45 protein-coding genes (2 of these 45 only partly in view) are annotated in these 57,671 nt (G+C 71.3%); 23 read left to right on the top strand and 22 right to left on the bottom strand.

Annotated features, from left to right (window positions below):
• The 3 genes from WMF20_RS49935 to WMF20_RS49925 form a co-directional block, all read left to right on the top strand.
• On the top strand, positions 1-353 hold the final stretch of the coding sequence (locus WMF20_RS49935) for an HTTM domain-containing protein (protein WP_437609210.1). Its footprint begins 1,090 nt before the window's first position; 353 of the gene's 1,443 nt are visible here — the last part of the coding sequence; the start codon falls outside the window, past its left edge; it ends in the stop codon at positions 351-353.
• A 194-nt stretch (positions 354-547) separates the two neighbouring features.
• Complete coding sequence (locus tag WMF20_RS49930; RefSeq protein ID WP_437609208.1) at positions 548-1,063, top strand: hypothetical protein; 516 nt, start codon at positions 548-550, stop codon at positions 1,061-1,063.
• A gap of 13 nt (positions 1,064-1,076) precedes the next feature.
• Entirely contained in the window at positions 1,077-2,378 is a 1,302-nt protein-coding gene (locus WMF20_RS49925) for an STAS domain-containing protein (protein ID WP_437609205.1), read from the top strand.
• 63 nt (positions 2,379-2,441) lie between these two features.
• On the opposite strand, the gene WMF20_RS49920 is transcribed toward WMF20_RS49925, so the two are convergent.
• A complete protein-coding gene (locus WMF20_RS49920; RefSeq protein WP_437609203.1) occupies positions 2,442-3,431 on the bottom strand; it encodes a LysR substrate-binding domain-containing protein in 990 nt (329 codons plus the stop codon).
• Positions 3,432-3,516: 85 nt separating this feature from the next.
• Between WMF20_RS49920 and WMF20_RS49915 the strand changes: the two genes are divergently transcribed.
• The 3 genes from WMF20_RS49915 (at position 3,517) to WMF20_RS49905 (ending at position 10,149) form a co-directional block, all read left to right on the top strand.
• Positions 3,517-4,542, top strand: a complete 1,026-nt coding sequence (locus WMF20_RS49915; RefSeq protein ID WP_437609201.1) for an arylamine N-acetyltransferase family protein — start codon at positions 3,517-3,519, stop codon at positions 4,540-4,542.
• 158 nt (positions 4,543-4,700) lie between these two features.
• Positions 4,701-4,892, top strand: a complete 192-nt coding sequence (locus WMF20_RS49910) for a hypothetical protein (RefSeq protein ID WP_437609199.1) — start codon at positions 4,701-4,703, stop codon at positions 4,890-4,892.
• Positions 4,893-5,031: 139 nt separating this feature from the next.
• Positions 5,032-10,149: an AAA family ATPase gene (locus tag WMF20_RS49905; protein WP_437609197.1), complete on the top strand. Its 5,118-nt coding sequence runs from the start codon at positions 5,032-5,034 to the stop codon at positions 10,147-10,149.
• Between the two features lie 71 nt (positions 10,150-10,220).
• Here WMF20_RS49905 and WMF20_RS49900 read toward each other — a convergent pair whose 3' ends face one another.
• The 3 genes from WMF20_RS49900 to fumC form a co-directional block, all read right to left on the bottom strand.
• On the bottom strand, positions 10,221-13,778 hold the full coding sequence (locus tag WMF20_RS49900; protein ID WP_437609195.1) for a PHP domain-containing protein: 3,558 nt from the start codon (positions 13,776-13,778) through the stop codon (positions 10,221-10,223).
• A gap of 9 nt (positions 13,779-13,787) precedes the next feature.
• Positions 13,788-15,329, bottom strand: a complete 1,542-nt coding sequence (locus WMF20_RS49895) for a porin (protein ID WP_437609192.1) — start codon at positions 15,327-15,329, stop codon at positions 13,788-13,790.
• Positions 15,330-15,512: 183 nt separating this feature from the next.
• Complete coding sequence (fumC, locus tag WMF20_RS49890; protein WP_437609190.1) at positions 15,513-16,913, bottom strand: class II fumarate hydratase; 1,401 nt, start codon at positions 16,911-16,913, stop codon at positions 15,513-15,515.
• A 193-nt stretch (positions 16,914-17,106) separates the two neighbouring features.
• Here fumC and WMF20_RS49885 point away from each other — a divergent pair, with 193 nt between their 5' ends.
• Positions 17,107-18,099, top strand: a complete 993-nt coding sequence (locus WMF20_RS49885; protein WP_237244848.1) for a fatty acid desaturase family protein — start codon at positions 17,107-17,109, stop codon at positions 18,097-18,099.
• 25 nt (positions 18,100-18,124) lie between these two features.
• Here WMF20_RS49885 and WMF20_RS49880 read toward each other — a convergent pair whose 3' ends face one another.
• Complete coding sequence (locus WMF20_RS49880) at positions 18,125-18,700, bottom strand: TetR family transcriptional regulator (RefSeq protein WP_437609188.1); 576 nt, start codon at positions 18,698-18,700, stop codon at positions 18,125-18,127.
• Between the two features lie 459 nt (positions 18,701-19,159).
• On the opposite strand from WMF20_RS49880, the gene WMF20_RS49875 reads away from it, so the two are divergent.
• The gene (locus WMF20_RS49875; RefSeq protein ID WP_437609185.1) at positions 19,160-20,254 is read left to right on the top strand and encodes an NADH:flavin oxidoreductase; all 1,095 of its coding nucleotides are present in this window, start codon (positions 19,160-19,162) and stop codon (positions 20,252-20,254) included.
• Positions 20,255-20,262: 8 nt separating this feature from the next.
• On the top strand, positions 20,263-21,114 hold the full coding sequence (locus tag WMF20_RS49870; protein ID WP_437609183.1) for a ketopantoate reductase family protein: 852 nt from the start codon (positions 20,263-20,265) through the stop codon (positions 21,112-21,114).
• A gap of 116 nt (positions 21,115-21,230) precedes the next feature.
• Here the strand turns inward: WMF20_RS49870 and WMF20_RS49865 are convergent, their stop codons facing one another.
• The 5 genes from WMF20_RS49865 to WMF20_RS49845 all read right to left on the bottom strand — a co-directional run bounded on the left by WMF20_RS49865 (position 21,231) and on the right by WMF20_RS49845 (position 28,788).
• Positions 21,231-21,632 (bottom strand): hypothetical protein, encoded by a 402-nt coding sequence (locus WMF20_RS49865; protein ID WP_437609181.1) that lies wholly within the window; start codon positions 21,630-21,632, stop codon positions 21,231-21,233.
• A gap of 40 nt (positions 21,633-21,672) precedes the next feature.
• On the bottom strand, positions 21,673-22,074 hold the full coding sequence (locus WMF20_RS49860) for a hypothetical protein (RefSeq protein WP_437609179.1): 402 nt from the start codon (positions 22,072-22,074) through the stop codon (positions 21,673-21,675).
• 174 nt (positions 22,075-22,248) lie between these two features.
• Positions 22,249-23,541, bottom strand: coding sequence for an RHS repeat-associated core domain-containing protein (locus WMF20_RS49855; protein ID WP_437609177.1), 1,293 nt, complete (start codon positions 23,539-23,541; stop codon positions 22,249-22,251).
• A 155-nt stretch (positions 23,542-23,696) separates the two neighbouring features.
• Complete coding sequence (locus WMF20_RS49850) at positions 23,697-24,338, bottom strand: hypothetical protein (RefSeq protein WP_437609175.1); 642 nt, start codon at positions 24,336-24,338, stop codon at positions 23,697-23,699.
• 16 nt (positions 24,339-24,354) lie between these two features.
• Complete coding sequence (locus WMF20_RS49845) at positions 24,355-28,788, bottom strand: RHS repeat domain-containing protein (protein WP_437609173.1); 4,434 nt, start codon at positions 28,786-28,788, stop codon at positions 24,355-24,357.
• Positions 28,789-29,604: 816 nt separating this feature from the next.
• Between WMF20_RS49845 and WMF20_RS49840 the strand changes: the two genes are divergently transcribed.
• Positions 29,605-30,147 carry a hypothetical protein gene (locus WMF20_RS49840; protein ID WP_437609170.1) on the top strand — a complete coding sequence of 181 codons (543 nt, stop codon included), beginning with the start codon at positions 29,605-29,607 and terminating at the stop codon, positions 30,145-30,147.
• Positions 30,148-30,282: 135 nt separating this feature from the next.
• Positions 30,283-30,489 (top strand): hypothetical protein, encoded by a 207-nt coding sequence (locus WMF20_RS49835; protein ID WP_437609168.1) that lies wholly within the window; start codon positions 30,283-30,285, stop codon positions 30,487-30,489.
• An 894-nt stretch (positions 30,490-31,383) separates the two neighbouring features.
• On the opposite strand, the gene WMF20_RS49830 is transcribed toward WMF20_RS49835, so the two are convergent.
• The 5 genes from WMF20_RS49830 to WMF20_RS49810 form a co-directional block, all read right to left on the bottom strand.
• Positions 31,384-31,848 (bottom strand): hypothetical protein, encoded by a 465-nt coding sequence (locus tag WMF20_RS49830; RefSeq protein ID WP_437609166.1) that lies wholly within the window; start codon positions 31,846-31,848, stop codon positions 31,384-31,386.
• Between the two features lie 211 nt (positions 31,849-32,059).
• On the bottom strand, positions 32,060-33,232 hold the full coding sequence (locus tag WMF20_RS49825) for a formylglycine-generating enzyme family protein (RefSeq protein WP_437609163.1): 1,173 nt from the start codon (positions 33,230-33,232) through the stop codon (positions 32,060-32,062).
• Positions 33,229-35,379 (bottom strand): M20/M25/M40 family metallo-hydrolase, encoded by a 2,151-nt coding sequence (locus tag WMF20_RS49820; protein ID WP_437609161.1) that lies wholly within the window; start codon positions 35,377-35,379, stop codon positions 33,229-33,231. Before WMF20_RS49820 ends, WMF20_RS49825 begins: the two co-directional genes overlap by 4 nt.
• Positions 35,373-35,786, bottom strand: coding sequence for a hypothetical protein (locus WMF20_RS49815; RefSeq protein ID WP_165374597.1), 414 nt, complete (start codon positions 35,784-35,786; stop codon positions 35,373-35,375). Before WMF20_RS49815 ends, WMF20_RS49820 begins: the two co-directional genes overlap by 7 nt.
• 207 nt (positions 35,787-35,993) lie before the next feature.
• A complete protein-coding gene (locus tag WMF20_RS49810) occupies positions 35,994-38,684 on the bottom strand; it encodes a HEAT repeat domain-containing protein (RefSeq protein WP_437609159.1) in 2,691 nt (896 codons plus the stop codon).
• Positions 38,685-38,915: 231 nt separating this feature from the next.
• Between WMF20_RS49810 and WMF20_RS49805 the strand changes: the two genes are divergently transcribed.
• The 3 genes from WMF20_RS49805 (at position 38,916) to WMF20_RS49795 (ending at position 41,747) form a co-directional block, all read left to right on the top strand.
• Positions 38,916-39,461, top strand: a complete 546-nt coding sequence (locus WMF20_RS49805) for a TlpA family protein disulfide reductase (protein WP_061621161.1) — start codon at positions 38,916-38,918, stop codon at positions 39,459-39,461.
• A gap of 11 nt (positions 39,462-39,472) precedes the next feature.
• Entirely contained in the window at positions 39,473-40,666 is a 1,194-nt protein-coding gene (locus WMF20_RS49800; protein ID WP_437609156.1) for an SUMF1/EgtB/PvdO family nonheme iron enzyme, read from the top strand.
• A gap of 277 nt (positions 40,667-40,943) precedes the next feature.
• Entirely contained in the window at positions 40,944-41,747 is an 804-nt protein-coding gene (locus tag WMF20_RS49795; protein WP_437609154.1) for a helix-turn-helix domain-containing protein, read from the top strand.
• 585 nt (positions 41,748-42,332) lie between these two features.
• Here the strand turns inward: WMF20_RS49795 and WMF20_RS49790 are convergent.
• Positions 42,333-42,473, bottom strand: a complete 141-nt coding sequence (locus WMF20_RS49790; protein WP_437609152.1) for a hypothetical protein — start codon at positions 42,471-42,473, stop codon at positions 42,333-42,335.
• 31 nt (positions 42,474-42,504) lie between these two features.
• On the opposite strand from WMF20_RS49790, the gene WMF20_RS49785 reads away from it, so the two are divergent.
• The 4 genes from WMF20_RS49785 (at position 42,505) to WMF20_RS49770 (ending at position 46,472) form a co-directional block, all read left to right on the top strand.
• Complete coding sequence (locus tag WMF20_RS49785; RefSeq protein ID WP_437609150.1) at positions 42,505-43,941, top strand: glucuronyl esterase domain-containing protein; 1,437 nt, start codon at positions 42,505-42,507, stop codon at positions 43,939-43,941.
• A gap of 169 nt (positions 43,942-44,110) precedes the next feature.
• Complete coding sequence (locus WMF20_RS49780; RefSeq protein WP_129580827.1) at positions 44,111-45,160, top strand: methyltransferase; 1,050 nt, start codon at positions 44,111-44,113, stop codon at positions 45,158-45,160.
• Between the two features lie 46 nt (positions 45,161-45,206).
• Complete coding sequence (locus WMF20_RS49775; RefSeq protein ID WP_437609148.1) at positions 45,207-45,608, top strand: MmcQ/YjbR family DNA-binding protein; 402 nt, start codon at positions 45,207-45,209, stop codon at positions 45,606-45,608.
• 258 nt (positions 45,609-45,866) lie between these two features.
• Positions 45,867-46,472 (top strand): hypothetical protein, encoded by a 606-nt coding sequence (locus tag WMF20_RS49770; protein ID WP_437609145.1) that lies wholly within the window; start codon positions 45,867-45,869, stop codon positions 46,470-46,472.
• 17 nt (positions 46,473-46,489) lie between these two features.
• On the opposite strand, the gene WMF20_RS49765 is transcribed toward WMF20_RS49770, so the two are convergent.
• From WMF20_RS49765 to WMF20_RS49750, 4 genes are read right to left on the bottom strand one after another with little or no spacing between them, the layout of a single operon-like run.
• On the bottom strand, positions 46,490-47,656 hold the full coding sequence (locus tag WMF20_RS49765; RefSeq protein ID WP_437609143.1) for an NADH-quinone oxidoreductase subunit D: 1,167 nt from the start codon (positions 47,654-47,656) through the stop codon (positions 46,490-46,492).
• Positions 47,653-48,201, bottom strand: coding sequence for an NADH-quinone oxidoreductase subunit C (locus WMF20_RS49760; RefSeq protein WP_437609141.1), 549 nt, complete (start codon positions 48,199-48,201; stop codon positions 47,653-47,655). Before WMF20_RS49760 ends, WMF20_RS49765 begins: the two co-directional genes overlap by 4 nt.
• Positions 48,202-48,248: 47 nt before the next feature.
• Entirely contained in the window at positions 48,249-48,797 is a 549-nt protein-coding gene (gene nuoB / locus WMF20_RS49755) for an NADH-quinone oxidoreductase subunit NuoB (RefSeq protein WP_129580821.1), read from the bottom strand.
• Positions 48,794-49,321, bottom strand: a complete 528-nt coding sequence (locus tag WMF20_RS49750; RefSeq protein ID WP_437609139.1) for an NADH-quinone oxidoreductase subunit A — start codon at positions 49,319-49,321, stop codon at positions 48,794-48,796. The genes nuoB and WMF20_RS49750 overlap by 4 nt, the downstream gene beginning before the upstream one ends.
• Before the next feature lie 262 nt (positions 49,322-49,583).
• Between WMF20_RS49750 and WMF20_RS49745 the strand changes: the two genes are divergently transcribed.
• Positions 49,584-50,408: an undecaprenyl-diphosphate phosphatase gene (locus WMF20_RS49745; protein WP_437609136.1), complete on the top strand. Its 825-nt coding sequence runs from the start codon at positions 49,584-49,586 to the stop codon at positions 50,406-50,408.
• A gap of 66 nt (positions 50,409-50,474) precedes the next feature.
• On the top strand, positions 50,475-51,623 hold the full coding sequence (locus tag WMF20_RS49740) for a mannose-1-phosphate guanylyltransferase (protein WP_437609134.1): 1,149 nt from the start codon (positions 50,475-50,477) through the stop codon (positions 51,621-51,623).
• Between the two features lie 16 nt (positions 51,624-51,639).
• Here the strand turns inward: WMF20_RS49740 and rsmI are convergent, their stop codons facing one another.
• Both rsmI and WMF20_RS49730 read right to left on the bottom strand, forming a co-directional pair.
• A complete protein-coding gene (gene rsmI, locus WMF20_RS49735; protein WP_437609133.1) occupies positions 51,640-52,491 on the bottom strand; it encodes a 16S rRNA (cytidine(1402)-2'-O)-methyltransferase in 852 nt (283 codons plus the stop codon).
• A 30-nt stretch (positions 52,492-52,521) separates the two neighbouring features.
• Complete coding sequence (locus WMF20_RS49730) at positions 52,522-53,817, bottom strand: RNA polymerase factor sigma-32 (RefSeq protein WP_437609131.1); 1,296 nt, start codon at positions 53,815-53,817, stop codon at positions 52,522-52,524.
• Between the two features lie 136 nt (positions 53,818-53,953).
• Between WMF20_RS49730 and WMF20_RS49725 the strand changes: the two genes are divergently transcribed.
• The 3 genes in view from WMF20_RS49725 to miaA are tightly spaced (each overlapping or abutting the next) and all read left to right on the top strand, a layout consistent with a single transcriptional unit that may run on beyond the window.
• Positions 53,954-54,625 carry a hypothetical protein gene (locus tag WMF20_RS49725; protein WP_437609130.1) on the top strand — a complete coding sequence of 224 codons (672 nt, stop codon included), beginning with the start codon at positions 53,954-53,956 and terminating at the stop codon, positions 54,623-54,625.
• Positions 54,622-56,763 carry a DNA mismatch repair endonuclease MutL gene (mutL, locus tag WMF20_RS49720; protein ID WP_437609128.1) on the top strand — a complete coding sequence of 714 codons (2,142 nt, stop codon included), beginning with the start codon at positions 54,622-54,624 and terminating at the stop codon, positions 56,761-56,763. Before WMF20_RS49725 ends, mutL begins: the two co-directional genes overlap by 4 nt.
• On the top strand, positions 56,760-57,671 hold the 5' portion of the coding sequence (gene miaA / locus WMF20_RS49715; RefSeq protein WP_437609126.1) for a tRNA (adenosine(37)-N6)-dimethylallyltransferase MiaA. The gene runs 87 nt beyond the window's last position; 912 of the gene's 999 nt are visible here — the first part of the coding sequence; the start codon lies at positions 56,760-56,762; its stop codon lies off the right edge, out of view. Before mutL ends, miaA begins: the two co-directional genes overlap by 4 nt.

The following is a 57,671-nucleotide window of genomic DNA, read 5'->3' as shown; positions in this document are numbered from 1 at the left end:
CCTGGAACGAGGCCGGACACCGCTTCTCGTGGCGGATGAAGCTGCGCGACAAGGACGTGAGCGAGCTCGACGTCCGCGTGCTGGATCCGCGGACCGGCGTGCGCGAGTCGCTCGACCTCGAGGCGTGGCTCACCGATCGCCAGCTCGGGGAGATGAGCGCGCGGCCCGACATGATCGTCGACTTCGCGCACCACGTGGCCGATCGCTGGCGGGAGGACTTCGGCGTGCGGCCGATCGTCACGGCCAAGGTCGTCGCGTCGCTGAACGGAGGGCCGTACCGCGATCTCGTCGACCCGACGCTGGATCTGGCGTCGCAACCGAGAGGGCTGCTCGCGGTCGTGCAGCCCCCCTAACCCCGCGTCGCCCAAGTAACCCCAACGACAATCTTGCGCGTCGAAGAGGTTGTCTTCGCTCTACAGCCTCTGGACTGCAGGCGTGCCTCGGCGCCTCGTGTGCTCCCCGACCGATTGGGCGCGAGGGCGCTCTCGAATCAGCTTGTCATCGTTGCAGGATTGCAGCACCATTCACGCGTCTTGGGAGGTGATCCGTGTCGAAGCTCGATGGGCAATACTCCGGTGCTGCACTGCACTCCTTCATCCGCGGCCTCGAGCGATCACAAACGCTCATCGACCGGATCCTCGAGGCTCATGACCTGGATGGAATCGACGAGGACGCGTGGTACCCGCTGGAGACGGCTCGATCCATCTTCATGGCCGTCGGCGCACAGGTCGGCGACGTGGTCCTCCACGCGGTCGGGATGAAGATCATGGAATCGGCGATGCTTCCTCCGGAGATCAAGGACCCGAAGGGCGCTTTGGCCGGCCTGAACACGGCATACCGCATGAACGTCCGAGGATCCGAGATAGGCTACATCGCCACCACCTTCGAGGACGAGCGCAGCGCGGTCATCCGCTACGCAACCCCGTTGTTTCCATGTGCGCTGTGCCGCGGCGTCGTCCAGGGGTGCTTCAAGAAATTCGGAGAGAGAGCTCTGCTCGAGCACGGCACCGATGGCTGCATGGACAAAGGCGCGCCATTGTGCACGTTTCACATCACATGGTGACATGGCCAACCTGATGACGACATCGGTAAGCGAGCACATCGAGCAGGCGTCCGACGAGCTCTCCGCGGAGCTCTGTGAGCAGCTCGTGAAGCGGCGCGGGGGGGCGTTCGCCAGCATGGGTGCCCCGGCCGCACGGCGGCTCGTCGCCAAGCTCTTGGCCGCCCTCGCGGCCGACGTCGAGCACGGCGCGAACGAGCAGACCCGGAGGGCCGTGGCGGAGCTCCTCGATGTCCCTCAGTCCGTACAGATCGGCTGGCACGATCTGCGCCTGTTGCTCACGTCGCTGCGCAAGGCGCTCTTCGCGAGGTTGGATCACGAACGCGACGTCCCGCCGTCCGCGACGCGCGCGTTGGAGGACCTGCTGTCCCATGCCACGTTTCAAATCGGGCTAGGGTTCGTCACGCAGCGCGAAGAGATCATCGAGAAGCAGGCGGGCCAGCTGGAGGTCCGGCTCGCCGAGCTCGCGGCGCTGGACGCCGAGAAGACCCGCGTCCTCGAGCAGGCGCAAGAGCTGAGCCAGAGGCTCGACAGCATCCTGGCGAACGTGCCGGCGCTCGTGTGGGAGACGCGGTTCGGCGACGGCTCCGCGACGCCGAGCGCTCAATTCGTCAGCGAGTATGTCAAGGTGCTCACCGGATACGACGTGGCCGAGTGGTATTCGACGAGCGAGTTCTGGCTGACCATCACCCACCCCGACGACAAGCGGCGGGCGCTGGCCGAGACCGGCGCGATGCTGGCTGCCGACGGGGGCGTCTGCTCCGTTCGATGGATCACCAAGGACGGGCGCACAATCCACGTGGAGATCAGCCTGGTCCCCATCAAGGACGAGGCTGGCGCGCTCGTGGGCGTGCGCGGCGTGACCGTGGACGTCACCTCGCGCAGGCAAGCAGCGGAGGCTGAAGGGGCGGCGCGGCTCAGGGAAGAGATCATCCGCATGCAGGCGGCGCGGCTGGACGAGCTGTCCGCGCCGTTCATTCCGATCACGGAGAAGGTCATGGTCATGCCGCTCATCGGCGGCATCGATCATGAGCGCGCGCAGCGGGTGATCGATGCGCTGCTTCAAGGGGTCGAGAGGACCGGCGCGAGCGTGGCCATCATCGACATCACGGGCGTCCGCGAGGTCGATAGCCACACGGCGGACGTCGTCCTCCGGGCGGCAAAGTCGGTTCGGCTCCTCGGGGCGCAGGTGGTGCTCACCGGGATTCGCCCCGAGGTGGCCCAGACGCTCGTTCACCTGGGCATCGATCTGAGCGGCCTCGTGACGAAGGGCACCTTGCAAAGCGGCATCGCTCACGCGGTGAGCAGCGCCTGGTAGGCAGCTCCGGGCGCGGCAGCGGCGCCGCCGCGGCGCTCGGGGCGAACCCAGGGAACTGCAGCGTCAGCCGCCCTCTCCTCTCGCGTCAGGGCGAGCTCGGGCCCGGGCTCGCCGACGGGAGGGCTCGACGCTCGCGCCGGCGCGAGGCGTCCCGCGCCCCACGATCCGCGGGACCTCGATCGCGAGGAAGTCCGCGAGCGCGCGCACCGCCGGGAGCTGCCCACGGCGCGAGGGCACCAGCAGCGTCACGCGGTGATCGCCGACTTGCCACTCGGGCAGCACGCGCCGCAGCTCCCCGCGCGCGCGCTCGTCACGGCACGAGTACTCGGGCAGCGCGACGATGCCGAGGCCCGCCACGACCGCGCCCAGGAGCGTCACGGAATCGTCGGTGCGCAGGCGCGGCACGAACGGGATCTCCTCGGTCGCCTCGCGGGAATGCAACCTCCAGACCGCGCGTGAGCTCGGCCCTCCGAGCAACAGCCCGCTATGCGCGCGGAGCTCGTCGGGCGTCGCGGGCGCGCCGCGCGCGTCGAGGTAGCGCGGCGCGGCCACGAGCACCCAGGGCGTCGGCGAGAGCAGCCGCTGCACGAGCCCGGTGTCGGGCAGCGGGCCGCCATAGCCGCGGAGCGCGAGGTCGAAGCGCTCCTCGACCAGATCCACGAGGCGATTTGTCGCGTGGAGGAACACGTCGACCTTGGGATGACGCACCATGAAGCGCGGCAAGAGCGGCGCGACGAGGTGCTTGCTCATGCCGATCGAGCAGGTCATGCGGATCATCCCGCTGGGCTCCGCGACGCGATGGCGCGCCACGGTCTCGACGGCGTCCGCCTGGACGCGCATCGCGCGCGCGTGCTCGAGCACCGCTTCACCCACGTCGGTGATGATGAACTTGCGCGAGGTGCGCTGGACGAGCCGCACCCCCAGCCGCTCCTCGAGGAGCTGGAGACGCCGGCTCAGGCTGGACTTGGGCACGCCGAGCGCGCGCCCCGCCGCCGACAGCCCGCCGTGCTCCGCGATCCGCACGAACAGCGCGAGGTCGTTCCACTCGTCCATCGGCCCGCTGATCGTACCATCTGGTGGACGATACGTCCAAATGGAGCCTCTACCGGCTCGATCGTCCACGTAGCAGGATGGTCGCATGAACGATCCGTCCCTGCTCCGAGCGATCGGTATGTCCGGCAGCCTCCGGGCGCGCTCGCTCGACACCGCCTTGCCGCACACTGCCGTCGAGCTCGCGCCGCGCGACGTGGAGGTCGTCCGCGCCCCGGGGCTCGGCGAGACGCCGCGCTTCGGCACGAATGCCGCGCTTCACCGAGGAGGCGGCATGATCGCGCTCGACGCCTACCTCGCGCGCATCGGCTATGACGGCCCACGTGCGCCGACGCTCGATACGCTGCGCGCCATCCACGCCCTGCATCCGCGCGCGATCGCCTTCGAGAACCTCGACTCGTGGTCGGGGCGGCGCGTCGACCTCTCCCCGGCGGCGATCGAACGCAAGCTCGTGCGCAGCCGCCGCGGCGGGTACTGCTACGAGCAGAACGGGCTGCTCGCGCACGCGCTGCGCGCGCTCGGGTTCGAGGTGCGCGGGCTCGCGGCGCGCGTGCGGTGGGGCGCGCCCGAGGGCGAGACCAGGCCGCGCAGCCACATGCTGCTCCGCGTCGAGCTTGCGGAGGGGACTTACCTCGCCGACGTCGGGTTCGGGGCGCTCGCGCCGGTCGCGCCGCTCAGGCTGGTGCACGACGTCGAGCAGGAGACGCCGCTCGAGACCTTCCGGTTGCGCGGAGAGGACGGCGGTCAGGTGCTCGAGGTGAAGTCGGGTGAGGCCTGGCGCGCGCTGTACTGGTTCGATCTGACCGAGCAGCTCCCCGCCGACTACGACCTGTTCAACTGGTGGGTCTCGACGAACCCCAGGTCGCTCTTCGTGCGGAGCCTTGTCGTGGCGCGACCGACCCCGCACGGGCGCGTCACGCTGTTCGATCGCGAGCTCACGTACCGGCGCCGCGACGGCGGCGTCGAGCAGCGCACGCTCGCGAGCGCGGACGCGCTGCGCGACGCGCTCGAGGGGGAGTTCGGGCTCGACCTTTCAGGCCTGGACGGGATCCACGAGGCCTTGCGCCGTCTCGCGTCGGCCGGCGGAGCGAGCGAAAGAGAGGAGAGATTCTAACGCAAAGGCGCAAAGGCGCAAAGGCGCAAAGGCGCAAGAAGAGGCAGAGAGAAAGTGAGTGGCACTCAATCCTCTCCTCTCTTTTTTACGCCTTAGCGCCTTGGCGCCCCCGATCCGCGCCCCCCTCCTCGTGGCGGAGGAAGCTGCGCGACAAGAACGTGAGCGAGCCCGACGTCCGTGTGCTGGATCCGACGACCGGCGTGCGCGAGTCGCTCGACCTCGAGGCGTGGCTCCCCGACCGCCAGCTCGGGGAGATGAGCACGCGGCCCGACATGGTCGTCGCCCAGGTGAGCCGAGCGCCGGAGCGCGACCTGCCCGGCGCGCAAGATGTGCGGGACGCGAGAGCGTGACCCGGCGCACATCGAGCCTTCATCACGTGCGTTCTTTGCGCGTTCCAGAAAAAGATTGTTCTATACTCATGCTCTCGGCCCGTCGTCGACCCGACGAGACAGAATGTCAGGGCCATCACGAGCTCGAGCGCAAGCACGTATGGGCACCACAGCGTCGATCGATTTGCCAGGATATGTTGTCGAGCAGCTGCTCCACGAAGGCAGCAAGACCCACGTGTACCGTGGCCGCCGCGCCGCGGATCAGCGGCCGGTCGTCATCAAGACGCTGAAGGGCGAGCACCCGAGCGTCCGCGATCTCGCCCTGTTGCGGCACGAGTTCGCTCTGCTCCGCGATCTGGACCTCGACGCCGTGGTGCGGGCGTGCTCGCTCGAGAGGACCCGCGGCGGCCTCGCGCTCGTCACGGAGGCGGTCGAGGGCACGACCCTGAGGGCGATCCTCCACGATCGCCGGCTGGACCTGCGCACGGCGCTGGCGCTCTCGGTCGCCATCGCCGACGCCATCGGCGCGGTGCACCGCTGTCACATCACGCACAAGGACATCAACCCCAGGAATATCATCATCAGCTCGGATCTCCGCCGAGCCACGCTCATCGATTTCGGCGCCGCGTCGCGGCTCCAGCAGGAATTCCAGCAGCCGACCTCGGTCTCCACCCTGCAAGGGACGCTCGCGTACATATCGCCCGAGCAGACCGGTCGCATGAACAGGGGCATCGACTACCGCACGGATCTCTACTCGTTCGGCGTCACCCTGTACGAGATGCTCACCGGCGCGCTGCCGTTCTCGGACGCCGATCCGATGGACCTCCTCTACAGCCACATCGCGCGGCCGCCCATGCCGCCGCACGAGCGCCGCGGGGACGTGCCGCAGCCGGTGTCCGAGATCGTCATGAAGCTCCTCGCCAAGGCCCCCGAGGATCGGTACCAGAGCGCGTACGGCATCAAGGCCGACCTCGCGGAGTGCCTGCGCTCCCTCGAGCGGACGGGCCGAGTCGACCCCTTCCCCATCGGGCGGAGCGATCGCAGCTACGAGCTGCGCGTCCCGCAGAAGCTCTATGGCCGGGACGCGGAGCGGGACCGGCTCCTCGCCGCCTTCGAGCGGGTCCGAGCCGGCGCGGCGGAGCTCGCGCTCGTCTCCGGCTACTCCGGCGTCGGCAAGAGCGCGCTGGTCCACGAGACCTACAAGGCGATCGCCAGGGTCGGGGGGCACTTCGCGCACGGGAAATTCGATCAGCTGAATCGCGGCGTGCCCTGCGCCTCGGTCGTCCAGGCGTTCAGGGGTCTCGTGCAGCAGATCCTCTCCGAGCGGACGGAGGCGCTGTCCCGCTGGAGAGCAGAGCTCGGCGCGGCGCTCGGCGCGAACGCCGGGATCCTGGTCGAGCTCATCCCCGAGCTCGCGCTCATCCTCGGCGAGGCGCCCCCGGTCGCGGCGCTCGGCCCCTCCGAGTCGCAGAACCGCTTCGACATGGTCTTCCGGAGCTTCCTCGGCGTGTTCGCCGCCCCGTCACACCCGCTGGTCCTGTTCCTCGACGACCTGCAATGGGCGGATCCGGCGTCGCTCCGGCTGCTGCGGCTCCTGCTCACCGACCCCGACACGGGCCACCTCCTGGTCGTCGGAGCGTACCGCGACAACGAGGTGAGCCCGGCGCACCCGCTCATCATCACCCTCGACGCCGTCCGCGCCGCGGACGCGGCGGTGACGGACATCCCCCTCGCGCCGCTCTCGCCGGAGGACGTGACGGCGCTCGTCTCGGACGCCCTGGGCCGCGCGGCGCAGGACGTCGCGCAGCTCGCCGAGCTCATCCACGGCAAGACGCAGGGCAACCCGTTCTTCATCGGGCAGTTCCTGCGGATGTTGAGCGACGATGGGCTCCTCCGCTGCGAGCCGGAGACCGGCAGATGGACATGGAGCCTCGACGTCATCGCGTCGCAGGACGTGACGGACAACGTCGTCGATTTCATGATCGCCAAGCTGCAGAGGCTCTCGCCGCCCACCCAGCGCGCCCTGAAGCTCGCGGCGTGCATCGGGCACAGGTTCGACCTGCGCACGCTCGCGACGATCTCCGAGCAGCCCGCCGCGCAGGCGGCACAGGACCTGTGGGAGGCCATGCAGGAAGGGGTCCTGCTCCCCATCGACACAGACTACCGGCTCGTCCAGCCGGGAGAGCCATCCCAGGGCGACCCCCCGAGCGAGGCGTCGCTCGCCGTCTCCTACCAGTTCTTGCACGATCGCGTCCAGCAGGCGGCGTACGCCTTCATCGCGGACGAGCACAAGCGCGCTGCCCACCTGCGCGTCGGCCGCCTGATGCTGGCCAGTCAGCACGGAGAGCCGCCCGAGGAGCAGCTCTTCGATGTCGTGAACCACCTGAACTACGGGGCCCCCCTCGTCTCCGATCCCGGCGAGCGCGAGCTGCTCGGGCGCCTGAACCTGCGCGCCGGGAGGAAGGCCAAGAGCGCGACCGCCTATGGGGCCGCGGCCGAGTACTTCAGCGCCGGACGGAGCGCGCTCGGAGACGATGGGGCCTCCGGAGACCGCGCGCTGCGCTGGGCGCTCACGCTGGAGGCGGCCGAGTGCGAGTACCTGTGCGGCCGCTTCGCCGAGGCAGAGGCGCTGTTCCAGCGCCTGCTCGACACGGCGCCGGCCAACCTCGATCGGGCGCGGGTCCAGAGCCTGCGGATGAAGCTCTATCAGGTCGCCGGCCGCTACGACGAGGGCGTCACGGTGGGACAGGACGCGCTGCGCCTGTTCGGCGTCGAGATCCCCGGGGCGAGCGAGGAGATCGGCGCCGCCATCTCGGCCGAGATCGCGCAGATCCCCGAGAGCATGGCGGGCAGGACCATCGAGGACATCCTGCACGCGCCGCTGCTCGCCGATGAGCACATCCGCGCGATCATCAACCTGCTCGCCGACTGCGCCCCCTGCGCGTACATCGGGCGGCCGGGCGTGTTCCCGCTCATCGCGCTGAAGATGCTCAACCTGTCGCTGCGGCACGGCAACACCGAGGCGTCGTGCTTCGCGTACAGCGTGTACGGGCTGATGCTGGTCTCGGCGTTCGGCGATATCCCCTCGGGGTTCCGCTTCTCGGAGATGTCGATCCGGCTGAACGAGAAGCTCGGGGACGTCTCGCTGCGCGGTACGCTGCTGCACCTCCACGGCGACCACATCAACTTCTGGGTCCAGCCCATCCGGAACGACCTGCCCATCCTGGAGAGGGCGTTCCTCGCCTGCCTCGAGGCCGGCGACCTGGTGTACGCCAGCTACCTGGCCTTCGAGACCGTCTGGCAGGTCTACGAGAAGGGCGACCCGCTGGAGGAGGTCCACCGCGTCGCCGAGCGCTTCGCGTCGTTCGCGCGAAAGACAGGCAACCACGCCGTCCTAGAGACCATTCGGCTTGAGCAGCAATTCCTGCGCAATCTGAAGGGGCTCACCGCGGACGACGTCTCGCTGAGCGAGGAGGGCTTCCCCGAGGAGGAGTGCCTGGCCGCCCTCACCCGGGCGAGCTTCGGGTGCGGTATCGCCTTTTATCACATCATCCGCCTCATCCTGCTCTACTCCCACGGCCGGCCCGATGCGGCGCTCGCCGCCGCGGAGGCGGCGCGCCCGGTCCTCGGGGCCGTCATGGCGATGCCGATCGAGGCGACATACCATTTCTATCTCGCGCTCACGCTCGTCGCGCTCGGCGAGCGCGACGAGCGCGAGCGGCAACGGCACGCCGAGGCGCTCTCCGCGTCGCTCGAGAAGCTCGAGCGCTGGGCGACCCAGTGCCCTGACAACTTCCGCGCGAAACACCTCCTGGTGCTCGGCGAGGTGGCGCGCGCCTCCGGCCGCGACGCGGAGGCGATGGAGCTCTACGACGATGCCATCGACGCCGCCCGTCAGAGCGAGTTCATCCAGTACGAAGCGCTCGCGTCGGAGCTGGCCGGGCTGTACTACGCCCGCAAGGGCCGGCGGCGCATCGCGGCGCTCTACCTGAACGCGGCGATGCACGCCTACCGGCAGTGGGGGGCCGAGCGAAAGGCCGCGGCGCTGATCCGGCAGCACGGGCTCGACGCGCCCCTCGCGGATCGAGCGCCCGCGGCGGAGCGCGATCAGGCCATCTCCAGATCGAGCACCATTTCGGTGAACCACCCGCTCCTCAACAAGCTCGTCGACGTCGCGGCGGTGCTGCAGGCGACGCACGCGATCTCCAGCGAGCTCGTGCTCGGGAAGGCGCTCGATCGCGTGATGCGCGCCGTTCTCTCGAGCGCCGGCGGCCAGCGCGGCTCCCTGGTGCTCGCGCGCGAGGACCGGCTCGTCATCGAGGCGGCCATCACGATCGACCCTGAATCGGTCGAGGTGGAGCTCCGGCGTCCGCTCGAGGAGTCCTCGGATCTTCCGGTCAGCGTCGTGCATTACGTGGCGCGCACGCGAGAGCTCGTCATCCTCGACGACACCGCCGCGACCCCTCGCTTCGCGGCGGACCCTTACCTCGCCGCGCGCCGGCCGAAATCGGTGATGGGACTCCCGCTCATCCACCAGAACCGGCTCACGGGCGTGCTGTACGTGGAGAACGCGCTCGCGAGCGGCGCCTTCACCCCGGAGCAGATCGAGCTGCTCCGCCTCCTCTGCGCGCAGATCGCAGCGGCGATCGAGAACGCGCTGCTCTACGGCCGCCTGCAGGAGATCTCCGAGGGCTATCGCGCCATGAGCGACAGGCTCGAGAGCGAGGTGCAGCGACGCACCGAGGAGCTCTGCTCGGTCAACGAACGCCTGTCACGGAACGCGGACGAGCTGAACCAGGCGAATGAACGGCTGCTCGAAGAGCTCTGCGAGCGCGAGCGCGCCGAGCGGGCCCGGGCGGCCCTCCAGGAGGAGATCATCGAGGTGCAGCGCCTGCGCCTCTCGGAGATGGCGACGCCCATCATCCCGATCACCGATCGCGTCCTGGTCATGCCGCTCATCGGGACGATGGACGCGGCGCGCGCCGACCAGGTGCTGGAGGCGACCCTCGCCGGCGTCCAGCGCCACAACCCGTCCGTCGTCATCATCGACATCACCGGCCTGAAGCACGTCGACGCCGGGGTCGCCGACACGCTGATCCGCACCGCCTCGGCGCTGCGGCTGCTCGGCGCGCGGGCGATCTTGACGGGGATGCAGCCGGAGGTCGCCCGCGCGCTCGTGCAGGGCGGGATCGATCTTCGGGGCATCGTCACCCGCTCGACGCTGCAGAGCGCCGTGGCCCACGCGCTCGCGCCGCCCAGCACCGGACCGGCCCACTGAGCCTGCGGCGCTCCGCGTCGCCCCCCGCCCGGTGCGGTGGGCGCGGCCGCGCGCCCCCGCCCGGGCCCTGGTCACGGCGACGCCTGCTTGTCCTCGCAGCGGCCCAGCACGAAGATCCCGCACACCCGCTCTTCCAGCAGGCACTCCTGCCCTTTCGGGCACTGCGACGGGTCGATCACGCTCGGATCGCAGGGCCTCGCGCAGAACGGAGGCGGGCCGCGCGGGGCGTCGTAAACGCCGTTGCCGTCCCGGTCCAGGAAGATGGGGTTCGTGACCGCATACGGCGCCACCGGGTACCAGTCGGGGACCGGCGGAGACGCCGTGAAGAACCGCGAGAGCGCCTCGACCTGCGTGAACGCGAGGCTCGCCACCCGCGGCAGCTGCAGCTCGCCGAACGACACCGGCAGCGCGACCGGCGTGAGGAGGTTCTCGTCGCGCAGGCCCATCGCCACCACCACGACCCAGCCGTCCGACGCCGGCGCCGGCAGCTCGAGCCGCTCGTCGACGTCCACGATCGCCGACGGGCCCGCCGAGGGCTCGAGCACCCGGACCAGCCGGCCGCTCACGTACACCTCGACGCGATCCACGCCGAACCAGCTCGCCGTCTCGATCCGCAGATCGAGCGGCACCGTGTCGCCCTCGATCCGCGCCACCCCGCCGTACGTCACGCCGCCCACGCCCGCGCGGACGAACGGGCCGTACGTCGCGAACGCGCCGCCCGCGCGCAGCGCGCCGGTGACCTCGCCCAGATCGACCGCCGCAGGCTGATCGGTCGGCGAGCGGAAATAGGTGCGCGGAAACCCCGGCTCCGGCGACGCGCCGTGGCTGTCGCTGCTCGCGAGCTGCGTGGGCGAGAAGCCGTGGTCGAGGTAGCGGAACAGATCGTCGACCTGGCCCGCGTGGAACGTGCACGGCCGATCCGCGTCCTCCTCCGGGACCGCGCCCCCCTCGCCGACACGGCAGAGCGCCTCCCCCTCGGCCGCGGTCCCGTCGAACCCCCAGATCGCGTCCTGCTCCTCGGGCGTCCTCGTCAGGATCCGCTTCGTGACCTGCCAGGCGAGCGCCGAGCGGGCGCGCTGCTGGCACACCGCGTACCGCTCGCCGGGCAGGCACGCCGGCAGCTCCACCGGGATCCCGCCGCACGCCGCGCCGAGCGACGCCTCGTCCTGCGCGGCGTCGATCCGGGACAGGCAGCGGTTGAAATCGACCACCTCCTGCACCGTGGGGGTCCGGAGCAGATCGAACCGCTTCGCGTTGAACACCTCCATCGCGTCGAAATCGCAGCTGCCCGCCTGGAACAGCGGGTTGCTCGCCTCGAGCGTGGGGATCGTCCGGTCCAGCGTGAACGGGTCGACGCCGAGCTGATCGATGTACCCGATGAACCCGTCGCGCGGGTGCGCCACGATCACGAGCGCGTCCTCGCCGGCCGCCGCCGCGCCGCGGACGCCGTCGATCACGTCGCCGCCCGGGCGGCAGACCCAGTCGAAGACGCCGTGATCCGGCACCGCGAGCTCGTCGTAACGGAGCGGGAAGCCGATGAAATGGCCGAGCTCGAGCGTCGAGACCTCGGCGCCGATCGCCGTCTTCAGGAGCGGCTCGAGCCCGAGCTGCCGCACCGCCGGCTCGAGATCGGTGTGCACGTCGTGATCGGTCGCCACCGCGACCTCGAGCCCCTCGACGACCGCCGAGGTCACCCGCTCCTCGAGCGGCATGCCGCTGTCGAAGCTCGGGCGCTGGTGCAGGTGCATGTCGATCGACATCCAGCCCGTCGAGTCGACCTCGCGCGGCACGACCGCATCGATCCGCCGCATGTCGCCGGCGCGCACCTCGAGGTCCGGGACCTCGAACCGGCCGAACTCGGGCCCGCGCGTGACGAGCACCCGGTAGCGGCCCGGCTCGATCTCGACCGAGCCCTCGCCCGTCGCCGAGCGCTCGATCTGCCGGACGCCGCTGCCGAGCCGGCCGTGCCCTAGGTAGACCCGCCGCGTCCCGTCGCCCTCGCGCGGCCGCCCCGCGGCGTCGAGCGCGACGAACGTCAGCTTGGCGGGCGAGAGCCGGCCGCCCTCGTCGACGACCCGGTACGCGATCCGCGCGGGGCTCGGCAGCTCCGCCGCGACCGACACCGTGGCCCCGGCGCCGAGCGCCACGCGGATCGGCGCCGACACCGCCGCGCCGCCCGGGCTCTCGGCGACGAGCAGGTAGCCGCCGGGCTCGAGCCGCGCATGGAAATCGCCGTCCTCCACCGGATCGAGCCCGAGGTCGGCGTCGATGGAGCTCACGAGCCCCACGTCGCCCGAGCGCGCGAGGCTCGCCTCGACCAGCTCGTCGACGGTCGCGAAGCGCGCGGCCGGGTCGGGGTCGCGGAAGACGTGGACGCGCGCGTTCGGCACGGGCTCGCCGGTCGACCGCCAGAGGACCGCGCCCTCGAGCGCGCCCGTCGGCGCGCCGCGGGCGCCGTACACCACCTCGGCGACGCTCGCGATGTCGCCCTCGCCCACGGCGAAGTAGCGCTCGTAGGTGAACGACCGCTTGTGGTCGCACGCCTCGTCGTCGTCGCCCGCGGCGAGGCAGCTCTTGCCGGCGCTCAGGAAGGCGGTGGCCGCGCTGGTGAAGACGGGGACGTTGACCGTGGAGGGCGGGTCGCCCGGGCGCGCCTTGGTGAAGTAGCCGTAGCTGACGTCGCCGCCCGCCGCGGCCACGAAGTCGAAGCTGAGCGGCCGCTGGAACGTGTCCCGGCCGGAGAAGAGGGCGTCGAAGACCGCCTTCTCCTCGTCGAACCCGATGCCGGGGCCGAAGATGTCGTTCTGGTTGCCGAAGAAGACGAAATCGCCGGCGACGATGCCGCCCTTCCGCTCGGGATCGTCGCCGCGGACGTCGCCGAGGATGCCCCGGAAGATGTCCGACGGCCCCGCGTAGTTGTCGAGCGAGAGCGGCTCGCCGCAGGCGCACGTGGGGCAGCCGTCCTCGCCCGCCGCGAGGCCGTTCTCGCACTCGAGCGCGCAGGCGCCGACGCTCGGGCACCCCACCGCCCTGTCCGGCAGGAGCAGCGTCGTGCGGATCGTGACGAACCGCTCGCCCGGGCGAAGGACGTAGTCGGTGCGGAAGCGCATCTCCGGCTTGAGGCCGTCGAACAGGAGGCCGAGCAGGTCCTCCTGGGTCTTCAGCACGCCGAGCGCGTGGAAGAGGAACCCGCCGTCGCCCTCGACGCGGACGATCGCCTCCTGCCCGTCGGAGCCGTCCTTCGCCACGGAGACCTCGGTGGCGCCGGGATCCGGCACGAGCAGGTTGGCCACCGGGAACGACTCGGCGAAGCGATCGCGCCCCGACGCGCTCGCGAAGCGCGGATCGGGGCGGCGCAGGTCGGCGTCGACCAGCGAGCCGCCGTAGACGCCCGGCCCCGGCGAGTGGCGCGCCCCGAGGATCGCGACCCGGATCTCGTCGTTTTCCAGAAGGAAATCGCCGACATCGGCCATCGCCACCGGCCCGCCGACGAGCTCGAACCGGTTCTCGATCGGCTTGGCGCGCAGGAGGTTCGGCGCGTCGCAGCCGACCAGGCCGATCAGGCCGATCAGGCCGGCGAGGCCGAGGGCGAAGCGCGGCGCGAGCGGGGCGGGGCGGCGGGTTCGCATGGCGGGCCGCTACAGGTTGAGCTGGAGCCCTAGCGCCACGGCGTCGTTGTCGAGCGCGACGCCGTGGATCTCCTGCCGGTGGGTGAAGTCGGCCTGCGCCTTGAGCACGTTGTCGATGAAGTGGTAGCTCGCGCCGGCGGTGAGCGCCCAGCTGTCGGTCTCGTCGTCGAGATCGAGGTTTGGATCGAGCCACTCGAACCGCACGGTCACGCCGAGCTTGATGCGCTTCACGAAGTAGCCCACCTCGCCGACGAGGCCGAGCGAGGTGACCGGGGCGAGCTGGCCGAGCGGCTGCGTCGGGGCGCGCTCGGGGTCGCTCTGGTTCCAGAGGAGCTCGGCGAGCGCGTGCGCGCCCGCGGCCTGGAACAGGACGTCGGCGCCGATGCCGTGGATGTCGCGCGTCCCGCCGTCGCTGAAGAAGTAGCTCGCGCCCGCGCCGAGGCGGGGGCTCGAGACGGCGAGGTCCTGCAGCGAGCGCGGGAGGGGGCCGAGCGGCTCGGTGGCGAGGCGCGCGACGTAGGCGACGTGGTCGAACCGGTTGCCGGAGAGCGCGGCGTTCTCGACGTAGCCGGCGAAGAACTGATCCGAGCGCTGGAAGCCGTTGAACATGCCGGCGAAGTAGCTGAACGCCCTGTCCCGGAAGTGCCCCTCGACGTGGAGGCCGACCTGGCGGAAGGGCGCCATGGCGCGCACGGCGAACGGCCGCTCGAGGAGCGCGCCCTCGCCGGCGCCCGTCATCGCCGAGCGGCTGAACGGCACGTCGTGCGCGCCGAAATAGAGGTTAGCGAACGGGAAGTGGGCGTAGCCGATCCACGCCTCGGAGAGCCGCGGCGCGCCGTCCGCGCCCGCGGCGAGCTCGCCCGAGACCGCGAACGGCACATACCCGGCGAGCGTGCCCGCGAAGCCGACGCGGGCGCGCCGCACGCGGAACCCCTGCCCTTCGGCGACGTCGCCCGCCTGGAGGTAGGCGTCGTCGCCCACGTACGGCACGGCCTGCGCCTGCACGAGCACGAGCGGCGAGAGCAGGAGCCGCCCGATGCTGAGCTGGAACGGCGGCCCCGCCGCGCCCTCGGACGCCGGCGCGGCGTCCGAGCCGGCGGGCGACGGCGCGGCCGCAACGCCCGGCGTGGCGGCCGCGGCGCCGGCGGGCGGCAACGCAGCGCCCGAGGGCGGCGGCAAGGCGGCGCCGGCGGGCGGCAAGGCGGCGCCGGGGGGCGGCAGCGCCGCGCCCGCGGGCGGCGCGGCGGCGGGCGGCGCGGCGGCGTCGGGCGGCGTCGCGGGCGCGGCCGACGGCGGGGCGGGCGCGGGGTCGCCGGGGGGCACGACGGAGGCGGCGCCGGCGGGCGGCCCCGGGGCCGCGGGCAGGGGCACGGGGAGCGGGTCGGCGGCCGGCGGCTGGACCGGCAGCGGCCGGCTCGGCTGCGCGCCCGCCGGCGGGCACCCGAGCGCCGCCGCGGCCCCGAGGACGACAGCGGCAGCGCCGCCCGAGCGCCGCCTCGCCCTGGACCACCGAGGATCCGCGCCGCGGCGCGTCCATGCGCAAGCTGTCATCGGCCTCCCCTGTCGGCCGGCGGCGAGGGTGGGAATCGCTGCGGAGCTGCAGCGGGCGCCGCTGGCAGGCGCTGTTCGTCTATCGCAGGACGCGACGGGGTGTCAACGCGCGGGCGGGCCGGGCGCGGGCCGACGGCGCGAGGAGCGCGCTCTCCCGCCACGGGCGCTCGCCCCGGGCCGCGATCACTCCTCGTCCGCCGACGGGCCGATCATGCGCTCCGGCCTCACGACCTCGTCGAACGTCCGCGCGTCGAGGAGCCCGAGCGCGAGCGCCGCCTCGCGCAGGGTGGTCCCTTCCGCGTGCGCCTTCTTGGCGATCTTCGCGGCGTTGTCGTAGCCCACGTGCGGGTTCAGCGCGGTCACCAGCATCAGGCTCTCGCGGACGTTGCGGGCGATCCGCTCGCGGTTCGGCGCGATGCCGCGCGCGCAGTGCTCGTCGAACGACGCGCAGCCGTCGGCGAGCAGCCGGATCGACTGCAGCACGTTGTGGATGATGAGCGGCTTGTACACGTTGAGCTCGAAGTTGCCGCTCGCCCCGCCCACGCCGACCGCGACGTCGTTGCCGAGCACCTGCGCGCAGAGCATCGTCATCGCCTCGGCCTGGGTGGGGTTCACCTTGCCCGGCATGATCGAGCTGCCCGGCTCGTTCTCGGGGATGGTGATCTCGCCGATGCCGCAGCGCGGCCCGCTCGCGAGCCAGCGGACGTCGTTCGCGATCTTGGTCAGGCCGCAGGCGAGCGCCTTCAGCGCGCCGTGCGCCGCCACGAGCGCGTCGTGCGACGCGAGCGCCTGGAACTTGTTCGGCGCCGTGACGAACGGCGCCCCGGTGAGCTCGGCGATCTTCGCCGCGACGCGCGCCGGGAACTCCGGGTGGGCGTTCAGCCCCGTCCCGACCGCCGTGCCCCCCAGCGCGAGCTCGTACAGCGGCGGCAGCGCCCGCTCGATCGCGGCGATGCCGGCGTCGAGCTGCGCGACGTAGCCGGAGAACTCCTGCCCGAGCGTGAGCGGCGTCGCGTCCTGCAGGTGCGTGCGGCCGATCTTGACGATGTCCGCGAACGCCGCGCTCTTCTGCGCCAGGGTGTCGCGGAGCCGCCGGACCTCCGGGAGCAGGCGGCGCTCGATCTGGAGCGCGGCGACGACGTGCATGGCCGTCGGGAACACGTCGTTCGAGCTCTGCGACCGGTTCACGTCGTCGTTCGGGTGGATCGGCGATTTCGAGCCCATCACCCCGCCGCTGAGCTCGATCGCTCGGTTCCCGATGACCTCGTTCACGTTCATGTTGGTCTGGGTGCCGCTCCCCGTCTGCCAGACGACGAGCGGGAAGTGGTCGTCGAGCTTGCCCGCGATCACCTCGTCGGCCGCCGCGACGATGAGCCCGCATTTGTCCGCTGGCAGGAGCCCGAGGTCGCGGTTGACGAGCGCCGCGGCCTTCTTGACCGTGGCGAGCGCGGCGATCATCTCCCGCGGGAAGCGTTCGCCGCCGATCCGGAAGTTCTCCAGGGATCGCTGCGTCTGCGCCCCCCAGTAGCGGTCGGCCTGCACCTCGATCGGCCCGAAGCTGTCCTTTTCGATGCGAGTCCCCATCGCCGCGTCTTAGCGGCGGCGGGCGCGCCCCTCAAGCGGCGCGCCCCCCGGCGCCCGGGCTCCTGCGTAACGGCATTCGCGCCGCGGGTGTTAAGCGGGGGTAAAAAGCGGGCGTGCTCTTGTTTTCTCGCCTATTTTTTGCGAAGTTCCGGGCCGCGCACGCGCGAGAAACACGGAGATCAGTATGGCCGGCATGGACACGGTACCGCGGGAGCTGCTGCAGGCTGCCTACAAGCGCAACCCGATTTACCTGCTCAAGATTCCGCTTCATTTCGGCATCTGGGCCGCGCTCACGTGGGTGCTGTACGCGACGCAGCACCACCCGCTCGCCATCCCGATCGGGATCGTCTGCTCCTTCGCGATTGCCAACCTCGTCCGTGGCCTCGGCGCGGTCGCGCACGACGCCGTCCACGGCAGCTGCTCGCGATCGAAGCTCGTCTCGTACCTCATCGCCCTGGTCTGCTGGGCGCCGACCGGGATGAGCGTGACGCTGTACACGAACTACCACCTTCATCATCACAAGATCGCGAACACGTACCCTGACGTCGACAACTTCGTCGTCACGGACTACACGCGGAACCCCGTCCTCGCGAAGCTCCTGCTCCTCGCGGTCTACACGTTCGCCTATCCGCTGTACTTCCTCGGCTGCATGGCGCGCTACGTGAAGCGGCTGTCGGCGCTCCAGCGCGTCAAGATGAACCTGGAGATCCTCGGCTTCTGGGGCCTCATGGCCTTCTTCTTCTGGGTCATGCCGAGGCAGGTGTTCTTCTTCTTCTACGCCCTGCCGTTCATCTTCGGCGCGATCCTCGCCAGCGTGACCTCGATGATCGAGCACTACGAGATGCTCCCGGGGGAGGACGCGTACAGCTCGCGCACGTACGGGACCAGCGCGCACTTCACCAACTTCATGTGGAACAACGTCACGTACCACAACGAGCACCACAAGTTCCCGGGCATCCCGTTCTACAACCTGCGCCGCTTCCACGTGGCGGCGTATCCCTATTACGATGAGCGGGTGAAGTCCGCGTGCCACCCGTCGATCGTCGGCATCGCCCTCGAGCTGTACGGCCGCATCCTGAAGCTCGACATCGCGAAGCTCGACGAGCGCTACCGCGGCCTCAACAAGGAGGCCGAGCGGCAGAAGATGATGGCGATGAACGGCATCCAGCCGGGCGTCACCGCCTGAGACTCGCTCCCCAGCCCGGAGCGGGCTACCGCTTCTTCTCCGCCGTCGTCTTCACGATCGCCTCCGCCGCCGCGATCATCGAGCGCCTGAAGGCGTGCAGCCGCTGCTGCGCCGCCGCTCCCCTCGCCGCCGGCTGGCACGAGGCGAACGTGAACCACGCCATCGGCAGCCCGAGGAGGAGGACGAACAGGTCCTCGGCGCACTGCTTCGAGGCCACCCCGAGGTCGTGGGCCGCGCCGAGCGCGCGCACCCTGGCGGCCGCCGCGTCGTGCTCCGCCTCGTCGGGGAGCTCCAGCTGCCTCCACATCATCATCCGCACGCTCTTCGGGTTCTCGACCAGGTAGTCGAAGACGCCGGCGACGAAGGCCGGGAGGTCCGACGGGTCGCACGGCACGGCGTCGAACACGCTCTTGCACCGCTCCCCGAGCACGCAGCGGAACAGGTCCTCCTTCGAGCCGAAGTAAGCGTAGATGGCCTGCTTGTTCGCCGACGCCTTGTCGGCGATGCGGTCCACGCGCGCGCCGGCCAGGCCTCGCTCGGCGAACTCGTCGAGCGCGGCGTCGAGGAGCCTCTTCTTGGTCGCCGCCGAATCGTAGGGCATGGGTCGATCCTTCATGATGCCCACCCCGGGGCGCGGTGCAAGAGCGCGGGACCGCCGTTCACGAGGGCAGTGTAGCGGCAAGCGAGCGGCTCGCGCAGCGGCGACGTCGCCCCGCCGCGCGACGTCGCCCCGCCGCGCGACGTCGCCCCGCCGCGCGACGTCGCCCCGCCGCGCGACGTCGCCCCGCCCCGCGACGTCGCCCCGCCCCGCGACGTCGCCCCGCCCCGCGACGTCGCCCCGCCCCGCGACATCGCCCCGCCCCGCGACATCGCCCCGCCCCGTTGACAGGGCCGAGACCGCTCCCTAGGTTTTCAACCATCCAGTTGGTTTGTTGCCCGAATCACGCCGGCCGCGGCGCCGAGGGGCGGTCACGATCGCAGGCGCGGTCGCCGCCGAGGTGCCGGGGCGCAGCTCGAGGCGCGCGGCGGCGGGGACGGGGGACCGAGGAAGGACGGAGAGATGACGGATCGGGATCCGAACAAGCACGAGGACGTCAGCGCGCTCTTCAGGCCATTTCGGCTGAAGGGGCTGACGCTCGAGAACCGGCTCGTCATGGCGCCCATGACGCGCCAGAAATCGCCTGGGAACGCGCCCGGCGAGCCGAACGTCGCGTACTACGCGCGGCGCGCGGCCGGCGGCGTCGGGCTGATCCTGTCGGAGGGGACGGTCGTGGAGCGGCCCGGCAAGCTCCATCTGCGCGACGTACCGCACTTCTACGGGGATCGGGCGCTGGACGGCTGGAAGAAGGTCATCGACGCCGTGCACAGGGAGGGGGGAAAGATGGCCCCCCAGCTGTGGCACGTCGGGCTCGCGCAGCGGAATCCCAACGGCCACGAGGAGCCTGCGGATCTGGAGGGCCCGGCGAACATGTCCCGCGAGGACGTGCAGGCCACGGTGCGGGCCTACGGCAAGGCGGCGGGGGACGCGAAGCGCCTCGGCTTCGACGCCATCGAGCTGCACGGCGCCCACGGGTACCTCATCGATCAGTTCTTCTACGAGGTGACGAACCAGCGCACCGACGAGTACGGCGGAAAGACGCTCGCCGAGAGGACGCGCTTCGCCGTGGAGGTCCTCGAGGCGGTTCGCGAGGCCGTCGGTCCGGAGATGGTGGTGATCCTCCGTCTCTCGCAGTGGAAGATCGGCGCCTACGATCACAAGATGGCGAAGACGCCGCAGGAGATGGAGCGGTGGCTCTCGCCTCTCGTGGACGCGGGCGTCGACATCTTCCACATGTCCCAGCGGCGTTACTGGGAGCCCGAATTCGCCGGCTCCGACTTGAACACCGCGGGGTGGGCGAAGAAGATCACCGGGAAGCCGACCATCACCGTGGGCTCCGTCGGGCTGTCCGGCGATCTCTTCGGCAACATTTCGGGCGAGACGTCCGTGCCCCAGGGGCTCGGTGAGCTCGTGCGCCGCTTCGAGCGCGGGGATTTCGATCTCGTCGCCGTCGGGCGCTCGCTGCTGAGCGACCCCGCCTGGGTGGAGAAGATCAAGGCGGGGCGCACTCATGAGCTGACGAATTTCACGAGGGAGAGCCTCGGCCAGTACTTCTGAGGTGGATCATGAAGATTGCCATCGTGGGTGTCGGTAGGATCGGAAGCACGTTCGCGTTCCAGCTCGCGCGGGCGGGGCACGACGTGACGGTGGTCGCTCGTGGAGCGCGGCTCGCGCAGCTGCGGCGGGACGAGGCCATCGTGACCGCCGCGGGGGAGCGCGCCGCGGTCGGCGTGAGCGCCGCGCTCGACGAGGCGGCGGCGTGGGACCTCGTGCTCGTGACGGTGCTCGCGCATCAGGTGGACGAGGTGCTCCCCGCGCTGGCCGCGAGCGCGGCGAAGACGGTGATGTTCATGTTCAACACCTTCGAGCCGCTCGGCCGCCTCCGCGACGCCGTGGGCGCGGCGCGCTTCGCCTTCGGATTCCCCGCGATCCTGGCGGCCCTCGACGACGGCAAGCTGACGTCGAGGATCGTCACCCGGGGCATGGTCACCCCGGTGACGGACGCGGCCTGGGCGAAGGTCTTCACGGCCGCGGGTATCCCCGCCGTCGTGGAGCCCGACATGGAGAGCTGGCTGCGCGCGCATGCGGCGGTCGCCGCGCCGGTGATGGTCGCCGCCGTCACCGCGCACGCGCGCCAGGCAGGCGTGTCGTGGACCGAAGCGATGGACCTGGCGCGCGCCCTGGAGGAGGGGCTCCGCGTGGTGCGCCAGCTCGGAAACACCCTCACGCCGGCGCCGATCGCGGCGCTGAGCCGCTTGCCCACGCCGGCGGCGGCCGCGCTCGTGTGGACGCTCAGCCGGATCGAGGCGATCCGCAAGACGGGCGCCACCGGGCCCAGCGAGCCGCGCGCGCTGATCGACGCGATCGCCGCCGCGGCGCCAGGTCGAACGCCGGCGCTGCTCGCCATCCGGCCCTGAAGAGGCCGGGGCGCGCGATCGCCTGTCGGCGCCCGGTTCAGGCGGAGGACAGCGTCGATCTTCATAAGGGACTCGCCGGCGCACCGTGGATGCTGTCGGACTTGGTGCGGTGCATGTCAGATCACCGTTGCCCACCACAGTTCGTCCAGCGACAGGGCCCCGTAGTCGATGCTCCCCGAGACCTCGCGCCCAAACACCTTCTCAAGAAGCTCTGGCGCAACCTGATAGTCTCGCTCTCTCGTAGACTTGAATCGAATCCACGTGACGTCGCTCGGCAGCTCCGAACGCGGAACGTCGTCCCGCACTGCACCTATCGGGATGCGTGCACAGACGAGCCCCACGATTTCGGTGTCAGCGTCGAGGACCCGGCCCCACGCCTCGTCGCCAGGCTCCCAATCGACGCTGCATCCTGGAGAGTGCGCCGCCAACGCCTGAAGGACATCCTGGACCTTATCGTGCGTCCACTTCCCCGATGCCGCGCGGCTGTGCCGAAAGATGTCGCTGAGATCCTGTTTCACAAAGGACTCCCCGGCGCACCGTGGATGAGACCCGTTCCGGTCAGGACACGGTTGCCCACCACAAATCGTTCATCGACAGGTCTTCATAGTCGACATTCCGCGAGACTTCAAACCCAAATATTTCCTCAAGAATCTCTGGAGCAATTCGGTAGTTATGATCGTGTATGGACCTGAATTGAATCCACGTCACGGCGCTCGGCAGCTCCGCCGTCGGGAGATCGTCCCTTGCCGCACCTATCGGGACACGTGCACAAACGAATCCCAAGGTCTTATTGTCAGCGTCGAGGACCCGTCCCCACTCCTCATCGAAAGGCTCCCAGTCCACCCAGGAACCCGGCGAACGTGCTGCCAATGCCTGAAGGACATCCTGGACCTTGTCGTGCGTCCACGTCGCCGATGCCGCGCGGCTGTGCCGAAAGACATCGCTGAGATCCTGTTTCATAGAGGACTCCCCGGCGCACCGTGAACGAAACCCGTTTCGGTGCGATAAAGATTCAGAACATTGGTTCTCTGACCTGTCTTGGAATGCACGCCGATGAAGTCGTCAAAAACAACTCTAGCCTTGCTATTGTCGATTCCTCTCCACAGGTTTGCGTCATCGGCGTAAGCCGCAGCATCAAGGATGATGCTGCTTCGCGTTCACTCGGTAGAAGAACTGGCTCTTGCCGTGGGCAAGGCTGCCTACCGTATGGCGGGCTGTGGCCGGCTCGTCAAGTATGTACCGGCCGTTCGTCAGCTGCCCATGTCTGTTCCTGAAGACCCCCCTGCTGACGAGCCAACCTTCTCCCGTCGCGGCCCTCGTTGCCAAGGCTCTTCCGCTCACCGCCGTGAGTCCCTCGCCGAGCCCGACGGCCGCGCCCAGGGTGAGCACGACCGCCTTGGTCCCCGCCGCGCCCGCGGCGCGGTAGTCGCCTCCCACGGCCGCAAGGACCGTGTCCGTTCCGGCCCTCAGCGCGTGGTACAGGGGATTCACGGCGTTCAGCGCCCCGACCACGCCGTCCTCCTTGTACCCGTCCCACATCGCGGTCCCGAACTCGTAGGCTCCGTAGCCGCCGAACGTCAGCGCGCTGAGCACCAGCGACCGCCCGAGCTCGACGGTGAGCTCGCCAAGCCCTTCACCGACGCCGAGCAGGCCCTCGCCCACCACGCTGCCGACCGTGCTTTGATCCGGCGTGGATGCCACCGGCTCGGGCACGTAACCCGAGCTCGTTCCGTAGATGTTCACGTCGATTGGCGGCGCGATGACGCCGACTTCGGCGCCCGTGGTGTTGGCATCGGTGTCGGACCGCGCCTTTCGCTCCGGGCGCTTGCCGACCGCAATCTCTTCCGGCGCCCAGCCGAGCTTCTCCCACGGGATGTACATGACGGCCGGTGGCCGTGACGCATCCAGGTCCTCCGCCGGCGCCTCCTGAAAACCGTTCGGATCCACGTACGCCAGCGGGTTGTTGAGGACGTAGCTGTACGGATTGAGGCTCTGCCCGGACAGCGGATTCGCCACGAGCGGATCCGGCGTCAAGAAGCGCCCGATCTCGGGATCGTACATCCGTCCCCGCATGTTGACGAGCCCGAGCTCGTCGTCGCCCTCGTGCCCCGTGAACCCCCGCCGGACAGGGGAGCTGCCGAACGAGCCCGGAGCCGCGCTCTCCCAGGTCGGCTGGCGGCGCTTGCCCCACGCCTGGTAACTGCGCCGCTCGTGCACGCCGCCCGAGGCGTCCGTGATCACGTCGATCGAGCCCAGGTTGTCGCGATGCAGGTACAGCGTCGTGCCCGGCGCCCCCGCGACGCGCGTCACGAGCGCCACCGGGCGCCCCTTCACCAGCACGGAGTACCGGTGCTCGACGCTCGGCTCGCCAGCTTCCGGAGCGAGCCGGGTGACCCGCTCGTACAGGTCGCCCACGTAGAGGGTCACCTCGTCCGGCGTCGTCTTCCGGATGCGGTTCTGATCGCCGTCGTAGTCGAGCTCGATCGTCGCGCCGCCGTCGAGCGTGAACGTCTCCGGCTTGTCGAACGGCGTGTACGAGACCGTCGCGCCGGGCCTCGAGATCTGGTTGCCGACTTCGGTCGTTACTGCTCCGAGGGCTTTCGTCCGATGTGTCCACGGTTGTCGATCAGATCTATCTCAAGCAGAACGACTCCCGACTCAACTGTTGCATGCACCTTGACCAGCTCAACCTTGGAGTAGGCCTCGCCACTCCACACCTCCTCGCCTCCTCGTGGTGGCCCAAAGACGGCGCCGCGCTTAAGCGACCTGCTTGTGACAGCCGTGTCAAGCACTCGCGCCACCACCTCCGGGGCTGACACGCCCGAGAGCCTCCACGCACCGCTCCGCAGGTGCTTGTCGTGCAGATACGTCTCCCGGAGCGGAGCGATCGAGGTAGCGCCGCACTCGAATCGCAAATCGTCGAGTAGAACGGCGGAACCATCGAAGCGAGCACGCGGCAATGTTGTTGGGTCATACGTCTGAATGGTCAGACCTTCGGCATCATGTACGAGGAGTAGCCTCTGTTCACCCCGTTCCAGCTTGATCCGACCAGCCTCTTGCTTCGACTCGCTGAAGCCAACCGCCACCGCCTGCTCAGCTAGCGCCGCCGCAAGACTCCCAGCGTTCTTGCCCATGATGTCGATGCAGCTGCCCGCTCCAGCAGAGGAGATTTTCTCGACTCGGAACTCCGCGGGTAGCTCGAACTCGAAACCCAGAATCTGCATGGTAGCGCCCCTTTAACTATTGGAAGACCGGCAGTTGCGGACCACCTACGAGCCCTGGGAATTGCACCGGCCTGAAACTTCCGATCGGTAGACCTGCGTTAGGTGCGAAGGCTGCTGCGGGCCTGAAATGCCCAGACGCATTCGTCCACTCGATGATCTGCCCTTCCCGCAAGGCGATCTCACCAGCATAGGTGACACGGCCCCCACCAGAGAGAGCGGCGTGTCCCCGGCCGACGATTACCTGACCCCCTTGCACCACAAAGTCGAACCTCCCTTCTGCTAGCTGTCCCCCAAGGGTGTAGCCGCCTCTGCTCTTGCTCAGCGTTCCGAACACCGTTCCAGCAGCGTCGTCGCCCAGGTTCCCAAGCGTGGGTACTAGTCGGCCACCTCCCCCTGCGGCCCCCGCGGCCGCGGCTCTTCCGCTCAGCGCCGCCAGCCCCTCGCCGAGCCCGAAGGCCGCGCCCAGCGTGAGCACGGTCGCCTTGGTTCCCGCCGCGCTCGCGGCGCGGTAGTCGCCTCGCTCGGCGGCGAGGACCGTGTCCGTTCCGGCCCTCAGCATGTGGTATAGCGGGTTCACGGCGTTCAGCGCCCCGACCACGCCGTCCTCCTTGTACCCGTCCCACATGGCACCCCCGAGCTCGTAGGCGCCGTAGCCGCCGAACGTCAGCGCGTTCAGCACCAGCGACCGCCCAAGCCCGACGACGAGCTCGCCGAGCCCTTCGCCAGCCCCGAGCAGGCTCTCGCCCACGACGTTGCCGAGCGTGCTCTGTTCCGGCGTGGAAGGCGCCGGCTCAGGCACATACCCCGAGCTCGTTCCATAGATGTTCACGTCGATGGGAGGCGCGACGACGCCGACGTCGGCGGTGGACGAGTTCACGTCCGTCTCCTTGCGCGGCTCGCCAGTGACCAAAGCGGTGAGATGCCGTCGCACGCCATGGACATACACGGTGAGCCCTTGGCCCGCGACATACCTGGCCTCGGGGACTCCGGCCTTCGTGGATCCCTCATCCTCCGCCGGCGCCTCCTGAAAACCGTTCGGATCCACGTACGCCAGTGGGTTGTTGAGGACGTAGCTGTACGGATTGAGGCTCTGCCCGGACAGCGGATTCGCGACGAGCGGATCCGGCGTCAAGAAGCGCCCGATCACGGGATCGTACATCCGTCCCCGCATGTTGACGAGCCCGAGCTCGTCGTCGCCCTCGTGCCCCGTGAACCCCCGCCGGACAGGGGAGCTGCCGAACGAGCCCGGAGCCGCGCTCTCCCAGGTCGGCTGGCGGCGCTTGCCCCACGCCTGGTAACTGCGCCGCTCGTGCACGCCGCCCGAGGCGTCCGTGATCACGTCGATCGAGCCCAGGTTGTCGCGATGCAGGTACAGCGTCGTGCCCGGCGCCCCCGCGACGCGCGTCACGAGCGCCACCGGGCGCCCCTTCACCAGCACGGAGTACCGGTGCTCGACGCTCGGCTCGCCAGCTTCCGGAGCGAGCCGGGTGACCCGCTCGTACAGGTCGCCCACGTAGAGGGTCACCTCGTCCGGCGTCGTCTTCCGGATGCGGTTCTGATCGCCGTCGTAGTCGAGCTCGATCGTCGCGCCGCCGTCGAGCGTGAACGTCTCCGGCTTGTCGAACGGCGTGTACGAGACCGTCGCGCCGGGCCTCGAGATCTGGTTGCCGACGGCGTCATAGCCGTACAATCTGTCCCCCGCCTGGACCACCGCGTGCGGCTGGTCGGGGTCGTACGCGTACGTGCCGATACCCAGCTTGGAGTCGATGTTGCCATTCGGCGCGTACGTGTTCTCGAACAGGCAACGGCGCAGATGGCGGAGCTGCGAGCACCTCAGGCGATCGAGCTCGTCGTAGATGAAGTACTCCGTCTTCGTCTGGCGTAGGTCCTTCCTGGTCTCGAGGTTGAGCCTGTTGTCGTACGTGTACGCCAGGTTCTGGATCTCCACGGCGTCCTTCGTCGTGCGCAGGCTCTCCAGGCGGTTCTTCGTCGCGTGGTACGAGCGCTCGGTGACGACGCCGTTGCCGAACTCCTCGGTCCGGATCCTCCCGGCCCGGTCCGTCTCCTTCAGCTCCCAGTACGGATCGCCGGTCTCGGCGTTCCGCGCCTCGAGGACGTGGCCGTGCGGATCGAGCTCGTAGAGGACCGAGAACGGCTCCCCGCCGTCGCCCGCGGGGTACGAGATGAGGTTGAGCTGGTTCGAGGGGGTATAGCCGAAGGTCGTCGTGAACGTCTCGCCCTCGAGCACCAGCCGCTTGGTCTCGAGCCGCCCGAGCGGGTCATACGTGTAGGTCGTCTTGTGATGCTCGGGGCTCTCGACCTCGGCGATCTTGCCCTTGCCCGTCGCCCCGCGGTCCCACCTCCACGTGGTGCGGTAGGTGCTTTCGCTGCCCTCCTCCTTGTCGATGCGCGCCGTCATGCGGCCCAGGCGATCGTACTCGAACCAGCGCTCCCGCCCCAGCGCGTCCTTCGCGTACGTCGGCAGCCCGAACCCGCTGGTGTGCGTGATCGTCTCGCCGCGGTCGGGATCCGTGATCTTTCGCACGCGGCCGTAGGCGTCGCGCTCGGTCGTCGTCACCGCGCCGCCCGGATCGGTCACGGTCCACAGCCCGCCGAACGGTCCGTAGCTATAACGCGTCTCCCCCAGCATCGCGTCGGTGATCGACACCGGCCGGCCGAGCCCGTCGTTCTCTATCGTGGTCGCCAGGCTGCATGGACCGATCACCGCGACGGTCGTCCCCCGGTACGCGTACCTCGTCGTGGTGCCCCACGGCGTCCGGTGCGTCTTGATGCGGCCCATGCCGTCGTAGGTATAGTCGTCGTAGCGCAGCGCATCGCGCGGCGTGTCCTCGCCGGCGGGCAGCGATCGTCGCGCCACGTGCTCGCCCAGCGCATCGAAGACGATCTCCTGCATGACGCGCTCGTCGGCGCCGGCGCCCACGTCGGGGCGATGCGTCCACCACCGGACCGGACGCCCGAGGCTGTCGAGCTCGACAGTATCATCGCGACCGCCTATCTCCTGCGTTCGCACCTTCACGTTCCACTCGGTGCCGGACGCGCCGCCGTCCTTCGTCCGCGTGAACGTGGTGATCACCTCGTCCTCCTCGCCCGGCCGGATCTCCTTCGTGACGCGCCCGAAGCCGTCGATCGCCCAGCGCGTGACGAGGTGGTTCGGATCGACCAGCGCCGTCCTGACGCCGAGGCCGGGGTCGAACTTCATCCGCGTGACGTGCCCCTCCGCGTTCGAGCGCGCGTACGGGAAGATGCGCTCTTCGTCGTACGAGATGCACGAGTTGCGGCGCGCGCCGAACGCGTCGACGGAGCGGGTGATCCTCAGGTTGCCGTACACATCGCGCGTGTACGTGAGGTGGAGCTCCGTCTGCGGGTCGCCCTCGGTGCCGACGGACTCCCGGATGACCTGTCCGCGCGTGTTGTACGTGTGCGACATCGTGCGGCACTGGTCGATCCCCGAGGCGCTGCTGCACTCGTTCACGGAGTCCAGCTTGCCGATCAGCCAGGCAGCGGTGTCGTTCGTGTACTTCCGCTTGACCAGGAGCGAGAAATCGGCCCCCGTCGTAGACGACGACTCGGCGAGGATGTTGCCGAACTCGTCGTAGTCGCCATAGCCGATCGTCGCGTCGCTCATGAGGATCGGCGGGAACCCCGCCCGGTCGATCGCGTACGCCTCCAGGCTCTGCCCTCCGGCCGGTGAGTACGTTCCCTGTCCCCTGACGTCCCTGCGGAAGACCGGCAACGTGAAGTACGTGCTGCCACCGTTCGTCTTGACGGTCTGGATCAGCGAGCTCGTCTGCGAGAGCTCGACGATCCCGGAGGGCGCTTGGTCATGAGTCTCGGGAGGGCTGTAGCGCACCTCCCGCATGACCTGGCGCGCGTACGGGAAGACGTTGAGGTCCTTGTCGAACGTCACGTTGTCGTAAAACTCCACGGTCCCGGAGCCGGTGTCGAGATCGCGCACGATCCGCTTGCCGAAGCCGAGGAAGCCACGGCCGAGCCGGTGGTAACGGCCGTTCCTGTAGGCGACCTCGAAGCGCCGCTCGGCGTTCGCGCCGTTGTTGAGCGTGTAACCGCTGACCACCGCCCGCGGGCCGAGGGCGCAGCGGAGCGGGTAAGCGCACTCCTCCTCGACGGCGTTCTCCATCGGGTCGTAAATCTTCTGCTCGTCCGGCAGCGGCGACAACCCGCCCCAAGCGTGCGGCGACGACAGGTGGCTGTAGGTGATCGTCACGTTCGGCAGGAAGCCGGGGTCGTCCGGATCGAGCGAGTTCATCCCGTCGGTCACGCTCGCGAGGAGATCCTCGTCCTTGAGCAGGTTCGGGAAGATGCGGAAGAAACGTCCCACCGACATCAGCACATCCTGGACGCCGTCGCCGTTCAGGTCCGTCACCCGCGGAGCTTGCGCGTGGGCGAGCGTGACCTCGGAATCGAGCATGAGGGGCTCGACCGGCAGGTTGTCGCGCAGCCGCTCAAGATGCAGCCACGACCCGGCGACGCACCAGCGCCCGCACGCGAGCTCGCGGGCGGCCGTGGCTGGCTCCGCCTCGTATCGGGCGGGTCCGTGCCGTCGGCGCCCGTCGCGCCGCAGCCGCCGCCCGTGGCACCCTTCGCGGCGGCGCCGGTGCCGGAGCCCCCGCCGCGAGAGCCGCCGCGAGCGCCGGAGCCGCGACGTATGGTCCAGTTGAACCTTTTCGGCGATGACTAGCCCAGCAATCCTGGGTGAGTCGGTTGATTCTTGGGTTGGAACTGTGAGAAACCTGTGCGCCCGTTGGGTAGCACCTGTTCAGCACTGATCAGAGGTCGCCACGAACCCCGGACCGAGCGAACGAGGCCCCATATGTGGGCCCTGTTCGGCCGGAGATCCCAAGATGTAGCGGTTCTCCTTGACGTACGAGCCCTTCGCGGGTTTGACTAGCTGGCGGTCAGGCGCTCCCGAGTATCGGGGGCATGCCTTCGGGCATGGCACCTAGACCTATGCTCACTGTCGGAAATACTGAACTTTTGAGCACGTATCCAGGAGAAGCGATAGAGAAATGTAGAGACCGAGACGGGCGGCTTCGGCGTTCTCCAGGGAACTCTTTGTGCTGAGGTAGAACGATCGATGAGGGATGCGAACGACACGCCGGCGTGGGTGCTCAGCTTTGTGCGACGTGCTGCGCGCACGAGACGACCACGATCGCAGCACCGCGCGCACCATCCTCCCTTCTCGGTGCCGGCTTCCATGAAACTTGGATCAAATCAAGAAAAATAGATGCAACGTTGCACGATCGGAAATCGTTTCGAGAACCCGGAATTTCGACGCGCCGATCCTTGCGTCGAGCTTGGCCGCGGGGTACTCGAGCTTTGTGACGAAGCACGTGACACCAGGGTGCACTACATGAGCAGGCGCGATCGTGCCGTGCAGCTCGGGGCCATGATCCAGGCGGACAGGATCCTGCTGACGGAAGTTCGCGAGCGGCTGAAGACTCACGAGGCCGAGCTCGACGCCCTGCTTCGAGGCGAGGGCCCGCCGGATACGCCTGACGGCTCCGGTAGGCAGGGCGCTGGCTCGATCGCGAAGGCCGTCGCCGACCTGCTGAGCGCGGATCCTGACAGGCCGTTCTCCGCGGAGGAGATCGTGGCCCGCCTCGGCGGCGAGCACAAGCTGACCTCTCTCAGGTCGACGCTCGCGCGCATGGCGGACAACCTGGAGATTGTTCGAGTTGGACGCGGACGCTACCGAGCCGCGAAGGGCGCACACGCGAAGGAAGCGAATGGCGCCGTTCCGCATGGGGAGGGCGGAACCATCCAGTAGCCCATAAGGCTAGAGGCCGGTCGCGGGGGTAGGAGCCCGCGGCCGACCTCCGGGATGAAAAGGACGCCCGAGCCCGTGTAGGAGCCCTTGCGACCCACCACAACCCGAGCGTGTCATACGTACGGGGGATCGTCAATGGCTCCCAAGCCTTGGAAGGCGTTCGTGGAGTCGTTGATCATGCACAAGGAACCGATGGGGCCGTGCCCCGAGGGATACGAGGACATCTGCGTTGCGTCATACTTCCACAAGGGCCTGGGTCGCCGGGTTTTCGCGTGGCAGTACGGCAAGCGCTGCTTCGTCCTCCGGGTGAAGCAGCGGACGGAAGGGACCCCCGGGGCGTAGCCGAAGGGTCTCGCTTCGGTTCGCGCTGAGCCCTGACTGATAGGCGCCTCGCCAGGGGCGCGGATGGGGACAGAAGCCCCGCCACGGTCCTCGTGGCGGGGCTTTCTGTTTCGGGGAGCCAAGTTGCAGGTCTGCAACGCGGTCCTTTCATCCGCGGCGGTGGATCCACGTTTCTCCAGGCCTGGATGTTGTAACCCGTTGCAACGTCGCCAGCGGGTTGGCGCTTAAGTCAGCGAGCGGTCGGGCCGTGCGTCCGGTCCGGCTGGGGCGTGTCTACTCGTCGGGTTGGACGTACAGCCGGCTCAGGGCGTCGAGCACCTGGATCGCGCCTAGCGTCTGCTATTTTCAGGTGCCGGACACGCGATCTGGGAGAGCCGCTATCCCGGACACCACCGCTCAGCTGCCTCGCCGGGACCGGCTCCGGTCCCTCGGGCCATGCTCAGCTACCCCCGAGAGACCGGATCCGGTTCCTCGGGCCATGCTCAGCTGCCCTGCGGAGCCCGGATTCGGTTCCTCACGCCATGCTCAGCTACCCCCGAGAGACCGGATCCGGTTCCCCAGGCCATGCTCAGCTGCCCCGCGGAGACCGGACCCGGTTCCTCACGCCATGCTCAGCTACCCCCGAGAGACCGGATCCGGTCCCTCGGGCATGCTCAGCTGTCCCGCCGAGACCGGATCCGGTCGCTCAGGCCAAGCTCAACCATCCCGGCAGACCGGCTCCGGTCGCGGCAGGCAGCTCCGCTGCCCGAAGGACTGGAAGCGCCAGTCCCCAGGCCATGCCCAGCTGCCCCGGCGAGCGCCGAGCGCCGCGGCGGCGCCGGAGAAGGCGCCCCCTCACAAAACCAGGGAACGCGACCGAAGCAAGGCGCAGATCAGCGCAGGACCCCGCGCCCCCTACTGCCCGCCGGGCACGCAGATCGCCGTCGCCGAGCCGGCGCCCATGCACGAGAAGCCCGCCGCGCAGTCGGTGTTCGCGGCGCAGGGGAAGGCGCACTTGCCCACGGCCGTGTTGCACTTGTGCGTGCCGCAGACCATGTCGTTCGTACACGGGAGCGCGAGCGGGCTCGGCTGCGCCGTCGTCGCCGGAGCGGTCGTGCCCGGTTGCTGGTACTGCCCAGGCTGCTGGTATTGCCCCGGCTGCTGATACTGCCCCGGCTGCTGATACTGCCCCGGCTGCTGGTACTGCCCCGGCTGCTGGTACTGCCCGGGCTGCTGGTACCCAGGCTGCTGGTTGTAGGCGTTGTACTGCTGGCTCGACGGATCCTCGGCCTCGCTGCCACGGCACGCGGAGGACAGGAGCCCGAGGCCTCCGAGAGCAACGACGACCGCCGCGGCAGAGCGCACGCTGGTGAACCACATGGATCGCTTCATCAAGGTCTCCCGCAGATGCGGGGCTTTCCCCGCGTGAGCAGCGGGCCGGTACCGACCCGCCGCTGAGTCTGAGCCCCGGCCCCCGGAGGAGCAACGGCAGGCCCTTCGCCGGCGAGCGCCGCGTCGCGGGCCCGCTGGACGCGAGCGTAACCCCGGTCGGCGACCACGCGCCCCCCAAAATGAAGGCGCCACCGCGCGCTCACCGCGGCGCAGCATCCTTGCAGCAACGAAACCCCTGCTCGTAGCCGTAATCCTCTTCCTTGTGGAACCCCACCGTCGGGCGGCATCGGCCGCGCATCGGGCCCCACCAGCCGCCCTTGAGCCCGCTCCGCTCCGGGGACTTGCGGCCCGGCCGCACGACCCACTCGTTGATGTTGCCGTTGAGGTCGTAGACGCCGAACGGCGACACGCACGCCGGCATCGAGCCGGCCGGGACGCGCTGATCGAGCCGCTCGAGCTCCGCCTTGCACTTGGGGTGCCGCATGCACCGCTCGTAACGGTAGAGCGCCAGCTCGCGCTGGCGGAACGGCCGGTCGATGTTGCACTTCGTCGCGTCGCGCACGAACCCGTACGTGTACGGGAGCATCTCCTCACCCTCGCAGGCGAAGTTGAACTCGTCCTCGGTGCAGAGGCGCTTGCCGACGCCCTCGCACGCCTTGACCGCCTCGCGCCACGAGACGAGCAGCGCAGGGAGCTCGCCCTTCTTGTTGGGCCACTCGTACCGGTCGACGCAGTAACGCATCGGCGCGCGCTTCTTCGAGAGGCACGCGGTCGGCTGCTTGTACTCGAGGCAGCGCTCGCTGACGCTTGTCGAGCCCTCCACCTCGCCGTACGGGTTCGCCCGCCGCGCCTGGTCCTTCTCGAACTCCTTGTGGTGCTTGAGGCAGATCTGCTCGACGAGGGGGCAGTAGTCGCCGTCGACGAGGACCATGTCGTCCGGACACCCCGCCGAGCTGCCAGGCAGCCCGGCGTCCGACACGCCGCCGTCGGGCGACGCCGCCGCTGCCGCGCCATCGAGGGCCGCGACGGCGTCGGGCAGCCCCGCGGCGTCGGACAGCCCCGCGGCGTCGGGCAGCCCCGCGGCGTCGGACAGCCCTGCGGCGTCGGACAGCGTCGCGGCGTCGGACAGCTCCGCGGCGTCCGGCGGCTCCGCGGCGGCGCCGTCGGGTGGCGCGGGCTCGGCGGGCGCCGCCGCGCGGGCGCTCGCGGGCGCCGCGGCGTCGGTCGCGGCGGGCTCGCGGCGATCGCAGCCGAGGATCGCGGCCGCGAGGCCGCACAGCAGGACGAGGCCCCCCGCGCAGCGCCGGCAGAGGGCCCTGCGCCGCCGGCGCGGGGCGGCCGGCGGCGCGATGCGGCGGGGGCGCCGGCTCATCGGCCGGGGGCGGGGATGACCTTGAGCGGCACCCGGGTGCCGCCGCGCTCCACCTCGATCACGACCTCGCGGCCCGGCTCGAGCTCGCCGAGCGCGAACATGAAGTCGTGGATGTTGGTGATCGCGTGGGCGCCGATGCGCACGATCACGTCCCCCGCCTGCATCCCGGCGCGCGTGGCCGGCGCGTCGGGCCGCACGCCCGTGAGCTTCACGCCGGGCCCCTGGTACGCGTAGTCCGGCATCGTGCCGAGCGACGCGCGGAAGCCGCGGCGCATGCTGCGGTGAGGGTCGGCCGGCGGGTCGGTGAAGGCCATCCGCGCGTCGCGCTGCGCGAGGGCGAGCGCCATCCGCGCCGCGAGCACGGCGCAGCGCGAGACGCCCGCGGCGTCGATCTTGTCCGCCGTGTCGCTCGGCCGGTGGTAGTCCTCGTGGACGCCCGTGAACAGGAAGGCGACCGGGACGCGCGACGCGGTGAACGACGTGTGATCGCTCGCGCCGAACCCCTCGACGCCGAACTGGAGCGCGAGGCCGAGCCCGCGGGCGGCGCCGTCCACGATCGGCTTCCAGTCGGGCGAGGTGCCGAGGCCGTCGACGAGGAGCTTGTCCTCCCGCATCCGGCCGACCATGTCCGCGTTGATCATCGCCACGATGGACTTCGTCCCCTCGAGCGGCGCCGGCGGGTGATCGACGAAGTGGCGCGAGCCGAGGGTGCCGAGCTCCTCGGCGCCGAACGCGATGAACAGCAGGTTGCGGTCCGGCCGCGCGGGGAGCGCGGCGAACCGCCGCGCGACCTCCAGGAGCATCGCGGTCCCGGAGGCGTTGTCGTCGGCGCCCGGGTGCACCGCGTGCACGCCGGGCGCGCGCGAGTACGAGTTGCCCCCGTGGCCGAGGTGATCGTAGTGGGCGCCGATGACGACGTACTCGCCGGCGTGCGGTGAGCCATCCCGCGCCGGGAGCAGGCCGATCACGTTCCCCGCCTGCGCCATCCGCGGGGTGACCTTGGTCGTGATCTCGACGGTGGTGCCGGCGAGCGGCTTCGGCCCAGGGGCCTTCGCCGGGGCCTGCTTCGCGGCCGCGGGCTTCGCGGCGGCCTGCTTCGCGGCCTCGGGCTTCGCGGGCGGCGGAAGCCCCGCCGTCGGGAAGAGCGCCCGGGCCGCGGAGCGCGTGATCACCACGGCCGGGATGCCCATGCTCGCCGCGTCGTCCGACACCCGCGGGAGCTCGTCGCCCGCCGCGACGAGGATCACGCCGGCGGCCTTGTGCTCGCGGGCGGTGCGGAGCTTGTAGCGGACGCTGCCGAAGTCGCGGAGCGCGTCGGCCGGCCGCGAAGACGACCCGTGATGCGGATCCGCGTGCGCTGCGCCATGCGGGTCGGCGTGCGCCGCGCCGCCGTGCGGGTCTGCCTTCGCCGCGCCGCCGTGCGGATCTGCCTTCGCCGCGCCGCCGTGCGGATCTGCCTTCGCCGCGCCGCCGTGCGGATCTGCCTTCGCCGCCCCCGCCTGCGGCGCCGCCTCCGCGCCGTCGCCCAGCGTGGGCACGCCGTCGAGCACGACCGCGATCTTCCCCTCGATGTCGCGGCCGCCGTAGTCGTCCCAGGAGAGCGCCGGCGCGGTCACGCCGTGGCCCACGAGCACCGCCGCCCCCGAGGCCGTGCCGCTCGCGCTCCCGTCGGCCGTGACCAGCTTGCCGGCCTCGACGCTCTGCTTCCGGCCCGCGCGCTGCACCGCGAGCGCCGCAGGCGCCACGTCGGCGCCCACCCGCGCGTCGAACACCTGCAGGTACGCGTTCGCGTCGCCCCCCTGCCCGCCCAGCGGCGAGAGCTTGAGCTCGTCGAACCTGCGCGCGATGAACTCGGCCGCGAGCTCGGCGCCCGGCTCGCCGGTGGCGCGCCCCGCGAGCTCGGGCGACGCGAGGTACGCGACGTCCGCCTTGATCCGCGCCTCCGCGGCGGGGTCGAGATCGATCGAGGCCGGCGCGGCGGGCGCCGCGGCGGCGGCCGGCGACGAGGCCGGCGGCGCGGCCGCCTCGCGGGGCGGCGCGGCCGGAGGCGCGCACGCCCCGAGCGCGGCGAGCAGCCCCGCGACGAGGCCCGGGCGGAGCCCCGCCGCGCGCGGCGCGCGCGCCGCGGCGCGCCCGGCGGTCACCACGGCGCGGCCTTCTGCGCCGCGCGGACCAGCTCGAGCGCACGGCGCCCGATGTACTCCTCCACGTCGGCCGGCGCGATGTGCCTGTCCTTCGCGAAGTCGAACTCGCGCGGCTTGCCGTCGCCGAAGGTGACCCGGACGATCGCCGACTCCCGCAGGAGCTCGAGCGCCAAGCTGAACTCGCCGAGCGCGAGCCGATGCTTGTCCGGCTCCTGCGAGAGCGCGACCGGCTGCCCCTTGTCCTGCAGCCTCTCGTGCGCGAACTTCAGCGACTCGGCCCCCTGCGACACGGCCGACTCCGCGGCCGCGAGCGCCTCGGCGACCCGCTTCTTGTGCCGCGCGAGCTCCTCCGACTCGCGCTCCGCCTTCGATTTCACGGCCTCGATGAGCTCATCACGCCAGGTAGCCACAGTGCACCTCGGCGCGAACACTCTTCCGAAACGCGCGCTTTGTCCAGCCCGACACGCGCCGGCCGCCCGTCGTCCGGCCCGCCCGACGCGCCGGGCGCGGGCTCGCCCGCGCAACCTCGACAAAAACAGGAAGCCCGGGATCCCCGGGGAGGACGGCCTCCCTCGAGAGCTCCCGGGCCCCTCGCCCGATCGCGCAGGCGCGCGCCGCTACTGCACGTCGGCGCCCCCGGCCTTGGCCGGGGCGAGCGCGCTCAGGTCCTCGGCCACGGTGGCCTTCGGGTTCATGAGCTCGTGGAACGCGCGCTTCGCGAGCGCGCCGGTGTCGCCCGGCTCGTGCCGCAGGGCCATGAGCGCGCCCTTCTCCTTCATGAACTTGAGCGTCTCGATCGCGCCCTTCTTCTGCTCGCCGTCGCCGCTCTTGGCCGCCTGGTAGAGCCGGTGGCGCAGGACGACGCGCGTCTCGGAGTGCGGGCCGTTGTCGTACTTCAGGTTGTCGAACTGGGCCTGGAGCCGCTGCCGCGCCCACTCCTGCGGCGCGTCCGCGACCTTCACCCGCGTGACCGCCTCGGCGTTCGCGACGTACCGGTAGAGGTTGCCGCGCTTGAAGTCCTCGTCCGACCAGTAGCCGAACGCGCGGTAGTAGTGGTCCTTGAGGTCGTCGAGCGCGCCCTTGTCGAAGTCGGCGTACATCGCGACCGTCCGCGCCGCGGTGTCGCTCGTGCCGCCGAGGATGAGCGAGAGCGCCGCGGCGTTCCGGACCTCGACGTCCTTGAGCTTCTCGAAGAGCTGGCCCTGCGCCGCCTCGTCGAAGCCGCCGATGCCGATGGCGCGCGCGATGGCCATGCGCACCCCGGGCTCGACGTCGGCCGTGAGCAGCGGGACGAGCTCGCCGGCGGCCCCGGGCACCGGCCGGAGCGCGAGCGCGGACGCGTAACAGGCGCCGATGAGCTGCTTGCGCGGCTCCTTCTTGCTCGCGAAATCCTTCGCCTTCTTCGCCACCTCGACCATCGTCTTGTCGTCGGCGCACCAGGCGAGCGCCTCGCACGCGGCCTGGCGGGCCTCCTCGTGCCACGTCTCGTCCTCGATGAGCTTCGTCAGCGGCTCCACCGCGCGCGGGTCGCCCCACTCGGCGAGCCCCTGCGCCGAGCCGTAGGCGACCGCGCGCAGCGCCATGCCGAGCATCGCGAGCCCCGCGCCCTGGAGCCCGTCCTGGGTGATGTCCATCTTCGGGTCCTTCTTCCGCTTGAACTGCTCGAGCAGCCGCGGGAAGGAGGGCTCGTCCTTCATGCGCCCGATGTACCGGAGCGCGCTCTGCGCGGTCTCGAACGCCGCCGGGAACGGCGGCATCTGCCCCTCCTTCGGGAGCGGGTCCGTCGGGAAGGCCCAGTCGCGCATGTCCTTCAGGATCTTCTCGGAGCGGATCGTGGCGAGGAAGCGCAGGCCGTTCGCGTGCGGCTGCGGGCGATCCTTGAGCCACAGGATGACCGGCGACTCGGCCGCGGCCTTGAGCTCGGCGGCCTTGTCCGCGTGGATCACGGCGAGGTCGGCGAGCATGCGGGCGCCGACGACGCGCGGCAGGTCGGTGCGCGACAGGTGCCCGCCCTCGTCCGCCTCCCAGAACTTCTCGAGCTTGTAGAGCTTGAGCGGGTCGGCCAGCATCCGCTCGCCGATGTACTTGGCGCCGCGGATGTCGCCGATCTCGGCGAGCCGCGTCCCCGCCTCGCCCTGCCAGTGCAGCGGCGGCTTCTTCGCCTCGATCCACTTCACGAGCGGGTCGGCCGCGCGCGGATCGGCGAGCTCGCGCAGCATCTCCATGATCTGCTTGGTCTGGAACCAGGTCGTCTCCTCGGGATCCGACTTCACGCTGTCGAGCGCGAGGACGAGCCCCTCGCCGCCGATGCCGTCGCGCAGCGCCTCGAGGAAGCGCTGGCGGTTCTCCTTGTCGGCGTTCGTGAGCGCCTCGAGGAGCGGGGCGCGCGCGGTCTCGTCGCCGATGCGCCCGAGGCCGTTCGCGGCCTCGCGCGCGACCTCGACGTCCTTGTCCTTCACGAGCGTGATCAGCGTGCTCGTCCACTTGGGCTCGGCGTTGCGCGACAGGACCGTCGCGACGAGCTGCCGCACCGACGAGCTCTCGTCGCTCGCGAGCTTCGCGAGCTCGTCGAGCGGCACGAGGCCGGCGAGCTTCTCGGGGTCGAAGGCGATGCCGCCGCCGAGCCGCTCGACCTTCGAGAGGAACCCCTTGCGGTACTGGTCCATCGCGTCCTTGAACGCGGCCGGCTCCTTGAGCTCGACGAGGGCCCAGACGAGCTGGGGCCGGTCGCTCTCGTCCGCGACCTTGAGCGCCTCGAGCAGCGCGGGCTTGGCGCCGTCGGCCTTGGGCGAGCCGTAGTAGGCGAGCACCTGCGCGGCGACGCCCTTCACGCGGTGGTCCTGGAGCGAGAGCGCCGTCGTCGCGTGCGTGACGCCCTCGGGGTCGCCGGCCCACGCGAGCTGCATGAGCGCCTCCTGCTGGAGCGAGGGCTCGGCGTTGGAGGCGGCCCACTTCCGCCAGAGGGGCAGCTGGTCCTTCTTCGGCAGGACGAAGATGTTCTTCTTCTCCTTGGAGATGGCGTCGACCGTCATCTTCTGGCTGTCCTGCTTGACGCCGAACCAGATGGCGCCCGCGGCGCCGAGCGCGAGGAGGAGGCCGACCACGATCGACACCGGGCTGAACCGGCCGCGCTTGAAGTTGCCGTCGTCCGCGAAGCCGCCGCCGGCGGGCGCCGGCGGGGCTCCGGGCAGATCGTTGTCATCGGGGGGCCACTTGGCCGCCCGCTTGGCCGGGGGGAGCCCGGGCGGCGGGCGCCGCCCGCGGGGCCCCGCGGGATTTTCTCGTGAAAGATTCGGACGATCCAGCATGGTTCCTCCAGCGCGCGGGCGACGACGTGACCCGGACGGCGGTGGCAGCGCGCGGCGAGCCGCGCTGCGCCCCGACCCCCACCGGCGGCGGCGGCGGCGTCGCGCGGCTCGCCGCGCTGCGCCCCCGACCCCGGGCCAGGCGGCGCAGCGCCTGGCCGGTCGAGGCGCCGGACCGTACCAGAGCCGCTCGGACGTAGGCCCAAAGATTTGCTATGAAGCCCAGGGCCCCGTATGGCCGAACCCGAGTCCAATTCCGGTAAGATTCTCTACCCTGCAGTCGCGGTGCTCATCGCCCTGAGCGCGCTCTTCGGCCTTGCGATCCTGCCGCGACTTGCGCCTGGGGTCGGGGGCATGGTCGGCGCGGTGGCCCCCGACGTGACGCTGCCGGTCGCGGCCAACGGCGAGCCCGGCGCGCGCATGCAGCTCGCCGAGCTCAAGGGCCAGCCGGTGATCCTCGACTTCTGGGCCACCTGGTGCGGCCCCTGCGCGGTCCAGGCGCCGATCCTCGACCGGATCGCGCGCCGGTACGAGAAGAAGGGGCTCGTGGTGCTCGGCGTCAACGTGGACGACCCGCCCCACGTGGCCAGCCAATACGCCCTCAAGAAGGGCCTCTCGTATCCGATCCTCATCGACGACGCCAAGGAGGCGTCGGTCCGGTACGGGGTGGACAAGCTGCCGAGCCTCGTCGTCATCGACCGGCAGGGGAACGTCGCGGCGTACCTGACCGGCATCGTCGACGAGGCGAGCCTCTCCGAGATCGTCGCGGCGACCCTCTGACCTCGCTCCACGTGTCACGGCCCTCCCGAACCTCGCGCGTCGCGCTCGCGGCGCTCACCGCGGCCTCGGCCGCCTGCTCCCGCGGCGAGCCCGATCGCGGCCCCGGCGACGCCGCCGCGCCGGCGGCCAGCGCCTCGGCGCCCTCGGCGGGCCCCGCGGCCTCCGGCCCGGGGGGCGCGGCCCCGCCGGCCGCTGGGTCTGCCGGCGCGGCTGGGTCTGCCGGCGCGCCTCCGGCGGCCGGGGGTCCTGCCGGCGCGCCTCCGGCGGACGGGGGCGAGGCGCCGCCGCCGGCCGGGGATCCGATGGCGATCCACTACGAGGCGCGCGAGGACCTGGTGCGGCTCTTCTCGCTGAAGGAGCTCACGCCGCGGGAGCGCAGGTTCAAGAACCCCGAGCTCTTCCTGGAGAAGAACTTCGGCGGCGGCGGGCCGGGGCGCATCAACCAGGGCAACAGGGCGCTCGCGCGGCACACGCGCTCGAAGGAGCAGTGCCTCGAGGGGCTGCGCGGCGTGGTCCTCCAGACAGAGGAGCAGCGCGCCCGCTGCGGCGGCCACGAGAACATGGTGCCCGTCTTCAAGACCGTGCGGGGGAAGGCGAGGCCGGCCGAGTTCTGCATCGACGTCTTCGAGTTCCCCAACAAGCCGTGCGAGCTGCCGATGGTGTGGGCGAGCCCGACGCAGGCGGCGGCCATGTGCAGCCTCCAGGGCAAGCGCCTCTGCACCGAGGACGAGTGGAGCCTCGCGTGCCGCGGCGATCCGGAGGGCGGCGCGCCGCGGACGTACGCCTACGGCGACGAGCTCGACCTCGCCGTCTGCCACACGCAGACGCGGCACCGCGACATCGACGGCAAGCCCTGCGACGCCGACACGGCGCGCTCCGCCTACGAGACGTGCGCGACCGACACCGAGCCGGCGGGCGCCTACCCCGCGTGCCGCTCCCGGTTCGGGGTCTTCGATCAGCACGGCAACGTGGCCGAGATCATGACCCGCCGCGACCGGGACGACGGCAAGCTGTACAGCCAGCTCAAGGGGAGCGCCTGGTTCTACGTCGAGGTCGCCCGCGCGCACGACGCCCCCCGGCCGAAGGGGCAGGAGACGTATCCCGATCACTGCTCCTTCAGCCCGCGCTGGCACGTGGAGCCGATGGAGAACGCCTGGCACGTGAATTACCACCTCGGGTTCAGGTGCTGTAAGACGGTCCACTGACGCGCCCGGGCGCCGCGGCGGGGCTCTTTTCGCGCTCACGCGGCGTCTCTCCTCTCGGGAGAGCGCGATCGTCTCGCTGTCCGTATCCACGGGATGAAGGGAGCCAGTCTCCTCGTGCGGCTCGGGGGGCCTCCGCCTCGGGGAGGAGGCGCCCGCCTGCGACCGAGGCGCGCGGCTGGATCGCGCCTGCGCCGAGGGGTACCCTTGCGCCTCGATGCAGGCGCTGGCTCAGCACGCGCGGATCGCGCGCGGCACGTCGGGTGAGAGCCGCTGGGAGATGGCGACTCGGCCCCCGGCGCCGCGCCTCCGCCCCTACATCCGCGACTACGGCGGTTACAAGGAGGAGACGCCTGGGCCGCTGCGGCGGGTCGAGTTCCCGATGCCGCAGGTCGTCGTCATCATCGAGTTCGGGCCGCCGGTGCGCGTGTTCGACGCCGGGAGCGATCGCCGCCACGCGTCGTACCCGGGCGGCTTCGTCGCGGGGCTCGACGACACCTTCACGATCACCGAGCACGACGGGCTCCAGCGCGGGATCCAGGTGAACCTCACCCCTATCGGGGCGCGGCTCTTCTTCGGCGTGCCGATGGCGGAGCTCACCGGGCGCGTGATCTCCGCGCGCGATCTGCTGCCGCGCGAGCACGCCCGCCTGGCCGAGCGCCTCGAGGAGCTCCCCACCTGGGACGCGCGCTTCGACCTGATCGAGCGCGCGCTCGGCGAGCGCGTCGACGAGGCGCGGCACGCGCTCGGCGTGGTGCCGTGGGCGCTCCGGCGGATCGAGGAGCGCGGGGGCGCGGTCGACATGCGGGCGCTCGCGCGCGAGCTCGGCTACAGCCACAAGCACGTGATCGACCTGTTCCGCGAGCACGTCGGCGTCCCCCCCAAGCTCCTCGCCCGCCTCGTGCGCTTCGAACGGCTTGTGCGGCACCTCAAGGCGGGCGCCTCGGGGACGTGGGCCGAGCTCGCGCAGCGGTTCGGCTACTACGACCAGGCGCACCTCGCGCGGGACGTGAAGCAGTTCACCGGGACGACCCCGACCCGGGCGCGCGCCGCGCTGATCGAACTCTCCGGCATCAGCCCCTGATCCCTTGTCGCCCCAACGAGGAGGCAGCCGTCCGGCCGCGCGGAGGACGCAGCGGATCGGCGGTTCCATCGCGACGGCCTCTCGAAGATCCGTCGCGTAATTCGATCCACAAGCACACCCGCTTCTTCAAGGTCGTGCCGCCGGAAGACATGGCATTCGCCGTAGAATTTTCGTACAAGTGAAGAGGGCATGGCCGACAAACATCGTTTCGTTCCAGAGTGCATCGATCTTCTCTGGACCGACGCCGCGCTCGGCCCGTGCACCGCGACCTCGCGCAACCAGATCCGATCCAGTTGTCGGTCGTACCGTGATGTCGCCCGTGTGTTACCGATCGTAGCGCGATGTCGTCCGCGTGTTACCGATCGTAGCGCCACGTCGCCGGACGAGGTCCCCCGCGCGCTGCCGGCCGTGAAACGTGTATTCCCTCGACGCCTCGCATGGTATCCTCCCGGCGAGATCAGCAGATGGCGCGTGCGCTGCGCAGCGGGCATTTCGACGCATGGCGGCGCGGCGCTCGCCTCATCGAAGAGGCCGGAGCCGACGGGTCATTCCCACGAATGCGCTCGCTTCCGGATGACGGCGCGTTCAACGCGACCATCGTGAGGACGGGATTTCGATCACACGGAAGCTGATCGAAATGCCTTCCGCCGGGAATGCACCTGCGGTCGCGCTGCGCGGTGTCTCCGACGAAGGAAAGCGCAGCACGACCGTTTCGAGCATGACCATGCCGAGCCCCTTAGACTCAGCGAGGCCCACCATGTCCTGTCGACTGAAATACTCCAAGCTGCTCACTGCAACCGCCATTCTCCCCCTGCTCGTCGCGTGCGGCTCGAGCGATGACACGGGGAACGCCGGCGGCGGCGGCAACGACACCGCGACCAGCAGCGGCGGGTCGCCCGGCAGCACGTCGTCCACGAGCGGCGCCGGTGGGCCTGGCTCCGGCGGCGGGGGCCCGGGGCCGAGCAGCTCGAGCGCCGGCGGCTCGGATCCGGTGGGCGGCACCACGAGCGGCACCGGCGGCTCCACGCCGGGCGAGGACACGGAGCTGACCGGCGTCGAGATGCCCGGCGAGGCTTGCCCCGTCCCCAACATGCCCGCCTTCGACGCGTTGCCGACGTATGAGAAGCTGCACGATCCCTTCACCATGATGGATGGCACGAAGGTGACGACCCGGGCGCAGTGGGTTTGCCGCCATCGGGAGATCCGCGAGATGGTCCTGCACTACGAGACCGGCCCGAAGGAGATCAAGAAGGCCACCGTCTCGGGCAGCATGGCGGGCGACAAGCTGACGATCAACGTGACCGGCGGCGCGCAGGACGTCTCGTTCACCGTGAGCATCTCCCTGCCCAGCACCGGGACAGCCCCCTACCCTGCGCTGATCGGGCTCTCCGGCGGCTCTCTCAACAACAACCGGCTGAAGCAGATGGGCGTTGCGATCATCAACTACGATCACAACGGTGTGCAGCCGGAAGGGGACCGGAGCAAAGGCATCTTCTCCAAGTTCCATGGGAGCGCGGAGAGCGGCGCCCTGATCGCCTGGGCCTGGGGCGCGAGCCGCATCATCGATGCCCTCGAGTCCACGCCTGCAGCGCAGATCGATCCGACGCGGCTCGCCATCACGGGCTGCTCGCGCAACGGCAAGGGCGCGCTCATGGTCGGCGCCATGGATTCGCGCTTCGCGCTGACCATCCCGCAGGAGTCCGGCTCTGGCGGCGTGGCGGCGTGGCGGGTCTCGGAGGTCGACAACATGGGCCGGACCAGCGGCGGCGTCCAGAACCTGAGCAGGACGTACAGCGAGCAGCAGTGGTTCAGCAAGGCGATCGAGCCGTTCGGCCGCGCGGTGACCAAGCTCCCGCTCGATCACCACGAGCTGGTCGGCATGGTGGCGCCCCGTGGGCTCCTGATCCTCGGAAACCTCAACTACGAGTGGCTGAGCACGAACAACGCAGACCAGGCCGGCGGCGCCGCCCGGATGATCTACGAGGCGCTCGGCGCGAAGGAGAACATCGGGTACGTCGACAGCGGGCACAACCACTGCGGGCAGGACTACGCGAACGGCGAGCAGGACGCGATCGAGGCCTTCGTCAAGAAGTTCCTGCTCAAGGATGCGAGCGCGAACACCAACGTCTGGAAGCCGAAGAACGAGCTCGACAAGGCCAAGTGGGTGGAGTGGACGGCCCCGGCGATCCCCTGACGGCGAGCCCCCAAGGGAGAGACGGCCCCGGTCCCTGGCCTCTCCCCGGCGGCGGCGCAGCGCGGCGCGGCCGACGCGCCGCCGGGCGACCCGGCAGGGGCCGAGGTAAAATCTTTACAATACCCCCGGCGTCGCGCTCCCCAAGGTAGGCCCCGAAGGAGCGAACACCATGTCGAGCGGGTCTCCCACGAATCTGCCCCCTGCGTTCCGCCTCAACCAGATGATCATGAGCCTCTGGGTGCCGCAGGTCGTCCACGCGGCCGCGGAGCTCGGCGTCGCGGACGTCCTCGCCGAGGGGCCGCTCCCGAGCAGCGCGGTCGCGGCGCGGCTCGGCACGCACCCCGACGCGACGGAGCGCCTGCTCCGGGCCCTCGTCACGCTCGAGCTGCTCGCCCCCCGCGGGGACCGCTTCGAGCTCACCGAGATGGGGCGATGCCTCGAGACGAGCTCCCCGAGCTCGCGGCGCGCGTGGTCCCGGCTCATGGGCGGGCCGGGCGTGTGGAAGGCCTGGGGCCGCTTGACCGACTGCGTCCGCACCGGCCGGATGGCGTGGGGCGCCGGAGACGCGGCGGCGCCGTCCGGGACCGAGCACTTCGACGAGATGGGGCGCGACCCGGCCGCCGCCGCGATCTTCCACCAGGCGATGGTGGAGCTCACCCGCGGGGTCGCGCCCGGCATCGTCGAGGCCGCGGATCTGCGGGGCGCGCGCCGGGTGGTCGACGTGGGCGGCGGCTACGGCGCGCTGCTCTGCGCGATCCTGGAGGCCCACCCCGGCGTGGAGGGGGTCGTCTTCGATCTCGAGCACGCGCGCGCGGGGGCGCTCCAGCTGTTCGCGTCGCGCGGCGTCGCCGCCCGCGCCTCGTTCGTCGCGGGGAGCTGCTTCGACGCGGCGCCGCCGGCCGCCGACGTCTACGTGCTCAAGAGCGTGATCCACGACTGGGACGACGCGCGGAGCCTGACGATCCTGGGCAAGTGCCGCGAGGCGATGGACGGCGCGGCGCGCCTGCTCGTCGTGGAGCCGCCCGCCCCCGCACAGCGCGGGAACGCGGCGCTGGAGTGGGTCCTCACGTTCAGCGACATCAACATGCTCGTGAACACGGGCGGGCGCGAGCGCACCGAGGCCGAGTACCGCGCGCTGCTCGAGGCCGCCGGGCTCTCCGTGAAGGGCGTGCGCGAGACGCCGAGCTTCTACCGGATCTTCGAGGCGGCGCGGGCCTGAGATAACTTCACGAGAGCGACCCTTCCCCTTGCCGAGGTGCACCGCCGTGGTCTCTTCCGACGAACTTCGAAAGCTCGCGATGTCGCTGCCCGAGGCCGAGGAGCAGGACCACTTCGGCAAGCCGTCGTTCCGCGTGCGGGGGAAGATCTTCGCCACCCACTGGGTGGAGCAGGAGCAGGCGGTCCTGAAGCTGTCGCTGGAGGAGCAGGACAGCCTGGTGCAGGCGCAGCCCGACGTCTTCTCGGTGACGCCGTGGGGACACCAGGGCTGGACGCGGGTGGAGCTCCGTCGCGTCGACCCGGCGCTCCTGGAGGAGCTGCTCGTGGGGGCGTGGCGCCGCGTGGCGCCGAAGCGCGTGGTCGCGCAGCGGGACGCGGGCCGGAACGCGGAACCGGCGGCGCCGCCGGGGGCTCCCTCACGTCCGCGGAGACGCCAGCGCGCGACGTGACGGGCGCCGGGACGCGCGGCCCGGAGAGCGCCTCGGCCGCGCGCGGCGATCCCGACGCCGGAGGGCGCTGTCTTTTTTTTCTGATGGGGAAGGAAAAATCGATCGAGGTCGTAGTATGTTCACGCGCCGCGCGCCTGACCGGTCGACGATTCAGCCCGTTCGCATCCTTCGACGGAGCCGTCCTCCAGCGCCGCGCGGACTCTCAGGTGAACATTCTCGATGATGGAGCGCTCGATGACACGGATGAAGCTTCTTGGAATGCTGATGGTCGGACTCGCGCTCGTTGCGTGCGGCGATGATGGCGAGGAGGGCAATTCGGGCCCCGGCGGCACCAGCAGCACCAGCGGCACCGGCGGCGCGGACGGCACCGGCGGCAACGGCGGCACGGACGGCACCGGCGGCAACGGCGGCACGGACGGCACCGGCGGCAACGGCGGCGAGACCGGGGGCGACCTCGACGACAAGCAGCTCGGCGACCTGACGGACGCGGAAGCGCAGGCGGTGTGCGACGCGCTCGCCGCCTCGGCCGCGGACATCACGAAGGAGGACGGGTGCGAGCTCTTCGGCTTGATCGCCGCCGCCACGCCCGGCTCCGGCCTCGACTGCGAGACCGCCAAGGAACAGTGTATGAACGAGCCCGAGGAGCCTGCGGAAGAGGGGATGTGCCCCACGGAGGACTTCGCGGGGTGCACCGCCACGGTCGCCGAGTTCAAGGCCTGCACGAACCGCCAGCTCGAGACCGTCAAGGCGCTCACGTGCGAGTCGGACCTCGCGTCCGTCGAGACGCCTCCGGAGTGCGAGGCCATCGGCGAGAAGTGTCCGGAGCTCGCCGGAGGCGGGGACACCGGCGGCGAGGAGCCCTGAGGCTTCCCGCTCGCCCGCTACCGGTCGATCTCGGGCGCCACGACGTCGAAGCTGGCGATGAGCGCCACGAGATCGGCCAGGAATAGCCCCGGGCTCTTCGCCTCGATCATCGCCATCGCGGTGAAGCTCCCGGTCCGGAACCGCGCCCGGTACGCCTCCTCCGCGCCCCGCCCGATCACGTAACACCCCATGTCGCCGCGGGCGCTCTCGATCCGCGCGTAGGCCTCGCCGTCGGGCCTCATCTTCTTGGGCAGCTTGCCCAGGATGTCGTCCTCCGGGTGCTCGTCGACCTTGTCGAGCGCCTGGCGGAGGATCTTCGCCGACTCGCGGCACTCCTCGACCCGCACGTAGAACCGGTCCCAGCAGTCGCCCATGGCGCCGTAGCGCCCGCGGCCCACGGGGACGTCGAACTCGAGCTCCGGGTACACCGAGTAGCCGTCTTCCTTGCGGAGATCCCATCTCACGCCGGACGCGCGCAGGTTGGGGCCGACGAGCCCCCAGTCCTTCGCCTCCTCGGCCGTCACCACGGCGACGTTGGCGAGCCGCTTGATGAAGATGTCGTTCAGGCTGATGAGCCGGTCGAACTCGACCATGATCGGCTCGAAGCGGTCGAGCCACCGCCTCACCTTGTCGGCCCACCCCTTCGGCATGTCGAACGAGACGCCGCCGATGCGGTGGTAGTTGAAGGTGAGCCGCGCGCCGCACAGCTCCTCGATGAAATCGTTGATGTGCTCGCGCTCGCGCAGCGCCCACGGGAAGGGGGTGACCGCGCCGACGTCCATGGCCATCGCGCCGAGCGCGATCATGTGGCTGCCGATCCGGTTGAGCTCGCAGGAGATGACGCGCAGGTACTGCGCCCGCTTCGGCACCTCGATGCCCATCAGCTTCTCGCAAGCGCTCGCCCAGGCCTCGTTGGCGAACATCGCCGCGACGTAATCGACGCGGTCGGTATAAGGCATGAAGCCGCTGTAGGTGCAGCGCTCGCCGATCTTCTCGATGCTCCGGTGCAGGTAGCCGACGTCCGGCACCGCCTTCCGGATGATCTCGCCGTCCGTCGAGATGACGAAGCGGAGCACCCCGTGGGTCGACGGGTGGTGAGGCCCCATGTTGAGGGTCATCTCGTCGTCGAGGTCGCTCCCCGGGCCCGCGCCCCCGCGGTCGACGCTGAAGATGACCTGGCTCATGTCGCCTCCGCCTCCTTCTTCGGCAGCTTGATCTTGAAGAGCTCGACGGGGTTCGGCCGCTGCGTCGGGATGCCGTGGTATTCGGCCTTCTCCTGCCAGTCCTTGCGGAGCGGGTGCCCCTCCCAGTCGTCGGGCAGGAGCAGGCGCCGGAGGTCCGGGTGCCCCTCGAAGCGCACGCCGAGGAGGTCGAAGCACTCGCGCTCCTGCCAGTTCGCGGCCGACCACACGTCGACGAGCGTCGGCATCGCCGGGCTCTCCCGGTCGAGGAGCGCCTTGAGGACGACCCGGTGCTTCTTCGCGTACGAGTAGATGTGATAGACGACCGCGATCTTCTTGAGATCGGGGTAGTCGACCCCGGTGATGCACTCCAGGTAATCGAACTCGAGCTCCGGCGCCTCGCGCAGGTGCTGGCCCACGGCCTGGATCTTCTCCGGCGCGACCTGGAACCAGGCGTCGCGATCCTTCGCGGACACGGGGTGGAGGTCGAAGACCGCGTCTTCGCCGAGCTTCGCCTGGAGCGCCTGGAAGATCTCTTCGGGTGTCATGGGGTGCGGGACCGCGGAACGAGCATGGAACGAGGCAGAGAGGCGGCTCAGCCGCCCGTCGCGCCGCGGCGGCCGAGGGCCCGCTCGCTCTTGATCTTCTCCTGGATCTTCAGGAGCCCTTCGAGGAGCGCCTCGGGGCGCGGGGGGCAGCCGGGCACGTAGACGTCGACCGGGATGATCTGATCCACGCCCTTGCAGACCGAGTAGGCGTACTGGAAGAGGCCGCCGCAGTTCGAGCAGCTGCCCATGGAGATGACGTAGCGGGGCTCCGACATCTGGTCGTAGAGGCGCTTCACCCGGGTGGCCATCTTGTACGTCAGCGTCCCCGCGATGATGAAGAGATCGCTCGAGCGGGGGCTCGGCCGCGGGGCCGCGCCGAAGCGCTCGAGGTCGCCGCGGGGGCCGCCGGTCTGCATGAGCTCGATGGCGCAGCAGGCCAGGCCGAAGAGCATGTACCAGACGCTGTTCGACCGCCCCCAGTTGAGCAGCCAGTTCACCGTCTGGTCGACGCTCGTCGTGATGACGCCGCCGCCGTCGCTCTCGTACTTCGCCTCCCACCCGCGGGGCGGGGCCATCAGGTTCAGGTTCGATGTCATGACTCCGCACCTCCGTCGGCCACCGCGGCGCGCGCGCCGATCGCGGGCGCCGCCCCGGCCGGCGCGCCCTCGCCCGCCGCGCCCGCGATCGGCGCGCGCGCCCGAGACCGGCTGCTCACGTTCTGGGCCCCGCGCGGATCGCCCTTGATGGCGCGGATCCAGTTGAGATCGCCCTTCGCCCAGACGTAGGCGAAGCCGAGCATCAGGATGGCGACGAAGAGGAAGATCTCGATCAGCGCGAAGAGGCCGCTGCCCTGGTCCACCCAGCGCTTGAACACCGCCGCGACCGGGTAGATGAAGGCGATCTCGACGTCGAAGATGATGTAGACGAGCGCGATGATGTAAAACCGCGGGTTGAAGTTGAACCACGCGGGCCCGACGGGCGCCTCCCCGCACTCGTACGTCTCGACCTTCTCGGCGTACGGGTTGCTCGGGCGCAGCAGCTTCCCGAACAGCAGAGAGCCGAGGACGAAGCCGATCGCCACCAGGAAGAACGCGGCAACGCTGGCATATGCCATCAACATCGGACGGGACCTCGCTCGGCTCGCCCTCCCTCGCCCCGGGCGAGAGAGCGCCAGATCAGGGGCGGTATGTAGGTGAAAAGATGAAGCGCGGCAAGCCAGCAGACCCGGGAGCGAGCGCGCGCTGAGCCCGCCCCCTCGCGCGGTTTTTCGGGCGGCGCTGGGGCAGCGCGGGGTGAGGCGGCTCGCGGAGCCGCCGCTCGAAGCCCCTCGGAGCCGCTGCTCGGGATCGACAGGACGCGCCGCGCTGGGGTATCGGTCGGGCGTGGGTCTCGTGGACGTGGCTGTGCTCGCGGCCGTGGACGGGGCGGCGCAGGCGCTGCCCATCTCGGCCAGCGGGCACGCCGCGGCGGCGCGGCTCTGGCTCCGCGCGGCCGACGGCGACGCGTGGACCGCCGCCGCGCAGGCGCTCGCGGCGGCCGCGGCGCTCGCGGTCGCGGCGCGGCGGCGGCTCCTCCGCGCGCTCGGCGAGGGCGCCCGCGCGCTCGCGCGGCCGTCGCTCTTCCGGGCGTCGCCGCCGGCGCGCGACGCGGCGCTGCTCGCGCTGGGCGCCGCCGCGAGCCTCATCGTCGCGGCGGCGCTCCGGCCGTGCGTCGCGCTGTGGGGGCAGGAGCCGCTCGCGGTGGGGCTCGGCCTGCTCGCGACCGGCGCGGCGCTCGCGAGCACGGCGATCGCGCCGCGGCGCGACGGGCGCGGCGCGACCGACGCGCCGTCGCTCGTCGGGATGCTCGCGGTCGGCGCGGCGCACGGGGCCGCGGCGCTGCCGGGCGGGTCGCGCGTCGGGGCGGCGCTCGTGCTCCTGCTCTGGCTCGGCGTCCGGCCCGCGCGCGCCGTCGAGCTCGCGCTCGCGCTGAGCATCCCCGCGCTCGCCGCCGCGGCGCTCGCGGAGGCGCCCGCGCTCCGCGACGTGCCGCCCGGGGCGGACGCCGCGGCGCTGAGCCTGCTCGCCGCCTTCCTGAGCGCCCTTGCGGCGGCCGCCGCGCTCCGCGCGCTCGCCGAGCGGCGGCGCACGGGCGCGCTCGCGCTGTGGGTCGTCCCGCTCGGCCTCGCGATGGTGGCCTACGCGCACGCGCTGCCGGGCCCCGCCTGAGCGGCCCCCTGCCACGGCGCCGCGTCCCTGCGTTACCCTGCGGCGTGTAACCCTCGACGATCGCTCATGAGCTCGACCGAGACCCCCGTCCATGTCCTGATCCTCGCCGGCGGCGCGGGCACGCGCTTCTGGCCGGCGTCGCGCGCGGCGCGCCCGAAGCAGCTCCTGCCGCTGCTCGGCGGCGAGCCGCTCATCACCGCGACGGCGCGCCGGGTGCTCCCGCTGTGCGGAGGCGCCGGCTGGGAGCGCATCTGGATCGCGACCGGCCAGCACCTCCTTTCGCCCACGCGGGCCGCGCTGCCCGACGTCTCCGAGCGGCGCCTGCTCGTCGAGCCCGCGCCGCGCAACACGGCGCCGTGCATCGGCTGGGCGGCGGCGACCATCGCGCGCGAGGATCCCGAGGCGGTCGTGGTCGTGCTCCCGAGCGATCACCACATCGCCGACGTGCCGCGGTTCCTCGAGGTGCTGGAGGCCGCCGTCGCATCGGCCCGGGGCGGCGCGATCACGACGATCGGCATCCGCCCGACGCACCCGGAGACGGGCTTCGGCTACATCGAGGCGGAGAGCGCGGCCTCCGCCGGGAGCGCGGCGCCCGCGGGGCCCGCGTCACCCCGCCGGGTGCTGCGCTTCGTCGAGAAGCCGAGCCGCGAGCGCGCCGCGGAGTTCGTGGCGAGCGGCCGCTTCCTCTGGAACGCGGGGATGTTCATCTTCCGCGCAGGCGACATGCGGGCGGCGATCCGCGCCCACCTGCCGGCGCTCGCCGAGGGGCTCGACGAGATCGACCGCGCCGCCGCGCAGGGCGCCGCGGCCGAGGCGGAGGCGGTGCTGCGCGTGTTCCCGCGGCTGCCGGCCGTGAGCATCGATCACGGCGTGATGGAGCACGTCGCCGGGCTCGCGGTGGTGCCCGGCGATTTCGGCTGGAGCGACCTCGGCAGCTGGCAGAGCGCCTGGGAGCTCGCCGAGAAGGACGAGCGCGGCAACAGCGCGCCCGCGGGGTCGGTGCTCGTCGACGCGCAGGGCAACTACCTGGTCGATCTGCGCGCGCGCTCCGGCGGCGCGCCGGACGATGGCCGGGTGATCGCGCTCGTCGGCGTGGAGGGCCTCGTGGTGGTCGAGACCGACGACGCGCTCTTGATCGTGCCGCGCGACCGAGCGCAGGACGTGAAGCACGTGGTCGACGCCCTCAAGGCGCGGGGGCAGGGGCGGCACACCTGACGGCGCGTCGCCCGCCCTACTCGCGCGGCTCCCCCCGCCGCGCCACCGCCCGCGCGTAGAGCTCGCGCCGCGGGAGCCCGAGCTCGACCGACAGCTCCTCGGCGATGTGCTTCGCCCGCCTCCCCTGGGCGAGCTCGCGGTCGATGCGCGCGTCGAGCTCCTCGTCGCTCGGGCGCGCGCCCTCCGCGGCCGGCTCGGCGGGCGCGAGCACCAGCGTGATCTCGCCGAGCCACTCCCGCTCCAGCGCCGCGAGCTCCTCCACCGCGCCGCCCAGGATCTCCTCGTGCACCTTCGTCAGCTCGCGCGCGACGACCGCGCGCCGGCCGCGCATGCGCTCGGCCAGCTCGGCCAGCGTGTCGCGGAAGCGCCGCGGCGACTCGAACAGCACCACCGCCTCCGGCGTCGACGTGACGAGGGCCAGCGCCTCGCGCCGCTCGCGCCCACCGCGGGGCAAGAACCCCACGAAGCGGAAGCCCCCGGTCACGAGCCCCGACGCGCTCACCGCGGCCATCACCGCGCTCGGCCCCGGGATCGCCACGACGCGGGCCCCGGCGTCCCTGGCCGCGCGCACGAGCGCCGTCCCCGGATCGCTCACGACCGGCGTGCCGGCGTCGGTCATGAAGGCGATCGACTCGCCCGCCGCGAGCCGCGCGGCCGCCCGCGCGGCGTCCGCCTCGGAGGCGTGCGCGTCGAACCGGTCGACCGGCTTGCCCGCGACGCCGAGGTGGCCGAGCAGCGCGCGCGCGCGCCGCGTGTCCTCGGCGAGGATCCGGTCCGCCGCGCGCAGCGTCTCGACCGCGCGCAGCGTGACGTCGCCGAGGTTCCCGATCGGCGTCGCGACCACGTAGAGGCACCCGCGATCGCTCACCCCGCCCTGCTCGCCGCCGGTCGACAAGGCCTAGTCCGCTTCGACGGCGTCGCCGAGCTCCTCCTGCAGGTACGTCCGCAGCTTCGACTGGAGCCGCGCCTCGAGCTGGCGCACGCGCTCGCGCGAGATGCCGAACTCGTTGCCGAGCTCCTGGAGCGTGAGCGGATCCTCCGCGGCCATGCGCTTGTCGAAGATGATCACGTCCTTGCCCTTCAGCGTCTCGCGGAATTTCGAGAGCCGGTCGTGGACGAGCATGCCCATCTCGCTCGCCTCGAACGCGCTGTCCGGGCTCGCCCCCGACGAGACGAGCAGCTCGACGCGCGGGATCGTCCGGCCCTCGAGATCGCCGACCGGGGCGTCGAGCGACGCCTCGCCGCTGGCGAGGCGGCGGTCCATGTCGACCACCTCCTTCTCCTCGACCGACAGGCGCTTCGCGATCTCCGCCGCCGTCGGCTCGATCCCCATCGCCGAGAGCTTCGCCTTCTCCTTGTTGAGGTTGAAGAAGAGCTTCCGCTGCGCCTGCGTCGTGCCGAGCTTCACCAGGCGCCAGTTGTTGAGGATGAAGCGCAGGATGTACGCGCGGATCCACCACGCCGCGTACGAGGAGAGCTTCACGCCGCGGTACGGGTCGTAGCGCTTCACGGCCTGCATCAGGCCGATGTTCCCCTCCTGGATGAGGTCCATGATGTTCTTGTACGCGCGCCGGTACTCGTACGCGAGCTTGACCACGAGCCGCAGGTTCGCCGTCACGAGCCGCGCGGCGGTCGCGACGTCCTGCGTCTTCGCGTACTTCATGGTCAGCTCCTTCTCCTCGTCCGCCGTGAGCAGCGGGTGGCGCTGCACCTCGCGCAGGTAGGCCTGCAGCGGGTCCGTGCGCGACAGCGCCGCGTCGCCGCCGCGCCCCTCGGAGGCGGCGCCGGCGCGCGCGGTGCGCGGGAGCTCGATGTCGTTCAGATCGAGGTTCGCGTCGTCGATGACCTCGCCGACGACCTCCACGACGTCCCCCTCGTCGACGTCGCCGGCCGGCGCGGCGCCGCTCTCGGGCGGCGCGTCCCCCTCGTCCTCGTCGTCGCGCGGGCCGTCGTCGTCGCTGGCCGCGGGCTGCGCCTCGCCGCGCGCGCCGCCGGCGCCCTTCGCCGCGGAGCGCGCGCGGCGCTTCGCGGCGGGCCTGGGGGCCGCGTCCGCGCCCCCGTCCGTGCCCGTGCTCCCGTCCGCGCCTTCGTCCTCCGGCCCGGGCGGCGGGCCCGCCTCCGCCGCCCCCGCGGGCTGCGGCGCACCGGTCCCCTTCGTTCGCTTCGTTCGCGGCTCGCTCTTGCTCTTCGCCACCAGGACCTCGTCCTCGAAGTTCTAGTACAGGCCCGCCGCACCGCGCCACCTGCGCCGGCGCGCAGGCACCTCGCGATCCGAGGCTACCCGCTCCGCAATCCGCAGGTAAGGAAGAGAGCGCGCGAGATCGGAGAACGTGCTACACGGCAGCCTCCACGTGGACTCGCACCGCCCCCCGCGCCCGCGCTCGCTGCGCCCCTGGTACCTGGTGGCCACCATGCTGCTCACCTGGCTCATCGGCGTGCGCGGCTTCATGGCGGGATGCGGGACGGCCATGTACCTGCGCGGCGGCATGGCCCCCGACGTGATGGCCGTCGCCCAGCAAGCACGCGACCAGGGCGAGCCATTCCAGTTCACGTACCTGGTGCTCGAGGCGGCCCAGGCGCGCGCCCTCAGCCTGTACCAGGACGTCTCCTTCCCGCTCAGCATCGGCAAGGTGATCCTCGGCGGGCTGCTCGTCATCGCGAGCGGCCTGGCGCTCGGCGGGCGGCCCGGCACGCGCGGCTTCGTGCTCCAGGTCCTCTTCGCCAACCTGGCCTTCGCCGCGGTCGATTACGCGCTCACCCGGGGCGTCCGCGGCGCGTGGATCGACATGGTGGCGCAGGCGGGGGCGCTCCTGCCGCCCGACGTCCCCGAGCGCGCCGGCCTCACGAACCCGGGCCTCTGGTGGACCGCCGAGCGGGTGCGCTTCGTGGTCTTCGAGCTGGCCATCCTCGGCGCCGCCGCGCTGGCGCTGACGCGGGAGCGCACCAAGCTCTACTTCCAGGCGGTCGCCCGGACGGCGGTCGACCCCGGCGACGAGCCATGAGCACCGCGGAGAGGATCGCCGGCGCGGATCCTCGATCGAAGCCCGCCCAGCCCGAGGCGCGAAGGGTCGCCGTCCTGCCGGACGACCTCGCCAACCAGATCGCGGCCGGCGAGGTGGTCGAGCGGCCGGCGAGCGTGGTCAAGGAGCTCGTCGAGAACGCGCTCGACGCGGGCGCGCGCCGCATCCGCGTCGACATCGAGGGGGGCGGCGTCGGCCTGGTGCGCATCGCGGACGACGGGCGCGGGATGAGCCGCGAGGACGCCTCGCTCGCGGTGCTGCGCCACGCGACGAGCAAGATCGCGCGGATCGACGACCTCCGCTGCATCCAGAGCTTCGGCTTCCGCGGCGAGGCGCTCCCGAGCATCGCCTCGGTGAGCCGCTTCTCGCTGCGCACGCGGCGCGACGGCGAGTCGGAGGGGACGGAGATCCGGATCGAGGGCGGCGGCCCGACGCAGGTCGTCCCCTGCGGGTGCGCCGTCGGCACGGTGGTCGAGGTGCGGGACCTCTTCTACAACGTCCCCGCGCGGCGCAAGTTCCTGCGCGCCGTCGGGACCGAGTCGGCGCACGTGACCGAGATCGCGCAGGCGGTCGCGCTCGGCGAGCCGGGCGTGACGCTGGTGCTCTCGCGCGACGGGCGCGTCGCGCGGGAGTGGCTGCGCACCGCGAGCCGCGCGGAGCGGGCGCGCGCGATGCTCGCGGGCGAGGAGCTCGCGACGTGCGCCGGGCAGCGGGGGCCGCTCACGGTGGAGGCGTTCGTGTCGCGGCCGGAGCGCGCCCGCTCGGGCGCCGGCTGGCTGTGGATGTTCGTGAACGGGCGGCACGTGCGCGACCGGTCGCTGGCGCGCTCGATCGCGCTCGCCTACGGCAGCGTGCTCGAGCCGGGCCGGTACCCCATCGGCGCGGTGTTCATCGATCTTCCTCCCGAGCTCGTGGACGTGAACGTCCACCCGCAGAAGGCCGAGGTCCGCTTCGCCGACGGCCGCGCCGTCGCCGACGCGCTCTACAAGATCGTCGCCGCGCAGGTGGCCGCGGCGTTCGGCCTGCCCGCGCCGGCCCCCGGCGGCTTCCAGGGCCGCAAGGGCAAGCTCTTCGAGGACGCGGCCTCGCCGCCCGGAGACGCCTGGGTCTGGTCCAGCGGCCCCTCCGCGGGGGCGCCCGCGGCGGGCGCGCCGAGCGAGCGCCAGGAGCCGCCGGCCGACCCGTGGGGCCTCGGCGGCGATCTCGTCGGGATCCCGCCGGGGCGCCCCGAGGCCGCGCGCCCCGGGTCCGCCACGAGCGGCGTGGGCGCGCCGGCGCAGCTCGGGGTGTGGGACGACATCACGTCCCCCGAGCGGCGCGGTGGGGCGGTCGGGCCGGCGATCGCGCCGGGCGCTCCGGGGATCGCGCCAGAGGAGCCGGCGGCCGCGCTGGGCGGGCCGGCGAACGTGCCGGGCGGGCTGGCGACCGCGCGGGGCGGGCCGGCGGCCGTGCCGGGCGGGCCGGCGAACGTGCCGGGCGCGCCACCCGTGCCGTACCCGACCGGCAGCGGGGCCGTGCTCGCTGCGGCCGAGCGCGTCCTCGCCTGGAAATCGCTGCGTTTCCTCGCGCAGGTGCGCAACACGTACTTCGTGTGCGAGGGCCCGGACGGGATCTACTTCCTCGACCAGCACGCGGCGGCGGAGCGCGTGACGTTCCACCGGCTGCGCGCGGCGTACGACGGGCGCGACGTCGCGACGCAGAAGCTGCTCTTCCCGGTGCTCGTGCCGGCGGCGCCCGCGGAGGTGTCGCTGGTCGAGGAGGCGCAGGAGGCGATCGCGCGGCTCGGGCTCGACGTACGCCCGGCGGGCGCGGCGCAGCTCGCGGTGCACGCGGTGCCGACGCTGCTCCGCCGCGCGGCGCCCGAGCGCCTCGTGCGCGACCTCGTGGACGAGCTGAGCCACTCGGGCGAGCGCGCCTTCTCGGGCGCGGTGGACCTCGCGCTGGCGACGATGGCCTGCCACGGCTCCCTGCGCGCCGGCGATCCGGTGGCGCCGGACGAGGCGCGCGCGCTGCTCGCGGCGCTCGACGAGGTCGATTTCGCCGGCCACTGCCCGCACGGCCGGCCGATCGTGATGCGCGTCGGCTGGCCGGAGCTGGAGCATCGCGTGGGGCGGCGGTGATCGAGGCCGAGCGCGGGCTCGCCCCGGAGGCGAGCGAGGCCGCCGCGCCGCCGTACGCGGCCGCCGCGCCGCCGTCGTGGGAGACGATCGCGCCGCCGTCGTGGGAGGCGATCGCGCCGCCGTCGCCGGGCGAGCTGCTCGTCGTGGTCGGGCCGACGGCGAGCGGCAAGACCGAGCTCGCGATCCGGCTCGCGGAGCGCTTCGGCGGCGAGGTGGTGAGCGCCGACAGCGTGCAGCTCTACCGGGAATTCGACCTCGGCTCCGGCAAGCCGACGCCCGACGAGCGGGCGCGCGCGCCGCACCACCTGATCGACGCGGCCGATCCGCTGGAGGCGATCGACGCCCAGCGCTTCGCGGAGCTCGCGGAGGCGGCGATCGGCGATATCCGCGGCCGGGGCCGGGTGCCCATCGTCTGCGGCGGCACGTTCCTGTGGGTGAAGGCGCTGCTCTTCGGCCTGTCGCCCGCGCCGCCCGCCGACCCCGAGGTGCGGGCGCGCCACCGCGCGATCGCCGAGGCCGAGGGGCGCGCCGCGCTCCACGCGCGCCTGGCCGAGGTGGATCCGGAGAGCGCGGCGCGCCTCGCGCCGAACGATCTCGTGCGCGTGAGCCGGGCGCTGGAGATCTACGAGCGCTCGGGCCGGACGCAGAGCGCATGGCACGCCGAGCACGGCTTCCGGGAACGCCGCCACGCTGCGCGCCTGCTCGCGGTGCAGCGGGACCGCGCCGAGCTCGACCGCCGCATCGAGGCGCGGGTCGCCGGGTGGCTGGAGCAGGGCTGGGTGGACGAGGTCCGCTCGCTCATGGCGCGCGGCTACGGCGGCGCGCGGGCGATGGGCTCGGTGGGCTACCGGGAGGTGCGGGCGCACCTGGAAGGCGGCCTGCCGGCCGCGGAGCTCGCGCCGGCCATC

The sequence above is a fragment of the Sorangium sp. So ce834 genome (genome assembly GCF_051521425.1).
Lineage (GTDB): Bacteria > Myxococcota_A > Polyangia > Polyangiales > Polyangiaceae > Sorangium > Sorangium cellulosum_D.
Note: the sequence above shows the minus strand (reverse complement) of the source record. Positions and strands in the feature narration are given on the sequence as shown.

Coding starts and splice junctions, on each gene's coding strand:
- WMF20_RS49925 (WP_437609205.1), top strand. CDS start 1,077: ATGACGACATCGGTAAGCGAGCACATCGAGCAGGCGTCCGACGAGCTC.
- WMF20_RS49920 (WP_437609203.1), bottom strand. CDS start 3,431: ATGGACGAGTGGAACGACCTCGCGCTGTTCGTGCGGATCGCGGAGCAC.
- WMF20_RS49915 (WP_437609201.1), top strand. CDS start 3,517: ATGAACGATCCGTCCCTGCTCCGAGCGATCGGTATGTCCGGCAGCCTC.
- WMF20_RS49905 (WP_437609197.1), top strand. CDS start 5,032: ATGGGCACCACAGCGTCGATCGATTTGCCAGGATATGTTGTCGAGCAG.
- WMF20_RS49900 (WP_437609195.1), bottom strand. CDS start 13,778: ATGCGAACCCGCCGCCCCGCCCCGCTCGCGCCGCGCTTCGCCCTCGGC.
- WMF20_RS49895 (WP_437609192.1), bottom strand. CDS start 15,329: ATGACAGCTTGCGCATGGACGCGCCGCGGCGCGGATCCTCGGTGGTCC.
- fumC (WP_437609190.1), bottom strand. CDS start 16,913: ATGGGGACTCGCATCGAAAAGGACAGCTTCGGGCCGATCGAGGTGCAG.
- WMF20_RS49885 (WP_237244848.1), top strand. CDS start 17,107: ATGGACACGGTACCGCGGGAGCTGCTGCAGGCTGCCTACAAGCGCAAC.
- WMF20_RS49880 (WP_437609188.1), bottom strand. CDS start 18,700: ATGCCCTACGATTCGGCGGCGACCAAGAAGAGGCTCCTCGACGCCGCG.
- WMF20_RS49875 (WP_437609185.1), top strand. CDS start 19,160: ATGACGGATCGGGATCCGAACAAGCACGAGGACGTCAGCGCGCTCTTC.
- WMF20_RS49870 (WP_437609183.1), top strand. CDS start 20,263: ATGAAGATTGCCATCGTGGGTGTCGGTAGGATCGGAAGCACGTTCGCG.
- WMF20_RS49860 (WP_437609179.1), bottom strand. CDS start 22,074: ATGAAACAGGATCTCAGCGATGTCTTTCGGCACAGCCGCGCGGCATCG.
- WMF20_RS49850 (WP_437609175.1), bottom strand. CDS start 24,338: ATGCAGATTCTGGGTTTCGAGTTCGAGCTACCCGCGGAGTTCCGAGTC.
- WMF20_RS49845 (WP_437609173.1), bottom strand. CDS start 28,788: ATGCTCGATTCCGAGGTCACGCTCGCCCACGCGCAAGCTCCGCGGGTG.
- WMF20_RS49840 (WP_437609170.1), top strand. CDS start 29,605: ATGCAACGTTGCACGATCGGAAATCGTTTCGAGAACCCGGAATTTCGA.
- WMF20_RS49835 (WP_437609168.1), top strand. CDS start 30,283: ATGGCTCCCAAGCCTTGGAAGGCGTTCGTGGAGTCGTTGATCATGCAC.
- WMF20_RS49830 (WP_437609166.1), bottom strand. CDS start 31,848: ATGTGGTTCACCAGCGTGCGCTCTGCCGCGGCGGTCGTCGTTGCTCTC.
- WMF20_RS49825 (WP_437609163.1), bottom strand. CDS start 33,232: ATGAGCCGGCGCCCCCGCCGCATCGCGCCGCCGGCCGCCCCGCGCCGG.
- WMF20_RS49810 (WP_437609159.1), bottom strand. CDS start 38,684: ATGCTGGATCGTCCGAATCTTTCACGAGAAAATCCCGCGGGGCCCCGC.
- WMF20_RS49805 (WP_061621161.1), top strand. CDS start 38,916: ATGGCCGAACCCGAGTCCAATTCCGGTAAGATTCTCTACCCTGCAGTC.
- WMF20_RS49795 (WP_437609154.1), top strand. CDS start 40,944: ATGGCGACTCGGCCCCCGGCGCCGCGCCTCCGCCCCTACATCCGCGAC.
- WMF20_RS49790 (WP_437609152.1), bottom strand. CDS start 42,473: ATGGTCATGCTCGAAACGGTCGTGCTGCGCTTTCCTTCGTCGGAGACA.
- WMF20_RS49785 (WP_437609150.1), top strand. CDS start 42,505: ATGTCCTGTCGACTGAAATACTCCAAGCTGCTCACTGCAACCGCCATT.
- WMF20_RS49780 (WP_129580827.1), top strand. CDS start 44,111: ATGTCGAGCGGGTCTCCCACGAATCTGCCCCCTGCGTTCCGCCTCAAC.
- WMF20_RS49770 (WP_437609145.1), top strand. CDS start 45,867: ATGCTGATGGTCGGACTCGCGCTCGTTGCGTGCGGCGATGATGGCGAG.
- WMF20_RS49765 (WP_437609143.1), bottom strand. CDS start 47,656: ATGAGCCAGGTCATCTTCAGCGTCGACCGCGGGGGCGCGGGCCCGGGG.
- WMF20_RS49760 (WP_437609141.1), bottom strand. CDS start 48,201: ATGACACCCGAAGAGATCTTCCAGGCGCTCCAGGCGAAGCTCGGCGAA.
- nuoB (WP_129580821.1), bottom strand. CDS start 48,797: ATGACATCGAACCTGAACCTGATGGCCCCGCCCCGCGGGTGGGAGGCG.
- WMF20_RS49750 (WP_437609139.1), bottom strand. CDS start 49,321: ATGTTGATGGCATATGCCAGCGTTGCCGCGTTCTTCCTGGTGGCGATC.
- WMF20_RS49740 (WP_437609134.1), top strand. CDS start 50,475: ATGAGCTCGACCGAGACCCCCGTCCATGTCCTGATCCTCGCCGGCGGC.
- mutL (WP_437609128.1), top strand. CDS start 54,622: ATGAGCACCGCGGAGAGGATCGCCGGCGCGGATCCTCGATCGAAGCCC.